Origin of the sequence: Vibrio sp., assembly GCF_050299255.1 — a bacterium.
GTDB lineage: Bacteria > Pseudomonadota > Gammaproteobacteria > Enterobacterales > Vibrionaceae > Vibrio.
Genome location: NZ_JBNKVP010000006.1, coordinates 1 through 57,671, shown reverse-complemented (window position 1 = coordinate 57,671; position 57,671 = coordinate 1). Strand labels below are relative to the sequence as shown.

The following is a 57,671-nucleotide window of genomic DNA, read 5'->3' as shown; positions in this document are numbered from 1 at the left end:
TATCTACCTGCACGAATATGCGCGCAATAATGCCCTGACCAGAATCATCCGTGTTGCGGTGATCAACCTGGCGGGGGTGCCCTCCATCGTTTACGGCGTGTTTGGCCTGGGCTTTTTTGTCTACAGCCTGGGCGGCTCCATCGATGCGCTGTTCTATGCCGAGCGGCTGCCGGCACCAACGTTTGGTACCCCGGGTTTGCTATGGTCGGCACTGACACTGGCGGTGTTGACGCTGCCAGTGGTGATCGTCGCCACTGAAGAAGGTCTGACCCGGATTCCAAGTTCGGTGCGTCACGGTTCTCTGGCATTAGGCGCCACCCAGTCGGAAACCATCTGGCGGATCATTCTGCCCATGGTCAGCCCGGCGATTCTGACCGGTCTGGTGCTGGCTGTGGCCCGCGCGGCGGGCGAAGTGGCACCGCTGATGCTGGTCGGGGCGGTCAAACTGGCGGCGACGCTGCCGGTAGACGATCAATTTCCGTTCCTGCATCTGGAGCGCAAGTTCATGCATCTGGGCTTTCACATCTATGATGTCGGCTTCCAGACCGCGAACATTGAAGCGGCCAGGCCGCTGGTGTATGCCACATCTTTTCTGTTAGTGACCGTGATTGTCGGCCTAAACTTAACAGCAATCAGTATTCGAAATAACCTGCGGGAAAAATACCGCACCCTGGGACAAGATTAATCATGTTTACCGTTGACCAAGCACTGGGATACAAACCGCCACTCAATGTGAATAACCTCAGCGATGCGCAGACTGCGATCAGCATTGAGGGGTTAAATCTGTTCTATCAGCAGAGTCAGGCATTGAAAAACATTTCGATGCGCATCCCTAAAGGTCAGGTTACGGCGTTTATCGGCCCGTCTGGCTGCGGTAAGTCGACGCTGTTGCGCTGTATTAACCGCATGAACGATCTGGTGGAAGGGTGCCGGGTGGAAGGTGAAGTTAAATTGTACGGCAGCAACGTCTACCATCCGAGTGTCGATGTACCGACGCTGCGCCGCCGGGTTGGAATGGTATTTCAACGACCGAACCCTTTTCCCAAATCCATCTATGAGAACGTGGTGTATGGGCTGCGGCTGCAAGGAATTCGCAACAGCCGGGCGCTGGATGATGCGGTAGAACGTTCGCTGCGCTCGGCCGCGCTGTGGGATGAAGTGAAAGACCGCCTGCATGAGAACGCATTCGGCCTCTCCGGTGGTCAGCAGCAACGGCTGGTGATCGCCCGCGCGATTGCTATCGAGCCAGAAGTGCTGCTGCTCGATGAGCCGACTTCGGCACTGGACCCGATCTCAACCCTGACCATTGAAGAGCTGATCAACGATCTGAAGACCAAATATACCGTGGTGATCGTCACTCACAATATGCAACAGGCAGCCAGGGTTAGCGACCATACGGCGTTTATTCATATGGGAAGTTTGATAGAGTACTCAGATACCGATTCTATTTTCACTTCACCATTGAAAAAACAGACCGAAGACTACATTACCGGAAGATACGGTTAATCGCACAACCAGTCGCACAGCAATCAGTAGGGGGTAGCATGAATTTCGGACGTCATATTTCAGGCCAGTTTAATGTGGAGCTGGAGTCGATTCGTACCCACGTGCTGACCATGGGCGGTCTGGTGGAACAGCAGTTATCTTTCGCTATGCAGGCACTGCACAGAGACGATATCGAGCTGGCAAGAAAAGTGGTCCGCGACGACCACAAAGTCAACGCGATGGAAGTGTCCATCGATGAGGCCTGTACCCGGATTATTGCCAAGCGGCAACCGACCGCCAAAGATCTGCGACTAATTATGGCGATCATCAAAACCATCACCGATTTGGAACGCATCGGTGATGTTGCCACCAAAATGGCTTATGTGGCGATCGAAAGCCCGTCGTCCAAAGAAGGCCAGTTCCAGGTGTCACTGGAACCTTTGTGCCGTCAGGCGATAGCCATGCTGCACCAGGTGCTGGATGCGTTTGCCCGCATGGATGTGGATGCCGCCACCGAAGTGTACAAGCTGGACGATAAGCTGGATGCTGAATACGAAGCGGTGATCCGCCAGTTGATGACCTACATGATGGAAGACCCGAAAAATATCCCGCATATTCTGCAGGTGATGTGGTCGGCCAGGGCGATAGAGCGGGTGGGCGATCGCTGCCAGAATATCTGTGAATATATTATTTATTTTGTCCGCGGTAAGGATGTCCGTCATCTGGGCGACCAGAGTATTGACGATGCGCTGCGCTAACCTTACCCGCCAGCCAGAATGACAACGCCCCGATAAAAGTCGGGGCGTTGTGCTTTATGCGGCGTCTTCCTGTTGCGGCTCAACTTCGGCCACTTTTTTGGCCTTTTTCGGTGCCGGCTTACGTTTGGCACCCAGCGCATACATAACTTCTTCTTTGTTCTGTGCCAGAAACATCGCCAGATCTTCCTGCTTGGCTTCATCTTCGATCAGATCACTTTTACCTAACAGCTCGAACAGCTCGTCTGCCATATCCAGCATTTTGTCATAAGCGTCCGCTTCCGCTTTAGAGGTAAAAGTCATTTTCTCTTCTCCGTTGCGTTCTACCACGTACTTGACGATTACAGCCATGGTTCTTCCCCAAAGTTTGATGTGAATGATTTACTGTCTTTTTATACAGGTTGTAGCAAGCTAAGTCCAGAGCAGTAAGCCGGAATGCGAGCTGAGTGCTCAGCTCTTATCCCAGCTTTGACAGAAGTCAATAAACGCCTTCAGCAACGGGCTCTGATACTTCTCTTTATGAACCAATAACCAAAAACGGCGTTGCATATCCAGCGGCACGTTAAGCGGCTTAACCCTGCCATCCCGAATCGCCGCTTCTGCCGCCAGTCGCGACAGGCAGCCGAGCCCCAGTCCGGCGGAAACGCTGTTGATGATCGCTTCGGTGGTATTAAGCTGAAACGCTTCCTGCCACTGTTCAATCCGCGGCGCCACTACCCGCAGGAAGAATTCCCTTGAACCAGAGCCGGCTTCACGCAGAATCCACTGGCTATTTTCCAGCTCACTGAGTACCAGATTAGTTTGTTGCCCGGCCGGATGGTCCGGCGCGCAGATCAGGCACATCTCATCGCGGGAAAACTGACTGGAGAGCAGTTCTGAATGGAGAGTTTTACCTTCAATCAGGGCTATATCCAGCTCGTAGTCGACCAGTTTCTGACAGATCAGTGCCGAGTTACCGATGAGCAGGCTCTGTTGCTGGTGGCCGGTTTGGCTGCGAAATGCCTGTAGCATGTAAGGCACCAGTTGATTGCCGATGGTATCACTGGCTCCGATACGTAACTGGCCGAATAGCTCCTGCTGGCCTTGAAACAGCTGCTCAATATCCTGGCTACGGCTGAGCAGTTCGTCCGCCAGCGGCAACAGTTTCTGTCCTTCCTGATTGAGGATCAGCCGGTTGTTGACCCGGTCAAACAAGGCATGGCCGAGCTGCTTTTCCAGCTCCGAAAGGGTCATGCTGACCGCCGCTTTTGACAGACACAGGGTGTCGGCGGCGTGGGTCAGAGTAGGGTGCTGGGTCAGGCTGCTAAAGACCTTTAACTGTTTCAGAGTAATGTTGTGCGCCATAGCGGTTCCGTCTGTTGTGCGTCGGTCTGTCTGCATGGTTCAGGGACAGGGCGTTATCGGTATAGCAGAATCCGGTCGCAGTTGACCAGCCTTTCAGCCTGAAATGCTGCGTTGAGCACAAGTTGAACAAGCCAGAATATCAATTGGTTATATCGCTCTGTAATCATCGTTGGCTGTGCTAATCTTGACGGTTATCAAGGTGACGTTGGTGAGAGCAAAGTGTTTACCGTCTATCATTCCAATCAGGTCGATATTCTTAAATCGCTGCTGGTAGAGCTAATACGCCGCCAACCTTTGCAGCATCCTTTCCAGCAAGAGCAAATCCTGGTACAGAGCCCGGGGATGTCGCAATGGCTGAAAATGGAGCTGGCCAGGTCACTCGGGGTCGCGGCCAATATCGCATTTCCGCTGCCGGCAACCTTTATCTGGGACCAGTTCAGCCAGGTGCTGCCTGATGTGCCGAAACGCAGCGCGTTCAATAAGCCCGCTATGTGCTGGAAGCTGATGCAGCTGCTTCCACAGTTGCTGGACCGGGCGGAATTTGCGCCGCTGAAGCGCTATCTCAGCGACGATGAAGACGGCTCCAAACGCTATCAACTGGCAGAGAAGATCGCCGATATTTTTGACGGTTATCTGGTTTATCGGCCGGAGTGGATCGCCAGTTGGGAAGCCGGCCTTACGGTGGCCGAACTGGGCGACGAACACCCGTGGCAGCCGATTTTATGGCAGGCCCTGTACGATCACACCGTCTCGCTCGATCAGTCACCGTACCACCGCGCCAACCTGTATGAACAGTTTATCGATACGCTGCAAAACAGCCGCCAGGAGTTTGACTTCCCAAAGCGTCTGTTTGTGTTTGGTATCTCATCTTTACCGCCTCGCTATATTGATGCGCTGAAAGCGATCGGCGAACACACCGACGTGCACCTGATGTTCACCAACCCCTGTCGTTACTACTGGGGCGATGTGCGGGATCAGAAGTTTCTCGCCCGTCTGGCCGCCCGTCATCGCCAACATTTAGTGTGGCATCAGGACCATTCCGAATTGGAAGGGGAAACGGGCCAACTGAAGGACGATGTGAATACCACCCTGCACACCGATGCCGTGGGCAACAGCTTACTGGCGTCGATGGGTAAATTGGGCCGCGACAACCACTACCTGCTGGCGCAGTCGCAGTCGCATGAGATCGAAGCGTTCGTCGATATCGCCCGTGACAGCCTGTTGCATCAGCTGCAAGCCGATATCCTTAATCTGGAGCAGCACCAGGACGATCACTGTATCGACAACAGCCAACACAAGCAGCGGGTGTCGGCGCAAGACAATTCCGTCAGCCTGCATGCCTGCCACAGCCCGATGCGGGAAGTGGAAGTGTTGCACGATCAGCTGCTGGCGATGTTTGCCGCCGATCCAGAGCTCAAGCCGCGAGATATTATTGTCATGGTGGCGGATATTAACGCCTACAGCCCGGCGATTCAGGCAGTGTTTGGTAACGCACCGGGTGAGCGCTACATTCCGTATTCGATTTCCGATCGCAGCGCCGAGCAGGAGAACCCGATCCTGGCGGCGTTTCTGCAGCTGATTCACCTGCCACAGTCTCGCTGCCTGGCGTCAGAATTACTCGAACTACTGGAAACGCCGGCGATACTGCGTCGCTTTGCGATCAGCGAAACCCAGTTCAGTCAGGCGAAACGCTGGGTGGAAGAGAGTGGTATCCGCTGGGGGCTGGACGAGCATACCGCAAGCCAGTTTGAGCTGCCCGCCAGCCGACAGAATACCTGGCAGTTTGGTATTGAACGCATGCTGCTCGGTTATGCGATGCCGCAATCGGCTGGCCTGTTGACCACCGACCAGGGCGAGATCCTGCCCTATCAGGAAATTGAAGGACTGGGGGCTGAGCTGGCCGGAAAACTGGCGCAGTTTATCCAGACCATCAGCGAGCTGAGAAGCCAGCTGTCCCACCCTCAATCGGTCGAGCAGTGGCGCGCATGTATCAACCAATTGCTGGAGCGCTGTTTTAGTGCTGAACTGGATGAAGAGCTGGCGCTGAAATCGATTCGCGATGCCCTCACTCAGTTACAGGAGCAGCTGAGTGATGCGGCCTACCAGGAGGAATTGTCCCCGGCGGTGCTGCGCTATTACCTGCAAAACAGCCTGTCTGGCAGCCGGGTCAGCCAGCGTTTTCTGGCCGGTCAGGTGAACTTCTGTACCCTGATGCCGATGCGCTCGATTCCGTTTAAAACTGTGTGCCTGCTGGGGATGAACGACGGTGCCTATCCGCGCACGGTGGCGCCGGAAGGCTTCGACCTGATCAACGGTCGCAGCCGTCCGGGCGACCGTTCTCGCCGCGACGATGACCGCTACCTGTTTTTGGAGGCCTTGCTGTCGGCTCAGCGGAACTTGTACATCAGTTATGTCGGCCGCTCGATTCAGGATAACAGTGACAAAGCGCCGTCGATCCTGGTTAGCGAGCTGCTGGAATACCTGGAGCAGAACTACTGCCTGGTAGGGGATGAGCAACTGCCGGTGGATAAGTCCGGACAGCGCTTGTTGGCGCAACTGACACGTCAGCACGCTATGGTACCGTTTAGTGTCGAGCAGTTTAACAGCGCCGACGGCAGCTTTGCCAAAGAGTGGCTGCCTGCCGCCCGGCGTCAGGGACAAGCCAGCGGCCAGTTCAGTCAGCCGCTAACGGATGTGCTGCTCGACAGCCCGGCCAGCATTGAGCTGGATCTGGTTGAGCTGCAGCGATTCTGGCGCCTGCCCGTGCAGTATTTTTTCAACCGTCGTTTACAAGTCCGTTTTGACCGCTCCCTGGCGGTGATGGCGGATGACGAGCCGTTTATTCTGGACGGCCTGCAAAGTTACCAGCTGCGGGATGAGTTGTTGAACGAGCTGCTGGCGCTGCCTGCCGTCACGCCCGAGCAGCAGGACCAGCAGTGGCAGCAGTTTATCCGCTGCAAGCGCGCCGAAGGCAAGTTGCCGGTGGGGGCCTTAGGTGAGCTGGAGTTCGCTGCCAACCGGGTCCAGGCCGAAGCGATGCTGGCCACCTTACAGCCGCTCTGTCAGCAACTGCAGCCGGATCAGGAATTGCGCCTGACCACCATACTGCCGACGCAGCAGCAACTTCAGCTGACCGGCTGGATCACCCAGCATTACCGATCTGGCCTGGTGCGTTTTCGTATGGGAAGGCTGCGCGGCCAGGATTACCTGTCAGCCTGGATCGATCACCTGGCGATGGCGGCTGCCGGACAGAGTTGTCCGACCCACATGGTCGGTTACGACAAAAAAGAGGGCGTGGTGCACAAGGTGTATTCACCGCTTGCCAGTCCGGAGTTGGCCCGACAGCTATTGCAACCTGTGCAGGAGCTCTATTTCCAGGGCTTGAATCAACCGCTCTGTTACTTTCCGCAAACCTGTCTGGCCGGGGTAGAGGCAGGCTTTAACCGAGGCAAGTGGGTCGAGGATCCGGATCGGGCCCGACAAAAAATGGCCGAGGCGTTTAATGATGGTTACCTGCGCCGCGGGGAAGGCCGCAACGATTACATCCGTCGCATCTGGCCACAATGGCAGGCCGAGTTGGCATCGCAAAGCTACCAGTTAGCCAGGCAGATACTGGAGCCGGCCAGAAGAGCCGCAATCGACAGCGAGCAGTATTATGCCGAACTGGGGTGATGAGGAAATGGTGGCCGCCAGAAAATCGTTATTATCTGTAGGGTGTTCGCTGTGCGGCCACAGGGTCAGAGGGACCGAAATCTTGACAATATTTACTATTAAAGTAGTCACATAATGCACGGCGCAGATAGTAACGCATCAAACAGGAGTACTTCCGTGAGTAGGATCGCACAAGCTGTTCAACTGCCAAGGAAAATTTGCTGTTTGGGCGGAAGTTTTACCTCCGGTCACACTTTGCTAAACCGTCTATACATTGAGGATCGCAAACTATGACAGCCAAGTCCGATATTTCAGCGTTGGATACCATGACGTTTCCGCTGCACGGCGCGCGCTTGATTGAAGCTTCGGCCGGGACGGGTAAAACGTTTACCATCGCCGGTTTGTATCTACGGCTACTGCTTGGGCATGGCAGCGAGCAGACCAGGCACCGGGCACCTCTGACGGTCGATCAGATCCTGGTGGTCACCTTCACTGAAGCGGCCACCGCAGAGCTGCGTGATCGGATTCGCGGCCGTATTCATGCCGCCCGGCTGGCGTTTGCCCGCGGCCAGAGTAACGATCCGGTGATCGCGCCGCTGTTGGATCAGGTGGACAACCATGCCCAGGCTGCACAGATCCTGCTGGACGCCGAGCGGCAGATGGATGAAGCGGCGATTTTCACCATCCACGGTTTCTGTCAGCGAATGCTGACCCAGAACGCATTTGAATCGGGCAGCCGTTTCAGTCATGAATTTGTCACTGACGAAACCCGCCTTAAAGCTCAGGTAGTGGCCGACTACTGGCGGCGCAATTTCTATCCGCTGCCGCTCAATCTGGCCGGCGAAGTACGCAAACTGTGGGCATCACCGGCCGATCTGTTGGCGCAGATCAGCGGTTATCTGACCGGTGCCCCGCTGGCAATGAGCGTTGCGCCGATGGCGCAGGATCTGGCACAGCTGCACAGTGACAATCTGCAGCAGATCGACCGGCTCAAAAGCCTCTGGCGCCAGCATCAGCAGCAGTTTTCTGAACTGTTTGAGCAGTCTGGCATCAACCGACGCAGTTACAGCAAAACCAGTTTGCCGAAATGGCTGGCCAGCGTCGATGAGTGGGCCGGGCGGCCAAGCCAGGACTACAGCTATCCGGATGCGCTGGAAAAATTTGCCCAGAATGTGCTGAACGAAAAAACCAGCAGCGGAACGCCGCCGAGCCATCCGGTGTTCAGTGAAATTGAATCCTTTCTGTCTCAGCCGGTCAGCCTGAAAGCGCCGTTGATCGCTCACGCGATCCAGCAGTGCCGGCAACGGCTGGCGGAAGCGAAGCAACAGCATCAGTGGTTGTCGTTTGATGACCTGCTGACCCAGTTGTCCGCGGCGCTCGATCAGGATCAGCAGGCGCTGCTGAGTGAGCGAATCCGCAGCTTGTATCCGGTCGCGATGATCGATGAGTTTCAGGATACCGACCCGCTGCAATACAGTATTTTCAGCCGCCTCTACCTGGACCACCCGGAGTGTGGCCTGTTTATGATCGGCGACCCGAAACAGGCCATCTACGCCTTTCGCGGCGCGGATATTTTCACCTATATCAAGGCGCGCAAACAGGTCAGCTCGCATTTTACTCTGGGCACCAACTGGCGCTCCAGTGCGGACATGGTGGCGGCGGTGAACCGGATCTTCGCCGGTGCCGATAAACCTTTTATCTATGATGAGGATATCCCGTTTCTGCCGGTTCAACCCAGTCCGGCGGCCGATCAGCGCTACTGGAGTATCGAAGGGCAGAGTCAGCCAGCGCTGAGTTACTGGCTGTTTCAGGACGACGAGCAGGAAAAACCGGTCAGTAAAGGCGATTATCAGAACCAGCTGGCGGTGGCGTGTGCATCGCAGATCAACCGGATACTGACACTGGCAGATACCGATCAGGCCCAGTTGCACAGCAGCTCCGGCGCCCGGCCGATCCGCGCCAGTGACATTGCGGTGCTGGTGCGCACCGGCAGTGAAGCGCAGCTAGTCAGGCAGGCGCTGGCAGAGCAAGGGGTGGCCAGCGTCTACCTGTCCAACCGTGACAGTGTGATGACCAGCCAGGTGGCCTCGGATCTGCTGCTGTTCTTGCAGGCGGCTCTGACGCCGGAGCAGGAGGCGGCGCTGAAGAGCTGCCTGGCCAGCGAGCTGTTTGCGCAGAATGCCAGTCAGTTAGAGCAGCTTAACCATGATGAAGTGCTGTGGGAGCAGGTGGTAAAAGAATTTCGCCAGTATCGTGAAGTGTGGAAGCGGGTCGGGGTGATGCCGATGCTGCGCAGCATGATCAGCCAGCGTCATATTGCCGAGCGATTGCTGGAAGAGCCGGGCGGCGAGCGCGCCCTGACCGACCTGATGCATTTAAGTGAATTGTTGCAGCAGGCGAGCCTCACTCTGGACAGCGATCACGGTCTGCTGCGCTGGCTGGCTCAGGCATTGGATGATGCCGAACACGGCTTGGCCGGCAGCGATGACTATATTCAGCGGCTGGAATCGGAACGTAACCTGGTGCAGATCGTCACCATCCACAAGTCAAAAGGGTTGGAGTACAACCTGGTGTTTTTGCCGTTTGTGATGAGTTATCGCCAGGCGGGCGAAGCCAAGTACTACGATGATATCCACGACCAGACCATGCTGGATCTGAACGCCAGCGCACCGGCGATGCTGGCGGCCGAACGGGAGAGGCTGGCGGAAGATTTACGCTTGATCTATGTGGCACTGACCCGGGCAGTATATGGTTGCTTTATCGGTGTCACTCCAATCCGCAACGGCCGCTCGGCCAAGGCGCCGACCGGTGTGCACCACAGCGCGATGGGCTACCTGCTGCAAAACGGTCAGCCGGGCGACATTGCCGCACTATCTGCGGCAATTGAAGCGCAAATTGGCCCGGTTGCGGGCATGACCTGCACCGAGCTGCCAGAGCCGCCTACACAAAGTTACCAGCCGCAATCCGAGCCGGAACAACCGCTGGCCGCGCGCCAAATGGCCAAGCCTGTCGACCGGTTGTGGCGGCTGACCAGCTACTCTGCGCTGGTCAAGCAGGGCGGGCAACAAAGCCATGACGCCAGCCTGGAGCCGATCGGCTATGACATCGATTCGGCGGATGAGCAAACACAGCCGGAACTGCTGGCCAGCGAACGGTCAATTTTTAACTTTCCCCGTGGCGCTCGTCCCGGTACGTTTTTGCACACCATTTTTGAACAGGTGGAATTTGGCCAACCGGCCGCCAGTGATCACAACCGGGCGGTGATCAGTCAGTTACTGGAACAGGAACAGTTTGATGCCGAATGGCAACCGGTGTTGGAGCAACTGGTCGACACAGTACTGGCAACGCCGCTGGATGGCCGGCAGATGAAACTGAACCAGACCCAGCCTGAACAGCGTCTGGTCGAAATGGAGTTCTTGCTGCCGATTGAAGTGTTGTCCAGCAGCGAACTTAACCAGCTGGCGCAGCGACACGATCCGCTCTCGGCCAGAGCGCAACAACTGGGTTTTCAAACCGTGCAGGGCATGCTGAAAGGATTTATCGATCTGGTGTTTGAATACAAAGGTAAATATTACGTGCTGGACTGGAAATCCAACCACCTCGGCGACACGGTCAGCGATTACCATGGCCAGGCGCTGCAAAGCGCCATGGTGGATCACAGATATGATCTTCAGTATCAAATCTATGCCCTGGCACTGCACCGGATGCTAAAAAGCCGTTTGGCTGATTACGACTACCAACGCCATTTTGGTGGGGTGTACTATCTGTTTCTACGCGGCATTGATGGCGACAGCGAGCACGGTATTTTCTCGGCCAAACCTAGCCAGCCGTTCTTAGAGCAGTTGGATCGGCTAATCGCCGGGCAGTCACCTGAACCGGGCGACGAACCACATGGTCAGATGGAGTTAGGGCTATGAATAATGAAGACGTGCTGCCACTGCTGCAGCAGCTCGCCGACCAGGGCGGGATACGCCAGCTCGATTTCCAGTTTGGCCGCTTTATCACCCAGCAAAGTGGTGACACCCTGCTTGGGCTGCTGGCGACCGTGGTCAGCGCCGAACTGGGGCGTGGACATATCTGCCTGCCGCTTCAGGACGGCGAGGGCCAACCGGTGGACCTGGCTGCCAAGCTGGGTCTGTTTGGTGACCCGGCGCTGGCGCTTAACCGGTGGGTGTACGGAATTGATCTGGCTGCGCGGTTAGCCAACTCTGACTGGGTCGGTCGCGGCAGTGAACCATTGCCAATGATGTGCGACGGTCAGCGGCTGTACCTGCACCGCTACTGGCATTATGAAGTGTCACTCGCCGAGCGATTACAGAGCTTTGGGACACCCATGAGCTTTAAGCCTACCGATGTCCAAAAGCTCTCTGAACTGCTGGATCATCTGTTCGCGCGCCAGTACCGCTATCTTTGGCAAGCGCTGCAACCGTTGCGGCAGCAGAGCTGGAATCCGGTTTCCCGTCAACGGCTGATTTGTGATCAGCTCGATGTGGTCGATGAGTCGGCGCTGGACTGGCCGGCGATCGATGCACTGCTGTGCAGCGCCAACAGCGCTGTGGAGCTAAAACCGTTGGATGAGTTAGTGCCACAAGCACACTGCATCAACTGGCAAAAAGTGGCGGCGGCAGTCGCGCTGACCCGGCGCTTCGCGGTGATTTCCGGTGGCCCGGGTACAGGTAAAACTACCACAGTGACCAAACTGTTGGCCGCCCTTATCGAGCAGAGCAAACAGCTTTCAGGCCAGCCTCCGGTGATCAAATTGGTGGCGCCGACCGGTAAAGCCTCGGCGCGGCTGACCGAATCGATCGGTAAAGCGGTGGCGCAACTGCCGGTGGACGAGGCGCTCAAACAGGCGATACCCACCCAAGCCAGCACTCTGCACCGCTTACTGGGGGTGATCCCGGACAGTGTCCAATTCCGTCATCATCGGGGTAATCCGCTTCACCTGGATATTTTGGTGGTGGATGAGGCCTCTATGGTGGACTTGCCGATGATGTATAAGTTGGTGGACGCTCTGCCCAGCCATGCCAGGCTGATCCTGCTTGGAGACAAAGACCAGTTGGCGTCGGTGGAAGCGGGGGCGGTGCTGGGGGATATCTGTTCTTTCCATCAGCAAGGCTACAGCACCAGCCAACAACAGTTGCTGGCCCAACTGACCGGTTTTACTACTTTTTCGGCTCGTGTCGCGCAACCTGATGCGGTGGCTGACAGTTTGTGCATGCTGCAAAAGAGTTATCGTTTTGACGCCCGCTCCGGGATTGGTCAGCTTGCCAAGGCAGTCAATCAAGGCTCTGCGGCGATGTTGGAGCAGGTATGGCAGCGCGACTACGCTGATATCAGCCGCTACCCGCTGGATAATCAGCATTATCAGCAGTTGGTGACGGATCTGGTTGGTGAATACCGCGACTATTTGCAACTGATGGCCACCGATCCGGTGAATGGCCAGGCGGACAGAGCCATCGCGATGGCGCGTCACGCCAAGACGGTGCTGGACAGTTTCAATCAGTGCCGGCTGCTGTGTGCTACTCGTGAGGGCGACTTTGGCGTTTCCGGGCTCAATCTCCGGATAGAAAAAGCCCTGGCGGCGCGCAAGCTGATCCAGACTCAGGAAGAAAGCTGGTATCACGGCCGGCCGGTGATGGTGGCACGCAATGACTACGGGCTGGGGTTGTACAACGGTGATATCGGAATCTGTATGCGCGATTTGGCGGCAGACGATCAGCGACTGAAAGTCTATTTCGAGTTGCCCGATGGCAGCGTTAAAGCGGTACTGCCAAGCCGGGTGCCCGAACACGAGACCGCTTTCGCGATGACGATTCATAAATCCCAGGGCAGTGAATTTGCCTCAACTTACCTGTTGCTGCCTGCGAAGTTTAGTCCGGTACTGACCCGTGAACTGGTGTATACCGGCATTACCCGGGCCAAGCATCGGCTTAGCCTGTATGCGGATAAGGGTATCATTGCCCGAGCGATAGCGCTGACCACTGAACGCGCCAGTGGCCTGGTCAGTCGATTGTCTTCGTAAACCGAGCGTCAGTCGTTAGTGATCAAACGCGTCTGAGAAGGTAATGCTGCGAATACGGTACTTCGATTTGTAATTGAGGATAAAGGCTTTCACGCCTGAAGAGACAGGAAATACGCAATGCACATCCAACCCTTCAAGAAATTGGTTCTCGGCCATATCCCAGAAGCTTTGGATGGAGTTACAGATGACAGTTCTCATTAATGATTTGCTCTTAGTTGTATGGTGATTAACTTCAAGCATTCCGTGCAAATTTTTGTGTGCTTTGTAAGAAAACTTCCACTCATCTCACATAAAACAGCGTACGGATTTTAACCAATTACAGTGGAAGTTGAAAGAGGGTTGGGTAAAAAATGGTCACTTTTTTACCCAACATCCGCTAAGGACAAATCAGATTTTCAGCGCCAGGATTTTTGATTTGCGCTGAAAGTTGTACAGGTTTTGCTTGGCCATCGGCAGGTCTTCCAGAGTGATTTCATGGAAGCCCTGTTCACGAAACCAGTGCAGACTGTGAGTGGTCAGTACAAACAGTCGGGTGATCCCGGCGGAACGACAGCGTTGTTTGACATGGTTGAGCAGCAGCAGCCCGCGGTGACCGTCTCGGTATTCCGGGTCGATGGCGACACAAGCCATCTCGGCCATATGGTCATCCGGGTAAGCGTAGAGCGCGGCACAGCCGATGATCAGACCGTCTTTATCAATGATGGTGAAGCGGTCGATCTCCTGCTCAAGCTGTTCGCGGGAACGCCGTACCAGTACTCCCTGTTCTTCCAGCGGCCGAATCAGGTCCAAAATACCGCCGATGTCATCAATCTGCGCCTGACGTACTTGCTCAGCACTGGCCATGACGATTTGCGTTCCTATCCCATCCAGCGAGAACAGCTCCTGGATCAGTGCACCATCATCTTTATAACTGACCAGGTGACTACGGGGCACACCTGCCCGGCAGGCTGAGATCGCCGCCTTGAGGAAGCGGCGGGTGCCGGTTGAGGTATCGGCTTCAGCATCATTACCATTTTGCTGCAGCAAGATCCGTTCGGCTTCGGCCGGAAATAGTTCGGCGATGGCATTGCCTTCGCTGTCGATGATGCCCTGCTCGGAGCAGAAGCCGATCAATTTGTCGGCCCGCAGTCGGATCGCGACTTCGGTGGCGATCTCTTCTGACAGCAGATTAAACGACTCACCGGTAACGGAACTGGCAATCGGCCCAAGCAGTACGATCGCTTCCTGTTCCAGCATGCGATTGATGCCGGCAATATCGATACGACGAATTCGGCCGCTGTGGCAATAATCGACCCCATCGTCGACACCGAGTGGCTGAGAGATGATAAAGTTGCCACTGACCACATTGAGCTGAGTACCGGCCATCGGGGTATTGTTCAGGCTCATGGACAGCTGAGAAGTGATCTTCAGTTGCAGTTGTCCGGCGGCCTGCATTACCAGTCCCAAAGTATCTTCATCGGTAACCCGGATGCCTTTGTGGTAGGGCGTGGTGCAATCATGCCGGGCCAGGATCTGGTTTATCTGTGGCCGCGCGCCGTGTACCAGGACAATTTTGACGCCAAGACTGTGTAACAGCGCCAGATCACTGATGATGTTGGGAAAATTCTCATCCGCGATCGCTTCGCCGCCCAGCATCACCACCATGGTTTTGTTACGGTGGGCATTCACATAGGGGGCAGACTGGCGGAATCCTTTAACCAGGGCGGTACTACGTATTTTCACTTGCGGCTATCCAATGAATTAATATGTTTAAATATTGCTATTTTATTCAAATCCTAGCAAGTCTTTTTTTGCTCAGAAGATATAGGTAAAGGACGCAGTCATGCCGTGAGGAGCCGAAGTTTAGCGGCAGATAGCGCAATTAAGCGTCGACTGGTTTAAAACGGTGTCAGTCTGTGTCAAAACCTTGCTGTGCCAGTTGAGTTTCACCGGTGGCAGGGTTAGAGTGAGCTACATTCACTCAACCCTTTGGTAACAAGGTTTGTTGCCCTCTGTTCATTATCTGGCAGAGCGACTCAATCTGTAACCAATCCGGACCTTTTCCGGAACCATTCTGGAACCATAAAGGATACTCAGGTGCTGAAAAAACTGTCCCCGCTGACGGCGGCGCTGCTGCTGTTTGGCTGTGCCCAACCTACCGATCGTGCCCAGCAATATCTCGACCAGCCTTTTAACGACACTCTTAATCAGGTGGAGTTGGTGGAGTCCAATAAACCGCGTGATTTTACCGAATTTGAACGACAGGCGACGCTGGTCGTTGATAATTCCCCTTCGATGGCGGCCATCTACCAGCCGCTGTATCAGAAACTGGCCGAGTGGGCGCTGCAGAGCGGTGAGACAGAACAGCTTAGCCAGTATGGCATTCAGGCTGCGCAATTAGGTGGTGGCGATCAGCAGGGTAACGTTATGTTTACCGGCTACTTTTCTCCGGTAATGGAACTGCGTCACCAGCCGGATGATACCTTTAAATACCCGGTTTATCGCAAACCTGACTGCGATCAGGATTGTCCGACCCGGGCCGAGATCTACGCCGGTGCGCTGCAAGGGCTGGGATTGGAACTGGGCTATGCCGCCAATCGTATTGACCCGTTTATTATGGAAGTGCAGGGCAGCGGTTTTGTGCATTATGAAGATGACGACACGCTGGAGTATTACGCTTATGCCGGCAAGAACAATAAAGCTTACGTCAGTATCGGCCGGGTGTTGATTGATCGTGGCGAAGTAGCGCGGGAGAAGATGTCGCTTAAAGCGATTAAAGACTGGGTACTGGCCAACGATGACGACAGCGTGCGCGAGCTGCTGGAGCAGAATCCATCCTATGTCTTCTTTGCCCCGCGTGCCGCTGCGCCGGTAACCGGTACGGCCGGAATTCCTCTGCTGCCGATGGCATCGGTCGCGGGGGATCGCTCCATACTGCCGATGGGTACCCCAATCCTGGCAGAAGTGCCGCTGCTCAATACCGATGGCAGTTGGAGCGGCGCGCATCAATTGCGACTGTTGCTGGTGCTTGATACCGGTGGTGCGGTGAAACAGAATCATCTCGACCTCTATCACGGTATCGGCCCCAGAGCCGGTACGGAAGCGGGCCACTACAAGCACTTTGGCCGGGTTTGGAAACTGGGGCTGGAAAATTCCGCCACTGAATCCCCCTGGGTTATGCCACCGGAAAAGTTACCGTAGGGCGGCTAGACTTTTTTACCAAGAGTGCGTATAAAACGCACTCTTTGTTTATCTTGTTACATTCGGATATCGATTATGCGCGACCTGGATTCTCCAGCTTCAGAAAACTACCAACAACGATTTGGCGGCACACGTCGTCTGTACGGCGATCAGCAACTGGAAATCCTGCGGGCGGCCCATGTCTGTGTGATCGGCATTGGTGGTGTCGGTTCCTGGGCGGCAGAAGCGCTGGCTCGTAGTGGTATTGGCGAGTTGACCCTGATCGATATGGACGATGTCTGCGTCACCAATATTAACCGTCAGATCCATGCCATGTCCGGCACCATTGGCCAGAGCAAAATCGAGGTGATGGCAGAGCGGGTCAGGCTGATCAACCCGGAATGTAAAGTTAACCTGATCGATGACTTCATCACCCCGGACAATCAGCATCTTTACCTGAGCAAAGAGTACGACTATGTGCTGGATGCGATTGACAGCGTAAAAGCCAAAGCGGCGCTGCTGGCCTATTGCCGTAGCAATAAAATCAAAGTCATCACCACGGGCGGCGCAGGCGGCCAGACCGATCCAACCCAGATTCAAGTCGCTGACCTGACCAAAACCATTCAGGATCCGCTGGCGAAAAAAATCAAAGACAGGTTGCGTCGTTTTCATAACTTCCCGAAAAATCCGCAGCGTAAGTTTGGCATTGACTGCGTCTTTTCCACCGAGCAGCTAAAATATCCTCAGGCGGACGGTTCCGTTTGTGCAGTCAAGTCGACCGCCGATGGGCCAAAACGGATGGATTGCGCCAGTGGCTTTGGTGCGAGCACTGTGGTAACGGCCAGTTTCGGCTTTGTCGCGGTGGCACGTATTATCGATAAACTGCTGCAAAAGCACGCCATTCGCCAGTAACTCGCCAGCGCCTGTTTAGGCGCACTAATTCAGTTTTTTAACGGCTAATCAGTCAGACAGGAGCGCGCATGTCGTTATTCCCCCCCTCTATATTTGGTAGTGAGATTGACGCCGAACAGGTGGTGAACACCATGCAGGCACTGCACGGCTGGGAAGACCGCTACCGGCAGGTGATCCAGTGGGGTAAACAACTGCCTGCTATGCCGGAGGAGTTGAAACAGCAACAGGTGTTGGTTTCAGGCTGTGAAAGCCAGGTGTGGCTGGTTGCCGAACACATTGACCAGCAGTTTTACTTTTGTGCCGATTCCGATGCCCGTATTGTCCGTGGTCTGATCGCCATCGCCCTGGCCGCTTTTAACGGTAAAACCGCCGCGCAAATCCAGTCCTTTGATGTGGATGACTATTTTGAGCAACTGGGCCTGCTGAGCCATTTGAGTCCGTCACGGGGCAACGGTTTACGGGCGATTGTCGATCAGATCAAAGCCTTAGCCAGCTAAGCGCCTTTCGCTCAATTACTGGTTAAAATTTAATCATATTGATATTAATGCCTTAGCATTCTCAGGGGTTTACAGCCCTTGTTGAACTCTGGTAAAGACTGTACAATTCGCGCCCTTATAAAAAGTTCGTTCTGTCATTTGAGAGGCATCATGACCACTGAGAAAATCAATCTACTCGATTTTGATCGCAAGGGTATGCGTCAATTTTTCGCTGAGCAGTTGGGCGAAAAGCCGTTCCGTGCCGATCAGGTGATGAAGTGGATCTACCATTTCGGTGTGGATGACTTCCACAAGATGACCAACATCAACAAACAACTGCGCGAAAAACTGCTGCAGCGCTGCGAAGTGAATGCCCCTTACGTGTCTGATGCCCAGCACTCCTCCGACGGGACCATTAAGTGGGCAATGCGCGTGGGCGATCAGGATGTGGAAACCGTCTATATTCCCGAAGACGACCGAGCCACTCTGTGTGTCTCATCGCAGGTTGGCTGTGCGCTGGAATGCAAATTCTGCTCGACCGCGCAACAAGGCTTTAACCGTAACCTGAAGGTGTCTGAAATCATTGGTCAGGTGTGGCGTGCCGCACGTGAAATCGGTCTGGAAAAAGAGACCGGCCGCCGTCCAATCACCAACGTGGTGATGATGGGGATGGGTGAGCCGCTGCTGAACATGAAAAACCTGATCCCATCGCTGGAAATTATGCTGGATGACTTGGGCTTCGGCCTGTCGAAGCGCCGCGTCACGGTATCGACTTCGGGGGTGGTATCCGGACTGGATCAGATGACTGGTAACATCGATGTGGCACTGGCGATATCACTGCATGCGCCGAATGATCAGTTGCGTAGCCAGATTATGCCGATCAATGACCGCTGGGACATCGAAGATTTCCTGGCGTCTGTGCGCCGATACATCGCGTCTTCCAACGCTAACCGGGGCAAGGTCACCATAGAGTACGTATTACTCGACCACGTTAATGATGACATGGACCATGCCCGTGAGCTGGCAGAGCTACTTAAAGATACGCCGTGTAAAATCAACCTGATTCCGTTTAACCCATATCCGGGCTCACCTTATAAGAAGCCGAGCAACTCACGTATTGATCGCTTCCAGAAAACTCTGATGCAATACGACCATACCGTGACGGTGCGAAAAACCCGCGGTGATGATATCGATGCGGCCTGCGGACAGCTGGTAGGCGATGTCATTGACCGGACCAAACGAACCAAACTGAAACAGGCCGCTTCCGGCGAAGTGATTGAAGTAAAATCTTTGTAAGTTTCTTTTATAAACAGCCAGACCGAGTCTGGCTGTTTTTTTATCGACCGGGCATGCAGTTATTGAGCTAGAAGTTAATAAAGACTGTCAACTCCCTATCAATTTGTGTAAAAACCTTGAGCTGGCTGTAAATTCTTTACTGTAGCCGTGTTGTTTAACCCTTATTATCTATTAGAATGAAAAGTTAAAGCTCTAAACCGCGCCAAAAAGTACCTAAAGTACTCGCGCGGTGGGGCAAAATAGACCAATTGGAGAGGACGAACTGATCCTCTGATGAATCCGCTATCTGGTGGAATATCACTACAAACGACAATAAGAAAGGTGTGGCCACTTAGATGACAACCAGAGAAGTACATAGCACATGACCGCTGAACAACAGACAGAGATAGAGACAGAAACAGAACAAGCAACAATTGAAGCCGGTACATTATTAAAACAGCGTCGCGAAGAATTGGGCCTGACCCAACGGCAAATTGCCGATCGACTCAGATTGCGATTGACCATCATTGATAATATCGAGAATAACCAGTTTGAATCCGATCAGGTGGCCATTTTTACCCGTGGTTATCTGCGTTCATACGCCAAAGCCGTCGGCTTACCTGAAAAACAGGTGCTAGCGGCACTGGAACATCGCACTGAAGTGCAGCATCGCGAGCAGCCGATGCAAAGTTTTTCCCGCAAGACCAAGGTTGAAAAGCATAACAGCCGCATTATGACCCTGACATGGGGCATTTTTGCCATCATCATCGGTATTTCTTCTTTGTGGTGGTGGCAAAATCAGCAACAGGATTCGTTCAGTTTCCCGGAAGAGAGTCAACCGGCGCAGGGCGAATTTGCTGAGATGCCAAGTGCTGAGGCTCAAGGCGCTGATATTCAAACCGATAGCGGCGTAGATGCCAGTCAACTAAGCCTTGACCAGTTAACCCCAGTGACTGAACAAGAGAATAGCGCCCAGGAAAGTCAGCCAACTGAAGAATCAGTACCGGCCGACGAAACTGGCCTTGACACATCTTCAGCACAAGATACCTCAGTGGCAGAATCGGTAGATAGCACAGCAGATAACCGCGCCAGTGAAACCGTGGTGAACCAGACCAGTAGCTCTGAAGCAGAAACGGCGGCTCCGGCCGACGACAGTAAATTGCTCAACATGGCATTCAGCGATGACTGCTGGGTTCAGGTTAAAGATGCCGCTGGAAAAGTACTGGTCTCCGGCATAAAACAAGCTGGTCAAACCCTGGCATTAACCGGTGAAGCGCCGTTTCAGGTCATTTTAGGTGCCCCGGAAAACGTTTCAATGACATTTGCGAGTGAACCTGTCGACCTTTCTGGGTATAATTCCGGCAAAGTAGCAAGATTTACTCTACCTTAGACGACTATTATGCAACACGAATCTCCTATTAAACGTCGCCCATCGACTCGAATTTACGTGGGCGACGTGCCTATTGGTGACGGCGCACCGATTGCCGTGCAATCCATGACCAATACCCGAACGACGGATGTCGAAGCCACTGTCGCGCAAATCAGAGCGCTGGAGAAAGTCGGCGCCGATATCGTCCGGGTATCGGTACCGACCATGGATGCTGCTGAAGCATTCAAACTGATCAAACAGCAGGTCAATGTCCCGCTGGTTGCTGACATTCACTTTGACTACCGCATTGCGCTGAAAGTGGCGGAGTACGGTGTGGATTGTCTGCGTATCAACCCGGGTAACATCGGTAACGAGGAGCGCATCCGTTCGGTAGTGGATTGCGCCCGTGACCGCAACATTCCGATTCGCATCGGCGTCAACGGTGGTTCGCTGGAAAAAGATCTGCAGCTTAAATATGGCGAGCCAACGCCGGAAGCGCTGGTGGAATCAGCCATGCGTCATGTCGACATTCTCGACCGGCTTAACTTTGACCAGTTCAAGGTGAGCGTGAAAGCCTCCGATGTATTCCTGGCGGTTGACTCCTACCGGCTGCTGGCTAAGAAAATCGACCAGCCGCTGCACCTTGGCATCACTGAGGCGGGTGGCGCACGTGCCGGAGCGGTTAAATCTTCTGTTGGTCTGGGTATGCTGTTGGCAGAAGGTATCGGTGATACCCTGCGTATTTCACTGGCCGCGGATCCGATCGAAGAGATCAAAGTCGGCTTCGATATTCTTAAATCGTTACGCATTCGCTCTCGTGGTATTAACTTTATCGCCTGTCCAACCTGTTCCCGTCAGGAATTCGATGTGATCGGTACGGTCAACGAGCTGGAGCAGCGTCTGGAAGATATCCTGACACCAATGGACGTGTCAGTGATTGGCTGCGTGGTGAACGGACCTGGTGAAGCGGAAGTGTCGCATCTGGGCCTGGCTGGCAGCAGCAAGAAAAGTGCCTTCTACGAGGATGGCAAACGTCAGAAAGAACGCTTTGACAACGACGATATCGTTAACCAGCTGGAAAGAAAGATTCGCGCGAAAGCGGCGCAGCTGGATGAAAAACAGCGTATTGACGTCAAAATTCAAGATTAATTCATCTCAACCAGATTTCGGTAAGTAATTGTGGCAAAAACTATTCAAGCAATCCGGGGCATGAACGACTGCCTCCCAACCCAATCTCCGCTGTGGCAAAAACTGGAAACCGCAGTTGAGAGTGTCGTCAGCGCCTACGGCTACAGCGAAGTACGGATGCCGATTGTTGAGATGACGCATCTTTTCAGCCGGGCAATCGGTGAAGTGACCGATGTGGTTGAAAAAGAGATGTACACTTTTGAAGACCGTAACGGCGACAGCCTGACTCTGCGTCCGGAAGGGACCGCGGGTTGTGTTCGCGCCGGGATTGAAAATGGTCTGCTGTACAACCAGGAGCAGCGCTTATGGTATATGGGGCCGATGTTCCGTCATGAGCGTCCTCAGAAAGGCCGTTACCGCCAGTTCCACCAGTGCGGTGTCGAAGTGTTTGGCCTCAATGGACCAGATGTCGATGCTGAGCTGATCATGATGACGGCGCGTCTGTGGCGTGAACTGGGTATCGACCAGCATGTGCGTCTGGAGCTGAACTCCATCGGTTCATCGGAAGCGCGTGCTGACTACCGTACCGCATTGATTGCCCACCTGGAGCAGCATATTGATGTGCTGGATGAAGACAGCAAACGCCGCATGCACACCAACCCACTGCGGGTGCTAGACAGCAAAAATGGCGCTGTGCAGGCGATCCTGGTCGATGCGCCACGTCTGTCTGATTATCTGGATGATGAGTCAAAACAACATTTTGCCGGATTATGTGAACTTCTTGACGCCGCAGGTATCGAATACACAGTTAACGAACGCCTGGTGCGTGGCCTGGATTACTACAACCGCACCGTGTTCGAGTGGATTACCGAGAGCCTGGGTGCCCAGGGCACCGTCTGTGGTGGTGGTCGCTATGATGGTCTGGTGGAGCAGTTGGGTGGTAAAGCCACTCCGGCGGTCGGTTTTGCCATGGGGCTGGAGCGTCTGGTATTGATGCTGGAAACGTTACAGCTGGATGCGGTAAGACGTCCGGTAGACGTTTACCTGGTGACCGCCGGTGAAGGTACCCTGATGGCTGGCATGAAACTGGCAGAACAGTTGCGTGAACAAGTGGCCGGACTGCGGGTGATGACCCACTTTGGTGGCGGTAACTTCAAGAAACAGTTTAAACGTGCCGATAAAGTCGGTGCGGCAGTGGCTTTGGTGCTGGGCGAAAATGAAGTCGCCGAAGGTACCGTAGTGCTGAAAGATCTGGCAGGCGGCGAACAGTCGACCTGGCTACAGTCAGAGGTCGCATCTCAGTTGCAGGCTCTGGTGTAATACAGCTGGAAATTACCAAAGTGGTTGGTGATACCGACCGCTTTACATAGATATGAGGACGTTAAGTGGAACTCTACGATACTGAAGAACAACAAGTCGAAGCGATCAAGGATTGGTGGAAAGAGAACGGCAAATCGATCATTTTCGGTACTATCATCGGCCTCGGTGGCCTGTTTGGTTGGCGCTATTATCAGGACAGCGTTCAGACAGCTCAGGAAGCGGCTTCCACTGCTTACACCAAAACGATTCAGACTTTGCAGGCGCAAGGGGCTGACGCAGAAGCTCAGGTCAGCAGTTTTATTGATGCGAATCAGGACAGTGAATACTCGGTACTGGCGGCACTGCAACTGGCAAAAGTGCAAGTAGAAGCAGAAAACCTGGAACAGGCAAAACAGCAACTGGTGTGGGCGAAAAACCACAGTAAAGATGCCGCGCTATTGTCAGTGATTTCATACCGTCTGGCCCGTATTGAGGCGGAACTGACCAATTATGATGCTGCACTGACTGAGCTTGGCAGCATTACAGATTCTGGTTGGAATGGCCGTGTGGCAGAGCTGCGCGGTGATATTCTGTTGAGCAAGGGCGATGCTGATGCTGCGCGTACGGCTTATACCGAAGCCAGCCAGGCAGAAGATGCCAGCCCAACACTACAGATGAAACTGGACGACTTGGCCAAGTAAGGGCTTAACGGGATGAAAAAACTGTTAAAAACACTGCTGTTACCCACACTGGCTGCCGGTGCGTTGATCGGCTGTGCCAGCGAAGAGGACACCATTATTATGGCGCCTGTTCCTCAGGTCAGCAGTGAGTTTACGCCAGATTCTGAATGGTCGACCAAGATTGGTGAAGGCGTAGGCCACTATTTCTCCAAGCTGGTCCCGGAGTATGCCTACGATAAAATCTTCGTCGCCAGTCGCGACGGCAAAGTTGAGGCTCTGGATCCAGACAGTGGTAAACGCCTCTGGCAACAGGACTTACAGCAGGGCGATAGCCCCGAGCGATTAGCCGGCGGAATCCTGGCGGCATACAGCAAACTCTTTATCGGCAGTGAAAACGGCCAGATGATCGCACTGGATGCCGAGTCTGGTGAGCTGTTGTGGCGGGTTGATGTCGACGGAGAAGTACTGGCAAAACCGGCTGCCGATGCCAACCTGGTGATTGTTCATACCAGTCGCGGCATTCTGCTGGCACTGGACAGTGAAACCGGTGAGCAGAAATGGACCATCAGCAGTGACGTGCCAAACCTGACTCTGCGGGGCGTGTCTGCACCAACCACCACATCCGGTGGTGTGTTCTGGGGCACCGCTAATGGTCGTTTATCTGCGGCCATTGTCGAACGTGGCCAGCTGATATGGCAACAACCGATCGGCAGTCCTCAGGGCTCTACGGAAATTGATCGCCTGGTGGATGTGGATGCCGCTCCGGTATTGATCGGTAGCAACATGTATATTGTTGGTATCAATGGTCAGTTAACCGCTATCGATTTGCGTTCTGGTAACCCTGCCTGGAAACGTAAGTACTCGTCGGCGACCGATCTGGTGACGGATGGTCGCAGATTGTACCTGGTGACGGACAAAGATCACCTGGTGGCAGTCGATGCGCGAAGCGGAACCGAACTCTGGACCAACGAGCAGCTGGAGCACCGTCTGCTGACTGCACCGGCTATCGTCAAAGGTTATCTGGTGGTGGGCGATAGTGAAGGTTACCTGCACTGGCTCAGCCGCAGCAGCGGAGAATTTGTCGCTCAGCAAAAGGTCGATGATTCAGGCTTTGCTGTTCCGCCGCTGGCATTGCCAGATGGTTACCTGACGATCACCCGAAGTGGATTGGTAAATAAACTAACGATCGACCAATAATATCGTGATATAATTCACATTCGGCTCCTGGCTGGTAACAGTTAGGAGCCGTTTTATTGGGTTAAATTCATACTGTGGTTATAGGTAAAGTTCCTTAAGCAGTGATTAGGCAGCCAGCGGAAGGTTACCTATAACTACATTAATAAAGCTTTTGTAGAGGTTGTTATGATACCTGTTGTAGCTCTTGTCGGGCGTCCTAACGTAGGTAAGTCGACGTTGTTTAACCGTCTGACCCGCACTCGTGATGCGCTGGTGGCGGATTTTCCCGGCTTAACCCGTGACCGCAAATATGGTCAGGCCAAACTGGGCGAACACGAATTTATTGTTATTGATACCGGCGGTATCGATGGTAGTGAAGAGGGCGTGGAAACCAAAATGGCGGAACAGTCACTGGCGGCGATCGATGAAGCCGACGTAGTGCTGTTTATGGTGGATGGCCGGGCAGGGCTAACGGTTGCCGATGAAGCGATCGCCCAGCATCTGCGTAAAATTGAAAAGCCAGCCATGCTGGTGGTTAATAAAGTCGATGGCATTGATGCGGACGCTGCCAGTGCGGAATTCTGGCAACTGGGTATGGATTCCATGTACCAGATCGCTGCAGCGCACGGCCGCGGTGTCGGTGCCCTGATCGACCGGGCACTGAACCCGTTCGCCGAACAACTGCAGGCACAGTTGGCCGGAGAAATCGAAGACCTGACTCAATTTGAAGATCAGGAACCCGAGCAGTTGGATTACACCGAAGAGGAAGCCGAGCAGGAGTTTCAGCGTCTGCAGGATCAGCCGATCAAGCTGGCAATTATCGGTCGACCAAACGTCGGTAAATCGACCCTGACCAACCGTATTCTCGGCGAGGAACGGGTAGTCGTGTTTGATATGCCAGGCACCACGCGTGATTCTATCTATATACCGATGGAGCGCGATGAGCGTGAATATGTGCTGATTGATACCGCCGGTGTACGACGCCGCAAGCGGATCAATGAGACGGTGGAAAAATTCTCGGTAGTTAAAACGCTGAAAGCGATCGAAGACGCCAACGTAGTGTTACTGGTGATAGATGCGCGAGAAAATATCTCCGATCAGGACCTTAGTCTGCTTGGGTTTGCTCTCAATGCCGGTCGTTCGATTGTTCTGGCGGTCAATAAATGGGACGGCCTGGATACCGATGTCAAAGAGCAGGTGAAAAAAGAGCTCGACCGCCGTTTAGGCTTCGTTGACTTTGCCCGTATTCACTTTATTTCTGCGCTGCATGGTACCGGAGTCGGTCACCTGTTTGAGTAAGTGCAGGAAGCGTATAAATCCGCGACGACCCGTGTTGGTACCTCTGTATTGACCCGTATTCTGAAAATGGCCACTGAAGATCATCAGCCACCTATGGTGCGCGGACGGCGGGTGAAACTGAAGTATGCCCACGCTGGTGGATACAACCCGCCGATTGTGGTGGTGCACGGTAACCTGGTGAATGAGCTACCGGATTCTTACAAGCGCTATCTGATGAACTACTACCGTAAGTCATTGGAAATCATGGGTACTCCGATCCGTATTCAGTTCCAGAGCAGTGATAACCCATTTGAGGGTAAAACCAGCAAAATGACGCTGTCGCAGGAACGTAAACGGAAGCGACTGATGAGCATGGTTAAAAACCGCAATAAAAAATAAATTACGCAGTAGCGCCTGACAGTTGTCAGGCGTTTTTTTATCATCGGATAATACTTTGACTCACGATAAACGCAAAGCGAGCAAAACTATGTCACTACAGCCGACTCTCAGCTTTTTTTGCCACCAAACCTGGCAAATGCAGGCGACCGTACAACGCCTTGAACGACAAGATGGAATTTTCTGTCTGATCACCGATCGCTCGCCTTTTCACCCGGTCAGTCATATCTGGCCGGATCATCCCGCAGACCAAGGTCAGGTAAGCAGTACGACAGAGAACTGGGACGTAACCGACTGCCAAATGGGTGCGGTGTGTCTGGAAACTGATGAGCTGTTTATTGGCAAGCATATTCCGGTAAAGCGCGGCGAAGAAGGCTGGATATTTGTTGTGGTGCACTGCATCCGTTCAGTAGGGCAACCCTGTACGCTTGCTCACGGGGATACCGTGACATTGCAAGTCGACCAGGATTACCAGTTGAAGCTTAGCCAGGGGCACAGTGCCGGGCATATAGCAGCGTTGGCCCTGAACAAGGTACTGGCGGCAGGCTACTGGCGCAAGCAGCCGGACAGGCTTGATACCCACGGTTTCCCCGATTTTAACAGTTACGCCCAGCACACTAGTCAGGTGATCCCTGCCGGTTGCATCGATGTTTATCGACTGGGCAAAACCTTGCGTAAGCGCGGTTTAAATCACCTGCTGCTACTCGATGAATTAGACGCTATCGCTGAAAAGGTTAATCAGCAACTGTCAGTGTGGTTAGCACAGAAGCGCCCGATTGAAATGAACTGCCATGGGCCGGCAATCACAGACAGCCGTTACTGGCACTGTGATTTGGGTGAAGTGACTCCGGCGGTAATTCCCTGCGGTGGTACCCATGTCACCACGACCAGACAACTGCAGCAGATAACCGTCAGTCTGTGTCAGATAGATGACCAGCATATTGAAATGCGCACATCCGTAACTCAGTCAGTGTAAAACGATCTTTTTATATAATTTCATTAATATGGGTTTTGTATTGTATTTGTGAGATTTTATATCGTTAAAAATCCAAAAACAGGACATGTAACTTATGCTTTCGAGGTGTGGTTATATAAATGTTCTTTAGAAGCCAGATCGCTGATCAAAAGGTAAAGAGCCGGAGATCGGGAAAAGATCTTAAAATTGACCGCCAGTTTTGCCACTTGTTATGCAATGGTGTTAATATTATCTAGCTCAATAAATATAGAATAACAACGATAACATAGTCATAACGGCGGTTGCCATGGAACGAAGTCGCTTATTAAATGCTCATCGGGCAATGAACCATTTACTCAAAGATCTGGCGCTAGGAATGGATAAAGATCGCCTCAATCAGGAGATCATTTCCCTGTCGGAGCAGATGTTCGGTCAACGCAAGGCGTCGATACTGCGCCTGGCTGAGAATAAGCTGTATATCGAGTGCTCTCCCAGTTTGCCTGATTTCTATAATCAGGCTATTAATGGCATCGATATCGGTGCGGATGTTGGTTCGTGCGGAGCGGCTGCATTTCACAAGCAGTTGATCGTGGTGAGTGACATAGACAGGCATCCTAACTGGCAAGTATTTCTTAAGCTCACTCAACCAGCCAATCTGCACGCATGCTGGTCGGTACCGATCATTTCCTCACAGAATATCGTGCTAGGCACTTTCGCCATTTATAGTGATACACCGAGTGATCCCCGCCCTTATGAACTGGAAATTCTTGAGACACTGGCCTCGGTGTATGCCGTGGCAATGGAAAAATTTCAGTTGGAAAAACAGCTACGCTTTCACGCCAGCCGAGATCCGTTAACCCTGTGCCTTAACCGACGGGCGCTGTTGCAGGAAGTCGAACAGGCTCTGCTTTGTCCGGTTGACACCCAAACAGTAGTCGGCTGCTTTTTTGCCGATGTAGATGATTTTAAAGCCATCAATGATCATTATGGGCACGACGTGGGTGATGCCGTTCTGAGCCAAGTCGCTAACAGGTTTACCCAGCAGTTGGGCAGTTTGTCATTGGTCGGCCGCTACGGTGGCGATGAGTTTGTCGCTTTTGAGCGTTTTGAGTCGACGGCTGATTTTGAACTCTTCTATCATCAGCTTAGGCAAAGTTTGTGCGATATTGTGCTCGATGATGGCTCACTGGTTAGCGTTAGCCTCGGTAGCAGTATTGCGGAGCAAGGGCATCGATTAAAGACCGATGAACTGATCCGAACTGCCGACCAGGCCATGTATCGTCTCAAAGCCGCCAAGCGCAATAAGCATGACAGAGATCAACATCACATTCGGCTAACTAAGTGAAAATTTAGTTATTGCTAATATTGAGGTGAATTATGAGTGATAATCTTTGTCCTGACTGCCGCCAGCCATTAGATTGGCAGGGGCATTACTACTGCAGCCATTGCCAGCAAAGATACGTAAAATTAGCCCATTGCCCTGATTGTCCGGCTGAGCTGGAAAAACTGCAAGCTTGCGGTGCCGCCAGTTATTTTTGCCCCCAATGTAATGAATTGAAGTCTAAGTCTCGGGTCCGGATTAGTTTTCAGCGCGATGACTCGATCACTGAGGAATAAATTTCGCCATCCTGCACTTGGGTGACCAACTGATCGCCCGCTTTTACCTGACTTGCCTGACTGACCACTTTTCCATCGACCAGTCGGGTAATAGAATAGCCCCGCTTTAATGTCGCCAGCGGGCTGACTGCATCCAGGGTTTCTGCACTGAGCACCAATTGATGACGCTTTTCTTTCAAGTGTGCCTGAATGGCGAGTTCCAAACGGGTCTGCAATTGTTGGATGTTTTGTCGCTGGCTCTTAACCAACTGATCCGGCGCGTGCTGATTTAGCCGATATTGTAAATTATCCAGTCGCTGCTGCGAGCGGTAGTGTTGATGACTAACAGCGCGTTGCAGGCGTAGCGTCAGATCGTCCAGTTGCTGCGCCTGGCGCAGCAATTGATGCTGGGGATGAAGCCGTTCCAGGCCATGTTGTAACTGGCTGAGCTGTTTTTGTTGCTGATGCAGGTAGTAGCGGATCGACCCAGTCAGACGTTGCTGCAAATTGGCCAGGGTCTGGTGCTTATGTTGGCTGTCACGACTAACCAGCTCGGCGGCGGCCGAAGGGGTAGGGGCGCGCATATCGGCCACATAATCGGCGATGGTGACATCGATTTCATGGCCGACCGCACTGATGATCGGAATCTGGCTGGCTGCGATGGTACGGGCAACGATTTCATGGTTAAAACACCATAAGTCTTCCAGCGAACCGCCGCCGCGGCCGACGATCAACACATCGCATTCTGCCCGGCTGTTAGCCCGGCCAATCGCCTGGGCAATCTGAATCGCGGCCTCTTCGCCCTGAACCATAGTCGGGTAGATCACCACCGGCAAACTGGAGTCGCGTCGTTTCAGCACATCCAGAATATCAAACAGTGCCGCACCTGTGGTGGAGGTGATGATCCCAACCCGTTTAGGGTGCTCAGGTAACGGCTGCTTGGTTGCCTGGGCAAACAGACCTTCCGCGGCTAGTTGCATCTTAAGCTGTTCGAACTGTTGCTGTAACCTGCCATCCCCTTCCGGCTGCATACTTTCAACGATCAGTTGATAGTCGCCACGAGGCTCATAAAGAGATAAGCGCGCTCTGACTAATACCTGGGTGCCATTTTTGGGTGTGAAACTCACCCGGCGGTTGTTGCCTTTGAACATGGCACACTTAACTTGGGCGCGGCTGTCTTTGAGCGTGAAGTACCAATGGCCGGATACCGGCGCGGCAAAATTGGAGATTTCGCCAATCAACCAGACAAGACCCATTTCATTTTCAAGCAGTAAGCGAACTTCTGCATTAAGACGAGAGACAGTGAAAATGTTTTGGTTACTCGAGGAAGGCAAGGCTAATCCCGTGGGCGTGAGTATGGAAATTAGCGGCAATATAATACATAGCAAGGGGTGGAATGCAAATAAAAAATGAAAAAATGAGTAGTAAACCGTTTGCCTTGGCCGTATAATCCCTCCGCAATATCTAATCCAAATCCTGATATCGCTCTCGCGGCACAGCTTGGATTACCCTTTAAAACACCTATCTTGTGAGATATTGCAAATGCTAAGAATTGCCAAAGAAGCGCTGACGTTCGACGACGTACTGCTCGTTCCAGCACACTCCACCGTTCTCCCAAATACAGCTGATCTGCACACTCGGCTGACGAAAAACATCAACCTGAATATTCCTATGGTATCGGCGTCTATGGACACGGTTACTGAAGCTCGCCTGGCGATTGCCCTGGCTCAGGAAGGTGGCATTGGCTTCATTCACAAGAATATGTCAATTGAACAACAAGCGAATGAAGTTCGTAAAGTGAAAAAGTTCGAAGCTGGCATCGTCACCGATCCTGTTACGGTTCGTCCTGAAGCCACCATCGCCGATGTGATGGCATTAACTGAAAAGCACGGTTTCGCCGGTTTCCCTGTCGTGTCTGAAAATAACGAACTGGTTGGTATCATTACCGGCCGTGACGTACGTTTCGTTACCGACCTGTCTAAGAAAGTTGAAGTGGTGATGACGCCGAAACAGCGCCTGGCCGCCGTCAAAGTTGGTGCTTCTCGTGAAGAAGTGCAGGAAAAAATGCACAGCGCCCGGGTCGAAAAAGTGCTGGTGGTTAATGACGACTTCCAGTTGACCGGTATGATCACTGCCAAAGACTTCCACAAAGCTGAACGTAAACCTAACTCTTGTAAAGATGAGCAGGGTCGTCTGCGTGTTGGTGCTGCCGTTGGTGCTGCGCCAGGTAATGAAGAGCGCGTCGCTGCGCTGGTTGCTGCAGGTGTTGATGTACTGCTGATCGACTCTTCACACGGTCACTCTGAAGGTGTCTTGCAGCGTATTCGCGAAACTCGTGAAGCGTACCCGGATTTGGAAATCATCGGTGGTAACGTAGCGACAGCTGCCGGTGCAAAAGCCCTGATCGAAGCCGGCGTGAGCGCGGTAAAAGTGGGTATCGGCCCTGGCTCTATCTGTACTACACGTATCGTTACCGGTGTAGGCGTTCCACAAGTGACCGCCATTGCCGATGCGGCTGAAGTGGCCAACCAATACGATATTCCGGTTATCGCCGATGGTGGTATCCGCTTCTCTGGCGATATCTGTAAAGCAATCGTTGCTGGCGCATCTTGTGTCATGGTCGGTTCTATGTTCGCCGGTACCGAAGAAGCTCCGGGTGAAGTGATTCTTTACCAGGGCCGCTCTTACAAAGCCTACCGTGGTATGGGCTCGCTGGGCGCGATGTCTCAAGGTTCCTCTGACCGTTACTTCCAGACAGATAACGCGGCAGACAAACTGGTACCGGAAGGTATCGAAGGTCGTATCGCTTACAAAGGCCGCCTGAAAGAGATCGTTCACCAGCAGATGGGTGGTCTTCGCTCAAGCATGGGCCTGACCGGTTCGGCGACTATCGAAGATATGCGCACCAAAGCTGAATTTGTTCGTATTTCAGGTGCGGGGATGAAAGAGTCTCACGTGCACGATGTACAGATCACAAAAGAAGCGCCAAACTACCGTCTGGGTTAATCCCCAGCGCCAAAGTTAGCTTTTCCTGAACGGATATATAAGAGGCGGGCTGGACTCGCCTCAGATTGTAAATTTAGCTTATAAGATTGCTCAGATATGACCACAAATATTCATGACCAACGTATTTTGATCCTCGATTTCGGTTCTCAGTATACTCAGCTGGTAGCGCGCCGGGTACGTGAAATCGGTGTTTACTGTGAACTTTGGAGCTGGGATGTTGAAGAAGCGGATATCCGTGAATTCAACCCGGACGGCATCATTCTTTCTGGTGGCCCGGAAAGTGTTACTGAACAGAACTCACCGCGTGCACCGCAATATGTTTTCGATTCAGGTTTGCCGCTACTCGGTATCTGTTACGGCATGCAGACCATGGCAGAACAGCTGGGTGGCCGTGTTGCCGGCTCGAATGAGCGCGAATTTGGCTACGCACAAGTTAAAGTTGTAGGTGAGTCAAAACTGTTTGAAGGCCTGCAGGATGCCATGGCAGAAGATGGCAGTGCACTGCTGGATGTCTGGATGAGCCACGGTGATAAAGTGGTTGAAATTCCAGCGGGCTTTGTTCAAATCGGCGAAACTGACACCTGTCCGTATGCGGCGATGGCCAACGAAGAGAAAAAATACTACGGCCTGCAATTCCACCCGGAAGTCACCCACTCGAAGCAGGGCATGAAAATGCTGGAAAACTTCGTCCTGGGCGCTTGTGGCTGTGAACGTCTGTGGACGTCGGAATCTATCATCGAAGACGCTATCGAACGCATCAAAGAGCAGGTCGGCGATGATGAAGTGATCCTCGGCCTGTCCGGTGGTGTCGACTCTTCCGTTGTCGCCATGCTGGTTCACCGCGCTATCGGTGACAAGCTGACCTGTGTGTTTGTGGACAATGGCCTGCTGCGCCTGAACGAAGGCCAGCAAGTGATGGAAATGTTTGGCGACAAATTCGGCCTGAACATTATCAAAGTGGATGCCGAAGACCGCTTCCTGAACGCGCTGAAAGGTCAGTCTGACCCTGAAGTGAAGCGCAAAACTATCGGCCACGTGTTTATCGATGTGTTTGACGAAGAGTCTAAAAAACTGGCTAACGCGAAATGGCTGGCACAGGGCACTATCTACCCGGATGTAATCGAATCGGCGGCATCCAAAACCGGTAAAGCTCACGTGATCAAATCACACCATAACGTTGGCGGTCTGCCAGAAGAAATGGAGATGGGCCTGGTAGAACCATTGCGTGAACTGTTTAAAGACGAAGTCCGTAAGATTGGCCTGGAGCTGGGTTTACCTTACGAAATGCTCTACCGTCACCCGTTCCCTGGACCAGGTCTGGGCGTGCGCGTGCTGGGTGAAATCAAGAAAGAGTACTGTGACCTGCTGCGCCGCGCGGATGCCATCTTTATTGAAGAGCTGCGTGCTGCTGACCTGTATGACAAGGTATCTCAGGCATTCACCGTATTCCTGCCTGTTCGCTCTGTCGGCGTCATGGGCGATGGCCGTAAATACGACTGGGTTGTGTCGCTGCGTGCAGTAGAAACCATCGACTTTATGACCGCGCACTGGGCTCACCTGCCGTACGATTTCCTGGGTAAGGTCTCAAACCGCATTATCAACGAAGTTGACGGTATTTCCCGTGTAGTTTACGACATTTCAGGTAAGCCACCGGCGACCATCGAGTGGGAATAATTAGCCAACGCTAACTGGTAATATTGAACAGCCCCGACCTGAGTGTCGGGGCTTTTTTTTACTCGAAGCCGTGTTCAGCAAAACGGAGCAAAGCGGAAGCCACCCTTCATTTATAGTGTCTGCTTGCTCAATAGGGCTATTGAACGATTTGTAATCACTCGCAATTATCCAAATCCCGATCCGCTTCGGCTGCCTTTTAGCCGGCAAACTGACTAGTCTGATGGCGATGTTTAGTTAGATCTGAAAAAGGATACCGTGATGATCAAACCACACTTTCTTTTGGCTGCGCTTGGGCTGGGCCTGACCGCCACTGTTCATGCTGGCATGACCATAGTGCCAGACCCGGATAATCCTAATGGTTATCTGGTTTCCCGGGCCGAGTTGCAGGTGATGGAGCAGCAGAAAACCGCTGACCCTATGTATCAGACCTGGGCTCAGGCTCTGGCGACCCGCAGTAATTCAGTGGTGGAAGCCATTGAACCTGGCCTGGCGACAAACCCGGACAATGTCAGGCGGGTTGAGCGGATCTTTCCCCAGGCCGAGTGGGACTTCCTGACTCAAATGGCGGCACCCGAGTATAGCTATACTCGGTTTTTACGGGCGATTGGCAAATTCCCCGCCTTTTGTGGCGATTACACCGACGGTCGGGATGCTGATGCGATTTGTAAAAAGTCGATTGTGACCGCTTTTGCCCATTTTTCCCAGGAAACCGGCGGACACATCAGTAAGGATAATGTCTCCGATAACCCGCTGGCACTGGAAGAGTGGCAGCAAGCGCTGGTGCACGTGCGTGAAATGGGCTGGAGTGAAGGGCAGGTCGGTTACACCACTGGCTGCGGCCAGAATGACTGGCAGAACCGCCGCTGGCCTTGTGCCGCCGGACAGGGCTATTTTGGCCGTGGCGCAAAACAACTCTCTTACCACTTCAACTACGGCGCCTTCTCGGAGGCGATGTTTGACGGTGATGCCAGCGTGCTGCTCGACAATCCGGGACGGGTGGCCGACTCCTGGCTGAACCTGGCCTCGGCAATCTGGTTTTTCCTCACCCCGCAAGCCCCTAAGCCCGCCATGTTGCACGTGATCGACCGTACCTGGGTACCGTCACTGCGGGAAACAGATGCGGGAATTGGCTATGGATTCGGTACCACCATCAATGTCATTAACGGTGGCATCGAATGTGGTGAACAGAACAAGGATAAAGGTCAGCCGGTCAACCGTATTCGTTACTGGCAAGGTTTGTCAGACCACTACCAGATTCCCAAGCCGGCGGATGAGGTGGATACCTGCTGGCAACAAACGCCCTATGGTAGTCTCAACCTCAACGGGGCGACCGATGTGCTGTACACCAACTGGGATGGCAACTGGAAATACTATGCCGACCGGCCAGGTGGCTATTCGTTTGAATGCGAGCTGGTTGGTTTTCAGACCGCGTACTCTGCCTTGGTGGCAGGCGATTACGAAAAGTGTGTCAGCAATTTTTATGGCTCACACGCCAGTTGGCCTGAGGTGAAGGTGGTCGAAACCTTGCCGTCGACAGAACCGACCGATCCGCCGGTTGGCGGTGTCTCAGCATGGGACAGTAACCAGGTTTATGTAGCGGGGGAGCAGGTAAGTTATCAGAACGCCGTTTATGAAGCCAAATGGTGGACTCAGGGCGATCAGCCAGATCTGGGGGGCCCTTGGTTGCTGGCTGATGAGCCAGACTCTCAACCGGCTCCGGAACCTGAACCAACAGAGCCGGAGCCGACCCCTGAGCCGGATGCTGGCAGCAATGAGTGGATAGAATGGCAACCCGGAATCAGCCAGGTGGCCAATGGTGACAAGGTGACCTACAACGGCAAATGTTTCATTGCCCAAAACAGTCCGGGCGTGTGGGAAACACCATTACAGTCTAACTGGTTCTGGGACGAAATCGCTTGTCAGTAAGCCTGACTCTAAGCCTTAACGCTGTTTGTTAAGGCTTTTTTATGCTTTCGGGTCGAGCGGTCTGTTTTGGTAATCTAAGATTGCAAATTCGTGTTTTTGTGATTAAGGAAAGTGTGATTAAAATCCGCGCGTAAATTTTACTATTTTTGTTTAAAGGTGCGCACTGATGTCTACAAAACTGGCCAACCCGGCTCCATTAGGTCTGATGGGGTTTGGGATGACGACTGTCCTGCTGAATATTCACAATGCAGGTTTCTTCCCGATGGACTCTATGATCCTGGCGATGGGCATTTTCTACGGTGGTCTGAGTCAGGTAATTGTCGGCATGATGTGCTTCAAACGTGGCGACACCTTTGGCACGACCGCATTTACCTCATATGGTCTGTTCTGGCTAACGCTGGTAGGACTGATTGTCATGCCTAAAATGGGCCTGCCAGCCAGCCCGGCACCATTCATGGGCTGGTATTTGACCATGTGGGGCATTTTCACCGCATTTATGTTTGTCGGTTCGTTGTGTTATCCGGTGGCCAAACAGGTGGTATTCGGTTCACTGACCGTTTTGTTTGCGCTGCTGGCGCTGCGCGATTTCACCGGTAGCGAACTGATCGGTACCATTGCAGGCTTCGAAGGCATTTTCTGTGGTGCCAGCGCAATCTACTTTGCCATGGCTCAGGTGCTGAATAATGAGTATGGCCGTACTGTGCTGCCGATCGGTGAGAAAAAACCGCGCCTGGTCATTGCTGAGCAGCAAGCTGCCGCATAATCGCGACGTTAAATGTTGCACCAAATAAAAAGGGTTAGCCATTGGCTAACCCTTTTTTGGTTATTTGTTTTATCTAAACTTAGGCTGATGGTTGCTCGACCGCGGTCAAGTCATCAGTCTCTGCGGCTGGAGCTTTGCCGGTTTTACGTTTGTACTTCTCTTCCCAGTAGTCCGCACCGGTAATACCAAGCTGGACAGGGTTGAAAGTATAGTCGGTCACGCCACGTTTTTGCTGTTCTTCGTAGTCGTGCAGTGCTTTCAGGGCTGGTTTTGCCATGAAGAAGATGATCACGATACCGACGATATTCAGCCAGGCCATCAGGCCAACACCCACGTCACCCATCGCCCAGGCCAGGTTGGCCGTTTTCACGGTGCCGTAGAACACCACAGTGATCAGAACCAGTTTCAGGGCGAACATCAGGCCATTGACCTTAAAGGTGCGGCGGATGTATGCGATGTTGGTTTCCGCGATGTAGTAGTAAGCCAGGATTGTCGTGAATGCAAAGAAGAACAGTGCAATGGCAATAAATGGCTTACCGATGCCAGGCATTGCGCTTTCAATTGCCATCTGGGTAAATACCGGACCGTTGGCCGCGATATCAGCAGCGACATTCTGTATTAGGAAGCCTTCAGCACCATGAACGTTGTACGCGCCGGTGATCAGGATCATAAATGCAGTTGCAGAACAAACCAGCAGGGTATCAATGTAGATAGAGAAAGACTGTACCAGACCTTGCTGAGCAGGGTGGTCAACGTTCGCTGCAGCGGCAGCGTGAGGACCAGTACCCTGACCGGCTTCGTTGGAGTAAACACCACGTTTTACACCCCAGCCGATTGCTGCGCCCATACCTGCCATTGGCGTAAATGCGTCGCCGATGATCATGCCAAATATACGTGGCACTTCACCAATGTTAAGCAGGATGATCACGAATGCTGTAACGATGTAAGCCAGCGCCATAAATGGCACGACGATCTGAGTGAAGCTGGCGATACGTTTCACGCCACCAAAGATGATGAAGGCCAGGATGACAGAGATGACAGTGCCGGTGAAAATTTTAGCAAAACTGAAAGTACCGATAGCTGTGTCGATCATTGCACCTGAACCAAAGGCTGCTTCAACTGCGTTACCAATGCTGTTTGACTGAACGCCAGGTAGCAGGACACCACAAGCAAAGATGGTCGCGATAGCGAAGATCCAGGCGTACCATTTTTGACCCATGGCTTTTTCAATGTAGTAAGCCGGACCACCACGGAATTCGCCGTTGTCTTCTTCTTTATAGATTTGGGCCAGAGTCGATTCTGCGTATGCTGTTGCTGCGCCGAAGAACGCAACTACCCACATCCAGAACACGGCACCTGGGCCACCGAAGCCGATAGCGGCTGCAACACCGGCGATGTTACCTGTACCGACACGACCAGACAGCGACACTGCCAGCGCCTGGAACGAAGAGATACCTTTGGTTGAGCTTTTACCTGAAAGCAGCAGACGCCACATTTCAAAGAAGTGACGCACTTGAACGAAGCGGGTCATGATGGAGTAGAACAAGCCAGCGCCTAAGCAAAGATAAATCAGTGCCGGGCTCCAGATTATTCCGTTCAGAAAATCAACTAATGACTGCATGTCTATTTTCCCTGTTGGTTAACGTATAAGGTTAATTTGTGTCCGAGATATTAATCTTTTTGTAACTTAATTGTTAATTTATTTGTCTGGAAATCTCCTATAGCGTGATGGTGTACACAAAATGCTAAATTTTGCTCAATTATTGGTCATCTGTTTATTAGTGATTGCTAAAGATTGGTGGAAAAAATAGCGAATTTGTTATCTGACAGAATAATCCATTGAAAATCATATTTAAACATATGTGTACGTTATGCTGTATATTTACTTGAAGTTGGCGTATTTCACTAATTTAAAATGCATTAGCTTGCATAGCGGTGCAGGCTTAACTCCGGCTGTGCCAATACTTCTGATTCACCATGACTGATCACATCCGCCAGGATTTGAGCGGAACCGCAAGCCATGGTCCATCCCAGAGTGCCATGTCCGGTATTGGTAAACAGGTTGTTGTATGGGGTTTGGCCGATAATCGGCGTGCCATCCGGGGTCATTGGGCGCAGGCCACTCCAGTAGTCTGCCTGGCTTAAATCGGTACCTTGCGGGAACAGGTCGCCAATCACATGCTGCAAGGTGGCTAACCGTTTTTGTGGTAACTCCGTATTGAAACCATTCAGTTCAGCAGTGCCGGCAACTCGGATACGGTCATCAAAACGGGTGATCGCCACTTTATAGGTTTCATCCATAATGGTGGATTGCGGTGCCAGGTGATCCGCGATAACCGGCAGAGTCAGCGAGTAACCCTTTACCGGGTACACAGGAAGATCAATGCCAAGTGGCCGTAACAGGCGCGGCGAAAAGCTACCGGCCGCGACAACGTATGCGTCAGCTTGCAACAAATCGTTTTGGGTACGCAGGCCGGTGATGGAATCGCCCTGTGTCTCTACTTTGACGACCTCAGTTTCAAACAGGAATTCAACCCCGGCAGCTTGGGCATATTCGGTTAACTGCTGACAAAACTGGTAGCAGTCGCCGGTTTCATCATCAGGCAGGTACAAGCCGCCGACCAATTTATGCTGCACTGGTGCCAGTCCGGGCTCCTGGGCGATGCATTCGGCGGCGTCCATCAGTTGATAGCGGGTGCCGCTCTGCTCCAGTAGTGCCATATCCTTTTCAATCGCTTTGAGTTGCTTGTGGTTGCGAAAAACCTGCAAGGTCCCCATCTGGCGTCCCTGATAATCAATAGCCAGCTGCTGGCGAAGTTCAGCCAGACAACTACGACTGTGCAGCGCCACTTTCAGCATCCGGGACTTGTTGCGCTGATAATGTCCGGTTTGGCAGTTGACCAGCATCTGGCTGGCCCAGCGGATCATACTCGGGCTGAGTTTAGGGGAAACCTTTAGCGGCGCGTGTTGTTCGAACAGCCAGCGGATCGCTTTAGTGGGAATGCCCGGGGCCGCCCAGGGGGATGAGTAGCCATAAGAGATTTGGCCGGCATTGGCAAAACTGGTTTCTTCAGCGCTACGAGGCTGACGATCGACTACAGTAACCCGGTGGCCAGCTTGGGTTAAATACCAGGCGGAGGTAAGCCCTACTACGCCGCTGCCTAATATGATGATGTGCACGTTTCTTCTCCTGAACACAAGTTTTGCATAGTTTGTGGGCTTTACATCTTGTTAACAATCGATAAAAATTGATGACAGTGTTTAGAAAAACTAAAAGTTAACCCGTTATGAAACGCCACTATCTGAATGGTTTAAATCTAATCTGTATTGTTGCCGAAGCTGGCAGCCTAACGCGCGCGGCAGCTAAAGTGCACCTCACTACCGGAGCAATCAGTCAGCAACTGCTGTCAGTAGAACAGTTATTAGGTTTTAGTGTTTTTCAACGTCATTCGCGCGGCGTCGAGCTGACCGAGCTGGGGCAGCAACTGGTGGAAGCCGTTAAGCCGCATCTTGAAGCTATCGACGACAACGTGAAACGCATCCAGGGCGGCGACCAGGTGAAGCTGATTCGACTCAAGCTGACTCCCTCATTTGCATTCAAATGGCTGGTGCCCCGGTTGGAAGATTTCCAGCGTCGTTTCCCCGATATTCAGATTCAAACCTATGCCGAAGGGGCGTTAGTGGACAGTGATCGGCGGGACTTTGATGTCGCGGTCGACTATGGCAGCTTCCCTTATAACCGTCCCAATGCCGAACTGTTGATGGCGGAATCTCTTTTACCGGTGATGAGCCCGGGCTATCTGGCACAACATCCGGAGCTGGTGGAACACCACCAAGGAGATAGCTGGCAGCAGGTGGTGCTACTGCACGATGCCATGCCATGGCACGGAGCGGCGCGAGACTATGAGTGGCAGTACTGGGCCAGTCAGTACCACTTGAACTTCAATACCAACCGGGGCCACTTTTTTAACCGTACCGATATGGCCATGTCGGCCGCTGAAGCGGGTATCGGTATTGCGTTAGCCCGAATGGCATTGCTCGGAGATGAACTGGACAGACAGCGTCTGGTCTCGCCGTTTGCGCCGCTGGATGCGGGCGCTGGCTACTTTATCCTCACTCAGAGCGAAAACGATGCTACGCGCTGCTTTAAGCAGTGGCTGCATGATCAGGCCGGTCAAAGGTCTTAAACCTGAGTCAGCCAGTGCATTGCTCGCCACCTACACTTAACACAACTGGGGGCGAGAGATATGAAATCACGGCAAAATCAATGTGGTTATCGTAACCCTGATGGTTGGTGTTGCGATCAATCAGCCGGTGAGTCAGGGTTATGTTACTGGCACGATCCGGCCATCGATAAAAGTGGCGACAATGTAAAAGCGGGGATTGAACAGTGGGCGGCACAAGGTAAACCTCTGGACGGGTTTCAGCTGGCCAGAACCGACTTGGTTGATATCAACCTGGTCAATCTCGGCAAACATCAGGGTTATCATTGCCGCAATGCCGACTTTTATCGTGCCGATTTGACCGATGCACACTGCTTCGGCCTGGATCTGCGCGGCAGTTCCTTGATGAAAGCCAAACTGATATCCGCCAATTTGCATTGTGCCCGTTTAGGCCAGTGCAATCTTTTGGGAGCCAATTTAAAGCGCACTAAGCTGGAGAATGTCGACTGGGGGCGGTATCTAAAACAGGAATATGACGCCCGTGAGGCCAAAAAATCTGGCGATAACCAGCGCGCGGTAACCTTGTGCCAGGAGATGGAGGAGGTGTGCCGTAATATTCGTAAGCAGTGTGAAGCTCAGGGGCTATTTGAAACTGCCGGTAGTTTCTTTATCAAAGAAATGCGTTTTCGACGCTATCAGATGCCGCGATATAGCCTGCGTCGTGTTATTTCCAAAATTGTCGACATGTTTTGCGGTTACGGCGAGTCACCACTTAGGGTGGTACTGTTTTCTCTGCTGCTGATCTTGGCCTGTGCGATTGGCTATTTCTTTCTTGATACCAACTCTTCCCACCCGTTTTACGCCGATGTGACCGGCTGGCGTTTTTACTTGATGGAGTTTTTAAATGCGCTCTATTTCAGCGTGGTGACGTTTACCACCCTGGGCTATGGCGACATTTCTCCGGTAGGCTTTGCCCGGGCCATTGCCGCGGCGGAGGCGTTTCTTGGCAGTTTTACCATGGCACTGTTTGTGGTGGTATTTGTGAAAAAGATGACTCGCTAGGCTTTGTGCTATATAGACAAGTGCAGGCAAAACCGGTGAGTCCAGGCCGGTTTTGCCCGCGAGTTTAGTTACGCGATTTTAAAAGCGGTAGCTGGCCAGGACCGAAGCCATCCACTGATTGCGCCCTTCCACGACCGGCGAATTAGCAATTTGCTTGCTCAGGCGAGTGAAAGTGGTTTTTTGGGAAACGCTCCAGTTTTCTGAAAGTGGTACCACAAGTTTGTAGCCCAGTTCGTAGTTAAAGCCAGCTTTAGCCTCATATAGCGGGCGAGTTTTAGTAGCTTCTTTCTTGTTAATACCAAAATAGTGGTTGTTGAACTTAGCGCTGTTGTAGCGAATACCGGCAAACGGGACAAAATCCACTTTACCAATATTGATGATTTGGTAATAACGCATGCCGGCTACGTAGCTTTTGTACTGGCCGCTGACATCGTGCTGGATATAGCTCGACAGAGTACCTTGCGGTGCCACCTGTAAGTCCATATTCAGTCCCAGGTCGAGTGAAGGATAACGTTTGTCGGTACCTTTGAGAGAGTCTGCCAAGTCTTTGTCACGGTAAATACCACTGCTACCCACGTAAGCACTCAGGTTAACCGCATCGCCGGTTTCACCGAAAAAGCGGTAGTTCACGCCACCTCTTAGGTCGAAGTTAAAATCTTCGCCGTGGTAGCCGGCATTCAGTACCGGTCCGAATCGGTTCTTCGAACCAAAACCGAATTTATAGGTGCTTTTTTCTTGTTTGTATAAATCGCTGGCATAGCTGGCACCGAACTCGGCTATCCAACCACCTTCATTATTGTAGATTTGGCCGTTGCGAATATAAGTGTCTCCCGCGACGGCGCCGTTAGCCACGCCCAGAGTGATTAAAACTAAAGGAAGATATTTCATTGTGTTCTCCATTTTGTATGTCCGCTTTTGTTATTGAACACTGTACAAAACGGTTGTGTAACTTAATATCATCACAATGTAAGGCTGTGTACGCCGCTGGCTAGTCTGTTTTTAATAATTTACGGTTGCTGTACTTTATCTTATTGATAAGAATGAGATTAAAGCTGTCTATTGATGAAAATATCCATGTAAGTCGTAATTTCTAATGAAAGGGATAATTATTATAAATAATGGTTATTTTGTTATTGAATTGACATCTGAATCTGATTTAATAGCAAACTCTGTTTTTTACCACACAAGATCACAAAAATATGAAAAGGCTTGTTTTCACGGCAGTTGCAGTTGCCAGTCTGGCGGGGTGTTCAACTCCCGGATGGGACTTACCGTTGTCCACCACGGCTAGCCCGGAGATCACTGTACTGGATACACGTCGCCACCCGCAAATCATGGTAGAACAAATTGATCCGGTAGCAATCTTGGCCAGTTACCAGACACGCGTGTCGATAAGTGAATATATGGCGTCAGAGCTGGCCGAACTGATCAGGCCGCAAAGTGAAGTGGATATAAAAATACAGACCGTTGCATTTAAAGTGAGTGGCTTGGCTGACCGTTCTCCTTCAACAGGCAGTTGTAAGCTGGTCTCCATACTGCCAAATACTACTGCCACACACGTCAGTACTGCTATTAACAATATTCCGCTGGGCTCGGCAACTAAGCAGAGCTTACCAGGTGAACTGATTCAACCTTGCCTGGATCGTCATATTGCCGAAATTGCCCATACGCTGACAGAGATTGAAGCCATTTAGTCTGGCTTGGTTAAAACCGTTTGGCTGGTCTCCGGTGAGAATCACTGTCTGATCATGGCAATGAAAAGAGGTAGCTTTGCTACCTCTTTTATCGTTTATGCGCCTGGCAGTTCTTTTGCCACCTGGCTCAGCGTCTCGACAATGACGTCAATATGCTCTTTTTCAATAATCAGCGGTGGCGATAGGGCAATGGTGTTGCCCATGCTTCGAACCATGACTCCTTTGTCATAGCAGCGCTTCAGAATATCAAAGCCGATGGGCTTGCCGTGGCTGGCTTCGGCGAACTGCACGGCACCAATCAAGCCGTAGTTTCGGATATCAATGATGGAGCTGATGCCTTTTAATGAGTGCAGACCTTGCTCAAAATAACGGCCAATATCACCACTGGCACGCTCCAGCAGACCTTCACGCTGGTAGATGTCCAGTGTCGCTAAACCAGCAGCACAGGCGACAGGGTGACCCGAATAGGTGTAACCGTGGAAGAACTCGACGCTGCCTTCCGGCGCACTGTTAACCACGGTATCGTAGATACTATTCTTGGCAAATACCGCACCTAGCGGCACCACGCCACTGCTGATGCCTTTGGCTGAAGTGATAAGATCTGGAATCACGTCAAACGCTTCAGCGGCGAAGGCAGAACCCAGCCGGCCCCAACCCGTGATCACTTCATCGAAGATTAAAACCACATCATGACGGTCACAAATTTCACGTAGTCGACGTAGGTATCCTTTAGGTGGCAGGATGACACCGCCTGCACCTGAAATGGGCTCAACGATCACCGCGGCAACCGACTCGGCACCGTGGAACTGGATCAGCTTTTCAAGTTGTTCGGCTTTTTCCACGCCGAACTCAGGCAATCCCTGGCTAAAAGCGTTACGGCTAATATCTAACGTGTGGTCTAAGTGGTCTGTTGCTAGCAGGGGGCCAAAGCCTTTCCGGTTGGGGGTTAAACCGCCAACCGAGATACCGCCGAAGTTAACCCCGTGGTAGCCAAGTTCGCGACCGATAAGCTTAAACTTACCGGTGTTGCCTTTTGCCTGTTGGTAAGCCAGGGCAATTTTCAGTGCACTTTCGACCGCCTCAGAACCTGAGTTAGTGAAAAAGACTTTATCCAGCCCGGGAGGGGTGAATTTCACTAAGCGTTCGGCAAATTCAAAACCGATATCGTGACCAAAGTTAAACGGTGAACTGTAATCGAGCTCCGCGACCTGCTTGGCCATTGCCTCGCCGATCTCTTTGCGGCCATGGCCAGCGTTAACACACCACAGACCTGCGGTAGCGTCTAACAGTCGGGTGTTTTGGTCTGAATAGCAATACATGCCTTCAGCACGGTTGATGATGCGTGGATTTTGTTTGAAATCGCGGTTAGCGGTAAAAGGCATCCAGAAGGCATCGTAGCTTACTTTTCTTTCCATGTTCGACAAACTCTGTGGTTGTTAATGTGACAGAGATGTTATCGATGGCAAGGGATGGATAAAATCATTTCGATTAAATATAAAGGTTTACCGCTATCAAACAATCGAGCTGTTGAATCACTCAATGGTATTTACCGAGTTTGCACTCAGCGTGGTGTGCAAAAAGTTTACAAAAGCTTTTGCTGCGGTAGAAAGATAGTGGCTCGATTTCCAGCCAATCCCTAGCCGCAGCGGAATCGGAGGATCAAAAGGCACCGCTTTCAGCTCAGCATCGTCTTTGACCAAGATTGGCAAGCAGGTACCAATTCCGATGTGTCGTTTGACCATCGACTTTAGCAGTTCAGGTAAGTTGGTTTCAAAGTGGATATTGGGCTCGATTTTGTGCGCCTGACAGTAACTGTTCACCGTTTCACGCAGGAAATAACCGTTTTTAAACAGCACCAGCGGTTGCTGGCAGAACTCAGCCAGCGAAATACTCTCACGTGCTGCAAAAGGGTGATTTTGTGGTACGCATGCCACGATTTGATCTTGGGACAGTACACTTTGGCGAATTTGGTCGTGCTGTCTGTCGCCACGAATCAGGGCTAAATCTAATTCTCCATTGACCAGCTTCTGTGCCAGGGTAGCCGTACCGGCTTCATGGATGTTGATTTGTATCCCTGGGTAAGCTTTTTTGAACTGCTCTAGCGCATCGGGCAGGTAGTAAGACGCCAGCATGGCGGAAACGCCAAAATTAATCACCCCGCTGGTGAGCCCCTTGAGTTCCTGGATCTCTTTTTCGGCCTGTTCGACATCTTCCAGGATCTTTCTGGCATGACGAAGCAGAACTTGTCCTTCGGCCGTCAGGCTCATTTGTCTTTCGGTTCGGTTAATCAGCTTCAACTCTAATTGCTGTTCTAACTTTTTGATGCTGGTGCTCAACGCCGATTGAGCAATACCAAGCTGATCCGCCGCTTTAGTGAAATTACCGGTTTGTGCCAATTGATTGAAATAGTGCAGCCGTTTTAAATCCACCTCGAACACCTATCATCTGTTTTGTGTATGGAAACTATAACTACCATATATTGTTAATATGATCTCGCTGTCGTTATAGTTTTGTCAACTCAAGCGTCGGGCCCTATCGCTTAGCTAAAAACAACAATATATGACGTGACAAGCAGTTTAGCTGCTTAGCCAAAAGGAAGTGAAACAATGAATATTGCTAAGGTTTTCAATAACAACGTAGAAGAACGTTGCGGTTTTACCATTTCCCTTCACCCAGCAAATGAACGCCTGCAAGTCGTGACGCTGGCAAAAGAGACGTTAGATACGTTTTCCGAGCTGATCGAAAATTACAACTTACAGTCAGTGGAGTACAAACCGTTTTTGCGTTTTGCTGTCGCAGACGCGCTGGATAAAGCCTGTGATTATCAGCTGGGTAAGTTTTTGGTTGCCACCATGGAAGACCGTGACACCGCTGCGTTCCTGCTTGAACCAAGTGAAGCAGCGCGCGCCAGCTTTGCCGACACGGATGAGCAACGCGACTTCTTCGTTATTTTATCTACCGCGGTTTCACACCTGATTGGTATCCCCAACTTTGATGCCATGTACGGTAAATACTACGCACGCTTCACCGTTAAAAATGAAGACAACAGCGACAGCTACTTACGCCAGGCCCATCGTCGCATGGAGCTGCACAATGACGGTACTTACGTTAATGAGCGGACCGACTTTGTGCTGATGATGAAGATGGATGAGAAGAATATGCAGATGGGGGATTCACTGCTACTGCATGTGGATGACTGGCAGGATCTGGATCGCTTCTATCATCACCCGATGGCGAAACAAAATATCGTATGGGGCGCGCCACCAAGCAAGAATATTGGTTATAGCATTGAGCACCCGGTGTTCTTCGAAGAAGACAAAAATGGCAAACCGCATATGCTGTTCATTGACCAGTTTGCTCAGCCACAAAACATGCAGCAGGGGCTATATCTGCATCAGATGAGTGAGTCACTGGAAAGCGACAGTAACTGTTTCAACGTGCGTGTTAATGTCGGTTCTATGCTGGTGGTGCAAAACCACTGTTGGCTACATGGCCGTGACAAGTTTGTCGCGGATGCTGGTCTTAAACGTGAGCTTCTGCGTCAGCGTGGTCACTTTACCCGCTAAATGACGACTCCGGATTGGTATCTATAGTCAAACGTCTTTGTCTGCCGCTTAACGTTTCAGGCAAAGGCGTTTCGCTATAACTATAAATAGAGTAAGTGAAGGAGTACGAGCGTGGAAAAAGTGTACGATTATATAGTGATTGGCGGAGGGATTGTCGGCGTTTCAACCGCTTGGCAACTGCAATTACGTCATCCGGATAAGTCGATTCTGCTGGTCGAAAAAGAAGACGGATATTCTTGTCATCAAACCGGCCACAATAGTGGCGTGATCCATGCCGGGGTATATTATGCACCTGGCAGTCTGAAAGCCGAGTTTTGCAAAGCTGGCGTTGAAGCAACAACCCGCTTCTGCGTACAACACAATATACCGGTAGAGAATTGCGGCAAGCTGCTGGTCGCCACCACGCCACTGGAGGTCACCCGCATGCAAGCGCTGTATGAGCGCTGCCTGACTAACGGCCTCGAGGTCGAGCTGATCGACCAGGCTGAGCTGAAAGCCCGTGAACCCAATATCGTTGGTCTGGGGGCTATCGCGGTCTCGACTACCAGCATTGTCAGCTACCGAAAAGTAACGGAAAAAATGGCTGAAGTGTTTGTCGAAGCGGGCGGCGAGGTGGCATTAGGCACCGAGGTAACCGGCTTAAGCGAGTCACGACAGAGCGTCGTCGTTACCGGACAACAGCCACATAAGTCGGTTGCGTTTGAAGGCAAATTCTTGGTGGTCTGTTCCGGGCTGATGGCAGACCGTATGACCAAAATGATGGGGATAGACACGGATTTTCAAATCGTCCCTTATCGCGGTGAATATTACCAGCTGCCGCCGAAATACAACGATATTGTCAATCATCTTATTTACCCCATTCCAGATCCGGATCTGCCGTTTTTGGGCGTGCACTTAACCCGAATGATTGACGGCTCGGTTACCGTGGGTCCCAATGCGGTACAAGGCTGGAAAAGGGAAGGGTATGGCAAGATCAATATCAGCCTTCGTGACGTATTCGACATGCTCCGCTTCCCTGGTTTTTGGAAAGTGTCCGCCAAGCATCTCAAAACCGGTCTGATTGAGACTAAAAACTCTTGGTGGAAACCGGGCTACCTGAAGCTGGTCAATAAATACTGCCCTAAGATTAAACTGGAAGATTTGCAGCCTTACCCGGCGGGAGTCCGCGCGCAGGCGGTGTTAAAAGATGGCACCCTGGTGCATGATTTTTTATTTGCTGAGAGCCCGCGTAGCCTGCATGTCTGTAACGCGCCTTCCCCTGCGGCGACGTCGGCAATACCTATCGGTGGCTATATCTGTGACAAAATCGAGCAGAAGCAGCAAGCAAAAAAGCCCAATGAGGCGATCCCTCAAGTCGCCTGATTGAGCCGATGCGAGGCTCCGCCCAGTAGATTCACCCTACTGGGCTTAATCTGTATTAGGCAAGGTACTTGCTGTTTTTGTTGTAGTAGTCGTGCATGGTCTTAATAAACAGCGAACGCACTTTGTTGATGGCATTGGTTTTCTTGGTAATGGCCATGATCTCTAAATGGAAATAGCGACGCGACGGCGCAATGGCGACCAAGTCGCCGCTTGCCACATACGGCTTGGCATAATGCTCCGGCAAATAGCCAATAAAACGCGAAGACAATAACAGCGCCATTCGTGATTCGTAGTTATAGGCGGTGGCTTTCAGGTTCATATTGGCAAGATGATGATTGATGCGTTCTTGAGTTTTCATTCCCGCGTATACCACCGGGAAACCATCGATAATCTCGTCGGTTAGCTCTTCTTCGGTTAATGATGCCAGTGGGTTATCTCTGCTTGCATACAGATAGCAGATGTCGGTGTAGATATGTTCATACTCCAGCCCTTCTAATGCGCGATGGAAGGGGATAAAGCCAATATCGGCCTCTTCCTGCATCACCATGCGTTCAATTTCCGTCATTCGTGCCACTTCTGCCGTTAGATAGACTTCCTGCGCTAATTTAGAGAACTTGCGGATGACCGCCGGTATGTCGGCACGTTTATCCAAACTTATCGTGTCACTGAACAGAACAGTCAAATTGCCAGAGAGTTGAATGTCCAGGTGGTTGATCGTATTGCGAAAATCTTCTAACTCCCCCAAAAGCTTCACCGTCGCTTCGTACACAACCATGCCTTCTTCGGTGAGAGAAAACCCCGCCCGGCCGCGGCGACACAAAACCAGGTTGAGGCGGGATTCCAGATTTGAGATGTGAATACTAATGGTTGAGCGGCTGATGTTGAGCTCGGTTTCGGCCGCGGAAAAGCCACCGCAATCTGCGACAACTTTAAAGATCTTCAACTGTTTTATTTCATAGTCGCCAATTTGGCCGACGGGGGAAGGGGGCTTGTTCATTGTTTTAGGCTCATAAAACTTTAAGTTTAAAGAGGAATATTTATTCACTCTGGCGGGTTGTTATTATTTTGTTATGCGTTTCAGTGATTATGAGTGATTTTCTGTCATGAATCTTTGAAGCCGATAATATTTCTAACTGTAGGGATCAGAGTGATGAGAGATTTGGATTTAGTGTTTTCTCAAGGCTATATCAATGGAGAGTGGGTCGATGCCACCAATGGCGCAACGGCTGAAGTCGTTAATCCTGCTAGCGGCGAAGTGTTAACCACAGTACCGGATATGGGAACACAAGAAGCCGTCGAGGCGGTCGTCGCGGCCCATGAAGCGTTTAAAACGTGGAGCAAAACAACGGCTAAACATCGCTCTGGGCTACTTAGAAAATGGTTTGATTTAATTGTTGAGAATGCGGAATCCCTGGCAAGGCTCTTGACCAGTGAGCAAGGTAAACCTTACAAAGAAGCCTACGGTGAAGTCATCTATGGTGCGTCCTTTATTGAGTGGTTTGCCGAGGAAGCGAAGCGCAATTACGGCGATGTCATTCCTGCTGCCAACCCAAACAATCGCTACATGACGGTCAAGCAGCCTGTCGGTGTGGTGTCGGCGATCACCCCGTGGAATTTTCCCGTCGCTATGATCACTCGCAAAGTCGGCCCCGCCCTTGCTGCGGGGTGTACGGTGATCGTTAAACCGGGTGAAGATACCCCGTTATGTGCGCTGGCCATGGCGAAACTCGCGGAGCAAGCCGGTATTCCTAAAGGCGTGGTCAATGTGGTGACGACCGCGAGGCCTGCTGAGGTCGGGGGCGTCCTTAGCCAACACCCGTTGGTGCGCAAAGTATCCTTCACCGGCTCAACGCCAGTCGGAAAACTACTGTTGCGCCAAGCGGCGGATACGGTCAAGAAAGTGTCTATGGAGCTTGGTGGTAATGCACCATTTATTGTCTTTGATGACGCCGATATCGATAAAGCGGTGCAAGGCGCGCTGATATCAAAGTATCGTAATGCAGGGCAGACATGTGTCTGTACCAACCGCCTTTATGTGCATGAGGCTGTCTACGATCAGTTTGTCGCCAAATACAGCCAGGCGGTGTCACAACTTAAAATCGGTCATGGTTTAGACGAGGGGACTGAAATCGGCCCGCTGATCAATCAAAAGGCGATTGATAAAATCTCAGCTCTGGTGAGCACGGCGATTGAGCAAGGCGCCACTCTGGTACTTGGGGGCCGCGTATCTGACTTTGGACCGCAGTTTTACCAACCCACCATCCTGACCGATGTGACCGAGCAAATGGATATCGCCCATCAGGAACTGTTTGGTCCGGTTTCAACCATATTCCGCTTTAGTGATGAGCAGGATGTGATTCGCCGCGCCAACGATACGCCGTTTGGTCTTGCCGCCTATTTCTATACCCGGGACAACAGTCGGGTGTGGCGAGTGAGTGAACAACTTGAGTACGGCATCGTCGGCATCAATGAAGGCATTATATCCACGGAAGTGGCGCCATTTGGCGGCGTGAAAGAGTCCGGTTGTGGCCGCGAAGGGTCCAAATATGGCATCGATGACTACCTCGACATCAAGTATCTATGTATGGGGGTCGACAGCCTCTAATGGTTCGCTTTTTCTGGTATGGCTTTCCCTAACCCAGTCAATTGAATTTCTCTGGGGTTCATGTCTTGGCAGCACAGTAGTGCTGCTTTTTTTTGTTTTTTCTTTCTGCGGAAACCTAATCCGGCATTTGTGTCCTGGTACCGTCAGGCATGGCGAAAGCAAAAGGTTTGAGAGTGTTAAAACTTTACTTGGATAAATGTGAATTTAATAAATGTAAATAAATTGTAATCATCTCTAACAAGGTGACAGTGAGGAGATCGTCACTTTCGACTGTAATTGGACGTTAATGCTCCAATAAACAGAATGACAACAAGGAGATAATTCATGTTTAAAACTCTAAGCAAAGTACGCAATCTAACTGTGACTAAACGAGTTGCCGGATATGCACTAGCCCTTTCTAGTACTCTTTTTAGCGCATCTCAGGCATTTGCCGCAGAGCATAATTGGCGTTTCGTGAATCTGTATTCACGTGGTACCGCTTACGGTGAAGTTTACAAGAGCTTTGCAGAGAACATCGAAACCATGTCCAACGGAAGAATTTCAGTTCAGGTCATGTATGCCGGTGAAGGTGTCGGCCAAACCGGTGTGCTTGGTTCGGTAAAGTCTGGCCTGATGACCATGGGGGCGCCATTCCAGCCCATGCATGCGGGTGAGTTCCCGGCCGGGGTAGTAGAAGTCGGCCTGCCTGGCATGACGGATGATGTGGGTGAACTGACCACGCTGTTCCATGAGAAAGGCTGGGGAGAAGTACTGGCAGAGGCCTACGACAAGCAAAACCTTGTTTGGCTGGAACCCTACATCCAGCTGCCGGTGTACGTGCTGACCAAAGAGCCAATTAACTCGATTGAAGATTTCAAAGGCCTGAAAATTCGAGCTCCAGGTGCTTACGGCAAGTTCCTGCGTAATCTGGGAGCATCGCCGGCGTCACTTTCCTGGAGCGAAATTTACACCAGTCTGGCAACCGGTGTTATCGACGGCTCTATCGGCAGTAATATTATCGACCACCGCGATGGTAACCACGTAGAGGTCGCAAAATACATGTATCGGTTACCGATAGCTGGTGCCCAATCCCTGCCTATCGTGGTCAACAAGAGTGCCTGGAACAAGCTGCCAAAAGATCTGCAAGCCATCGTTCGTGCGGCCAGTGTGGTGCATGCCCGTGAGCAGATGACCAAATCGCGTTTGTGGGAATCTCAAGCTATTGCCGATATGGAAGCCAAAGGCATGAAGTGGAGTCCGGAGCCTAGTGCAGCAGATATCGCAAAATGGCATGAAGCGGCCAACTCGCTTTGGGGCGAATATGCGAAATCCGACCAATACAGTCAGAAACTGATCAAAATTGTACAAAATAAATAATTGAAAAAATTGGTGATTTCTCAAGGTGCAAATCACAGGGTAAGTGTCGGATCACTTGGGAAATCACCGCTTGTTTGGGGGCACTTTGCCCCTTTCTCTCTTTGTACTTGGGATGATGTATATGTTGAGTAAGGTATTGTCATGCTATTGCCTGAGCGTAAACCGTCTGGTCTATTGGATCGGTCTTTCCGCTTCAGTGTTGATGCCCATTCTTGCCCTAACCGTTGCGTTTGAGGTCTTCTCTCGTTATGCACTGGGCTCGCCAACCATATGGGCCTATGACGTGTCACTGTTCTTGTTTGGCTACATAGCGGCCCTTGGCGGTGCGCTTGCCCAGCAAAACAAAGCACACATCAATGTCGATGTAATTTATCTGTCAGTGTCTATCCGCTTACGTGCGTTTTTTAATCTGCTCTCTTATTCACTGGCGATCTTTTTTCTTGCGGTGGTCCTGATGATGGCGTTTGGCAAGTTTGAAGAAGCGGTCGAGTTTAACTATCGACGTCAGTCTGAATGGGCCCCTTCAATGGCACATTTCTGGGTGATGCTGGTTGTCGCCTGTGGCTCTTTTATCCTCCAGTTTACCAGCGACATGCTTCAGGACCTGTATTACGTCGTTACGGGCAGGGCGCTGATTGAACAACAACCAGAAACACATGAACAACAAGAAGACTTGGTTGAACAGGCAGGTGATGTATGAGTATCGAAGTCCTGACGCTGCTGTTGATCGGCTGCATTTTATTTAGTTTTGCCCTTGGGGCGCCGGTTGGCTTAGCGCTTGGTGGCATTGCCATGGGTATGGGCTATATGACCTGGGGAGAAGGGATTTTCAACCTGATTCCAACCACTATCGAAAGCAATTTCTTCAGCTTTATTTTATTGGCGATTCCACTCTACATCTACATGGGGCAACTACTGACTCGATCGGGGATCGGTGATGCGATGTTTAACGCCAGTCAAATGGTGATTGGCCGTGTGCGTGGCTCGCTGGCAATCAGTGTAATAGGGGTGTGCTCCATGATTGGAGCCATGGTGGGGATCATCGGTGCCGGAATTATGACATCAGGCAGTATCGCGCTGAAACCTATGCTTGACCGTGGCTACGATAAGCGGCTGGCGCTGGGGGTTATTATGGCCGGCGGCGGACTGGGGATCCTGATTCCGCCGAGTATCCCGATGATCATGTACGCCGCAACCACCCAGAACTCAGTAGGGCGCATGTTCCTGGCCGCCATCATACCCGCTCTGATTTCCATTACTTTGTTAATCGCTTTCGTCGTTATCAGTTGTAAGCTGAACCCGAAAAAAGCGCCTTTAGGGACGGGTGCAGAAAGCTCGATGACAGGCAAAGAGAAGATCCGTACCGCGCGTGACGGCATGTTCTCCCTGCTGCTGATTGTAGCGGTGTTAGGCAGTATTATTACCGGGATTGCGACGCCGACCGAGTCTGGGGCGATTGGTGTCGTTGGGGCGATACTGCTAGCGGTCATATTCAAACGATTCCGTTTCGAGATGTTTAAGTCGTCAGGCTTTGAAACCGCCATGCTCGTCAGCGTATCGATGTGGATCATCCTCGGTGCGTCTGTTTTCAGTAACTTCCACATGTTGAGTGGTGTGCAGAATATGGTGGCAGAGGTCACCCAAGATCTCGGTCTGCCGCCGCTGGGTGTCATTATTCTGCTGCAGGTCATCATGCTGTTGCTCGGTTTTATTATCGACGAGCTGATCATTGTGTTGATGTGTGCGCCTTTGTTCACACCTATAGTAGTTTCATTAGGTTATGATCCTATCTGGTTTGGTATCTTGATGATTTTAAACATCGAAATTGCGGTGCAGACCCCACCTTATGGTTTTGCTCTGTTTTACCTTAAGGGTATCGCGCCACCCGGGGTCAATATGATGGATATCTACCGTTCAATATTGCCGTTTATCTTACTAAAACTGTGCGTACTTGTGCTGTGTATGCTCTTCCCGGAAATCGTAATGTGGCTGCCAAACAAAATCATGGGGGCAAACTAGATGAGTCTGAAACATATATTAATGCCAGTGGACTTGGCTCATACCAATGTGGTGAAAAAAGAGTTAGAAATGGCTCTTAAGCTCATCGACGAGAATGGGGTTATCGACATGCTGTATGTTGATGATGCCAGAATCCACCACAGCATGGTGCCGACTGTTGGCGGTTCGGCTTTTTCCGCCCAACATCAGTGTGCTTTTGACGCGGTTCAAACCATGTTAGAGCAGCTAGTGCCCAAAGCACACCGTGGCAAGAGCATTGTTCGCAATGGTGTAGTGTTTGATGAGGTGGTGGCACAAGCAAAGCAGACCAGAGTTGACGCGATTGTGATGGCATCGGCCAGGCCAAAATTTCGCTCCTACCTGCTCGGTTCTAATGCAGCAAAAGTGGTGCGCCACGCCCCTTGTTCTGTATTTGTCGTCAGATAGGCAGGTAGGTTTAGTACCCCAAATTAGTCCAAACAGCTGTGCAATAGAACGCACAGATACAAAAAGGGCAATAACTCAATGAGTTATTGCCCTTTCCAAACGTTTGGTGGAGCTGGCGGGAGTTGAACCCGCGTCCGAAAACCATTCATCTTTGGTACTACATGCTTAGTCGATCTTTAATTTCACTACCGCCTGCGAACCGACACGCGAACGAATAGCTAACCTGAATTAAATCTTACGCTTCATCCCTCAGGTGGGGGAATCCACGCCAGCTTGATTTGGTTTGACCTTCCTGATTTCCCCGTCTTACAAGCGGAAGCTAGGGAGGAAGGGCTCTGAGCAGGTTATTAAGCTGCTAGTGCGTAGTTTTCGTCGTTTGCGACTATTTTTTTGCGGTTTGTTAACGAGGCCTACCGCACCTCGGCATGCACCTTAGACTTCAAAATTCCCGTCGAATCCTAAATCAGCCCCAAGGTTATAACTGCATGGTACCAGAATTCATTAGTCTGTCTAGCACTTAGCGGTTAAGTGGTCATCTTTAACGCAGCGAACTCTTCATTACCCGAGCTTTCTGCCGCTGCCAGTCACGATCTTTAATATCCGTACGTTTATCGTGGAGCTTTTTACCTTTGGCGACACCTATTTTCAGTTTCACCCAGGAACGCGACCAATACAGCGACAGCGCTGCTAAAGTCATACCTTCACGATTTATACGTCCGGTCAGGTTATCCAGTTCACGACGACTCATCAGCAGTTTACGCACCCGTGTTGGATCCGCCACGACATGAGTCGAAGCTTGCTGTAGTGGGGTGATGGTCATACCGCTGATAAAGGCTTCGCCGTTACGCATAAACACGTAGCTTTCTGAAATATTGGCTTTGCCTTGACGCAATGCTTTTACTTCCCAGCCTTGTAGCTCCAAGCCAGCTTCAATTTCATCTTCGATAAAATATTCGTGACGAGCTTTTTTATTCAGCGCGATGGTATTGCTACCCGCTTTTTGTTTTGATTTTTTCTTTGCCATAATAGCCGCATTATACGGATGTCCTATTGGTTGGGAAATGCTTTTGTTTGCTCTCTCAACGAATAACAGTAAAATTGTCCACTTCTGGTCACAGGTGTTACTTGTATGGAGAAGCTATGAAGCAAGTCAGCCGCTCAGCCCTGGTCTCTTTTAGTGCTGAACAAATGTTCAAACTGGTCAATGATGTCGCCAGTTATCCCGATTTCTTGCCGGGGTGCTCAGGTTCACGCGTACTGGAGTCGTCAGATACGGCCATGTTGGCGTCGGTTGATGTTGCAAAAGCCGGGATCAGTAAAACATTTACCACATCCAACGAGTTGAAACACGGGGAGGCAATCCTGATGCACCTGGTGGATGGCCCGTTTAAGACCTTAAAAGGCGGCTGGTTTTTTACCCCTTTGGATGATCAGGCATGTAAAGTGGAACTGAAACTGGAGTTTGAGTTTTCCAGCAAATTAATTGAAATGGCGTTTGGCAAAGTGTTCCATGAGCTGACCAGTAACATGGTCAACGCGTTTACTTCGCGGGCTAAACAGGTGTATCCGTGCTATGAGTATTGAGTCAGACATGATCCATGTTGAGGTGGTTTACGCACTGCCTCACGAACAGCGCGTGTTTACCCTGGTGGTCAATAAATCAATGACAGTGGAAGAGATCATCGATCAGTCCGGCGTGTTAGAGCTTTATCCAGAAATCGACCTGAAAGTGAATAAAGTGGGCGTGTTCAGCCGCAACGTTAAATTGAACGCGACTGTCCGTGATCATGACCGGATAGAGATCTATCGACCACTTTTAGCCGATCCGAAAGAAATTCGCCGCAAACGGGCAGAACAGGCCAAAGCGTCTGGTGCTGCCGACCCTGTTACTGGTGGTAAACCTAGCCCGCAGCGCAAAGGTTAAATTTGGTCATTAGCAGGGAACTGGCTTGACGGCACATCAGCTTGTTCACAGATAACAAAAAGGCTCGCATTGCGAGCCTTTATCAATTTGTAACCAGTTAGTTGATGGTTTCGTAAAAGTCATCACCCTTCGGGAAATCGCCTTTCAGGCTGATTAGCTGTCCGTCGGTATTGAAATCGACAACGAGGTTTTTCTGAATTGAGTCGTTGTGGCCTTCGGTGTGGTGATACACATAATACCAGGTATCGGGGTAGCCATTTTCGATCAACATCGGTGACCCCATCACATAACGAACCTGCTCCTTGGTCATACCAAATTTTAGCTGGTCAACCGCATCTTGTTCGACATAGTTTCCTTGATTTATATCGATTCGGTACACCAACTTCTCTGCCACAGAACAGCCACTGAGCATTGTCATTGCCAGTGGAATTGCGATAAGCCACTTGGTTGCTTGCATAGTTAACATCTTACCCATATACACTTCTAACCGGTCTGAATAATAAACAAGCCGAACCCGAAAGTAAAAAGCTACTGGCTTGATAGGTGCTATTCAGACCATGAAATTTGAATTTGGTTGCAAACCAGTTGTTCAAATTTTGACCGATTATACGTATTCAGGTCGTTGTTGTCGAGCGATCAGGCTGCAATCAACAGTTCGCGGGCGTTGGCCAGGGTCGAATCGGTAATTTCACTGCCTCCCAGTAAGCGAGCCAATTCAGAGATGCGCTGATCGTCATTGAGCTGATGCATCTGTGTTTCTGTGGTGCCTTTGCGCGTTTGTTTGGCGACAAATAACTGCTGGTGGCCACAGCCGGCTACTTGGGGCAGGTGGGTGACGCACAGTACCTGGGTCGATTCACCCAGCTTGCGTAGCATTTTGCCCACTACTGCGGCTGTCGGACCACTGATACCGACATCCACCTCATCAAAAATTAGGCTAGGGGTATCCACTTTCTGGGCGGTAATGACCTGGATCGCAAGGGAAATACGTGACAGTTCACCACCCGATGCGACTTTAGCAATCGGCTGTAATGGCTGGCCGGGGTTGGTGGATACCAGGAAGGTGACCTGATCCATGCCAAGCGGCGAGGGGCGTGCTTCGCTTTGATCGACCTCGATCTGAAATTTGGCTTTTTCCATGCTGAGTTCATGCATACTCTGTGAGA

47 protein-coding genes, 1 other RNA gene and 2 pseudogenes (1 of these 50 running past the window's edge) are annotated in these 57,671 nt (G+C 51.7%); 35 read left to right on the top strand and 15 right to left on the bottom strand.

Annotated features, from left to right (window positions below):
* The 3 genes in view from pstA to phoU are tightly spaced (at most 38 nt apart) and all read left to right on the top strand, a layout consistent with a single transcriptional unit that may run on beyond the window.
* Positions 1 to 685 carry the 3' end of a phosphate ABC transporter permease PstA gene (pstA, locus tag ACQY6F_RS03755; RefSeq protein ID WP_428772289.1) on the top strand. 962 nt of this gene lie to the left of the window's left edge, so the window shows 685 of its 1,647 coding nt (coding positions 963-1,647); the start codon falls outside the window, past its left edge; the stop codon is at positions 683 to 685.
* A gap of 2 nt (positions 686 to 687) precedes the next feature.
* A complete protein-coding gene (pstB, locus tag ACQY6F_RS03750) occupies positions 688 to 1,506 on the top strand; it encodes a phosphate ABC transporter ATP-binding protein PstB (protein WP_428772288.1) in 819 nt (272 codons plus the stop codon).
* A 38-nt stretch (positions 1,507 to 1,544) separates the two neighbouring features.
* Positions 1,545 to 2,243 (top strand): phosphate signaling complex protein PhoU, encoded by a 699-nt coding sequence (phoU, locus tag ACQY6F_RS03745; RefSeq protein WP_428772286.1) that lies wholly within the window; start codon positions 1,545 to 1,547, stop codon positions 2,241 to 2,243.
* A gap of 54 nt (positions 2,244 to 2,297) precedes the next feature.
* On the opposite strand, the gene ACQY6F_RS03740 is transcribed toward phoU, so the two are convergent.
* On the bottom strand, positions 2,298 to 2,591 hold the full coding sequence (locus tag ACQY6F_RS03740; RefSeq protein ID WP_428772285.1) for a YebG family protein: 294 nt from the start codon (positions 2,589 to 2,591) through the stop codon (positions 2,298 to 2,300).
* A gap of 99 nt (positions 2,592 to 2,690) precedes the next feature.
* Positions 2,691 to 3,584 (bottom strand): LysR family transcriptional regulator, encoded by an 894-nt coding sequence (locus tag ACQY6F_RS03735; RefSeq protein WP_428772284.1) that lies wholly within the window; start codon positions 3,582 to 3,584, stop codon positions 2,691 to 2,693.
* Between the two features lie 219 nt (positions 3,585 to 3,803).
* Between ACQY6F_RS03735 and recC the strand changes: the two genes are divergently transcribed.
* The 3 genes from recC (at position 3,804) to recD (ending at position 13,260) form a co-directional block, all read left to right on the top strand.
* Complete coding sequence (recC, locus tag ACQY6F_RS03730; RefSeq protein ID WP_428772283.1) at positions 3,804 to 7,256, top strand: exodeoxyribonuclease V subunit gamma; 3,453 nt, start codon at positions 3,804 to 3,806, stop codon at positions 7,254 to 7,256.
* A gap of 269 nt (positions 7,257 to 7,525) precedes the next feature.
* Positions 7,526 to 11,152 (top strand): exodeoxyribonuclease V subunit beta, encoded by a 3,627-nt coding sequence (gene recB, locus ACQY6F_RS03725; protein WP_428772281.1) that lies wholly within the window; start codon positions 7,526 to 7,528, stop codon positions 11,150 to 11,152.
* The gene (gene recD / locus ACQY6F_RS03720) at positions 11,149 to 13,260 is read left to right on the top strand and encodes an exodeoxyribonuclease V subunit alpha (RefSeq protein WP_428772279.1); all 2,112 of its coding nucleotides are present in this window, start codon (positions 11,149 to 11,151) and stop codon (positions 13,258 to 13,260) included. Before recB ends, recD begins: the two co-directional genes overlap by 4 nt.
* Before the next feature lie 15 nt (positions 13,261 to 13,275).
* Here the strand turns inward: recD and ACQY6F_RS03715 are convergent, their stop codons facing one another.
* A complete protein-coding gene (locus tag ACQY6F_RS03715; RefSeq protein ID WP_428772277.1) occupies positions 13,276 to 13,458 on the bottom strand; it encodes a hypothetical protein in 183 nt (60 codons plus the stop codon).
* A gap of 189 nt (positions 13,459 to 13,647) precedes the next feature.
* Positions 13,648 to 14,982 carry an amino-acid N-acetyltransferase gene (gene argA / locus ACQY6F_RS03710; RefSeq protein WP_428772276.1) on the bottom strand — a complete coding sequence of 445 codons (1,335 nt, stop codon included), beginning with the start codon at positions 14,980 to 14,982 and terminating at the stop codon, positions 13,648 to 13,650.
* A gap of 354 nt (positions 14,983 to 15,336) precedes the next feature.
* Between argA and mltA the strand changes: the two genes are divergently transcribed.
* The 13 genes and pseudogenes from mltA to ACQY6F_RS03645 all read left to right on the top strand — a co-directional run bounded on the left by mltA (position 15,337) and on the right by ACQY6F_RS03645 (position 28,980).
* Positions 15,337 to 16,440, top strand: coding sequence for a murein transglycosylase A (gene mltA, locus ACQY6F_RS03705; protein WP_428772274.1), 1,104 nt, complete (start codon positions 15,337 to 15,339; stop codon positions 16,438 to 16,440).
* A 75-nt stretch (positions 16,441 to 16,515) separates the two neighbouring features.
* Entirely contained in the window at positions 16,516 to 17,331 is an 816-nt protein-coding gene (gene tcdA / locus ACQY6F_RS03700) for a tRNA cyclic N6-threonylcarbamoyladenosine(37) synthase TcdA (RefSeq protein ID WP_428772273.1), read from the top strand.
* A 68-nt stretch (positions 17,332 to 17,399) separates the two neighbouring features.
* Entirely contained in the window at positions 17,400 to 17,828 is a 429-nt protein-coding gene (csdE, locus tag ACQY6F_RS03695) for a cysteine desulfurase sulfur acceptor subunit CsdE (RefSeq protein WP_428772271.1), read from the top strand.
* A 150-nt stretch (positions 17,829 to 17,978) separates the two neighbouring features.
* Positions 17,979 to 19,103 (top strand): bifunctional tRNA (adenosine(37)-C2)-methyltransferase TrmG/ribosomal RNA large subunit methyltransferase RlmN, encoded by a 1,125-nt coding sequence (locus ACQY6F_RS03690; protein WP_428772270.1) that lies wholly within the window; start codon positions 17,979 to 17,981, stop codon positions 19,101 to 19,103.
* A gap of 361 nt (positions 19,104 to 19,464) precedes the next feature.
* Complete coding sequence (rodZ, locus tag ACQY6F_RS03685) at positions 19,465 to 20,472, top strand: cytoskeleton protein RodZ (RefSeq protein ID WP_428772269.1); 1,008 nt, start codon at positions 19,465 to 19,467, stop codon at positions 20,470 to 20,472.
* A gap of 9 nt (positions 20,473 to 20,481) precedes the next feature.
* Positions 20,482 to 21,600, top strand: a complete 1,119-nt coding sequence (gene ispG / locus ACQY6F_RS03680) for a flavodoxin-dependent (E)-4-hydroxy-3-methylbut-2-enyl-diphosphate synthase (RefSeq protein WP_428772267.1) — start codon at positions 20,482 to 20,484, stop codon at positions 21,598 to 21,600.
* A 30-nt stretch (positions 21,601 to 21,630) separates the two neighbouring features.
* The gene (hisS, locus tag ACQY6F_RS03675) at positions 21,631 to 22,899 is read left to right on the top strand and encodes a histidine--tRNA ligase (protein ID WP_428772266.1); all 1,269 of its coding nucleotides are present in this window, start codon (positions 21,631 to 21,633) and stop codon (positions 22,897 to 22,899) included.
* Between the two features lie 65 nt (positions 22,900 to 22,964).
* A complete protein-coding gene (locus ACQY6F_RS03670) occupies positions 22,965 to 23,579 on the top strand; it encodes a YfgM family protein (RefSeq protein WP_428772264.1) in 615 nt (204 codons plus the stop codon).
* A 12-nt stretch (positions 23,580 to 23,591) separates the two neighbouring features.
* Positions 23,592 to 24,755, top strand: coding sequence for an outer membrane protein assembly factor BamB (bamB, locus tag ACQY6F_RS03665; protein ID WP_428772263.1), 1,164 nt, complete (start codon positions 23,592 to 23,594; stop codon positions 24,753 to 24,755).
* 165 nt (positions 24,756 to 24,920) lie between these two features.
* Positions 24,921 to 26,411: pseudogene (der, locus tag ACQY6F_RS03660) on the top strand (ribosome biogenesis GTPase Der).
* A gap of 88 nt (positions 26,412 to 26,499) precedes the next feature.
* Entirely contained in the window at positions 26,500 to 27,384 is an 885-nt protein-coding gene (locus ACQY6F_RS03655; RefSeq protein ID WP_428772261.1) for an alanyl-tRNA editing protein, read from the top strand.
* 286 nt (positions 27,385 to 27,670) lie between these two features.
* Complete coding sequence (locus ACQY6F_RS03650) at positions 27,671 to 28,708, top strand: diguanylate cyclase (RefSeq protein ID WP_428772260.1); 1,038 nt, start codon at positions 27,671 to 27,673, stop codon at positions 28,706 to 28,708.
* 32 nt (positions 28,709 to 28,740) lie between these two features.
* Complete coding sequence (locus ACQY6F_RS03645) at positions 28,741 to 28,980, top strand: zinc ribbon domain-containing protein (RefSeq protein ID WP_428772258.1); 240 nt, start codon at positions 28,741 to 28,743, stop codon at positions 28,978 to 28,980.
* On the opposite strand, the gene xseA is transcribed toward ACQY6F_RS03645, so the two are convergent.
* On the bottom strand, positions 28,950 to 30,215 hold the full coding sequence (gene xseA / locus ACQY6F_RS03640; protein ID WP_428772326.1) for an exodeoxyribonuclease VII large subunit: 1,266 nt from the start codon (positions 30,213 to 30,215) through the stop codon (positions 28,950 to 28,952). The genes ACQY6F_RS03645 and xseA overlap by 31 nt on opposite strands.
* Positions 30,216 to 30,501: 286 nt before the next feature.
* Between xseA and guaB the strand changes: the two genes are divergently transcribed.
* From guaB to ACQY6F_RS03620, 4 genes are all read left to right on the top strand, one after another.
* The gene (guaB, locus tag ACQY6F_RS03635; protein ID WP_428772256.1) at positions 30,502 to 31,965 is read left to right on the top strand and encodes an IMP dehydrogenase; all 1,464 of its coding nucleotides are present in this window, start codon (positions 30,502 to 30,504) and stop codon (positions 31,963 to 31,965) included.
* A 96-nt stretch (positions 31,966 to 32,061) separates the two neighbouring features.
* A complete protein-coding gene (gene guaA, locus ACQY6F_RS03630; protein ID WP_428772254.1) occupies positions 32,062 to 33,639 on the top strand; it encodes a glutamine-hydrolyzing GMP synthase in 1,578 nt (525 codons plus the stop codon).
* 258 nt (positions 33,640 to 33,897) lie between these two features.
* Complete coding sequence (locus ACQY6F_RS03625; RefSeq protein WP_428772253.1) at positions 33,898 to 35,565, top strand: chitinase; 1,668 nt, start codon at positions 33,898 to 33,900, stop codon at positions 35,563 to 35,565.
* Positions 35,566 to 35,731: 166 nt separating this feature from the next.
* On the top strand, positions 35,732 to 36,328 hold the full coding sequence (locus tag ACQY6F_RS03620; protein WP_428772252.1) for an acetate uptake transporter: 597 nt from the start codon (positions 35,732 to 35,734) through the stop codon (positions 36,326 to 36,328).
* A gap of 79 nt (positions 36,329 to 36,407) precedes the next feature.
* On the opposite strand, the gene ACQY6F_RS03615 is transcribed toward ACQY6F_RS03620, so the two are convergent.
* Positions 36,408 to 37,949, bottom strand: coding sequence for an alanine/glycine:cation symporter family protein (locus ACQY6F_RS03615; protein WP_428772250.1), 1,542 nt, complete (start codon positions 37,947 to 37,949; stop codon positions 36,408 to 36,410).
* A gap of 299 nt (positions 37,950 to 38,248) precedes the next feature.
* Positions 38,249 to 39,508, bottom strand: coding sequence for a D-amino acid dehydrogenase (locus ACQY6F_RS03610; protein ID WP_428772249.1), 1,260 nt, complete (start codon positions 39,506 to 39,508; stop codon positions 38,249 to 38,251).
* 107 nt (positions 39,509 to 39,615) lie between these two features.
* On the opposite strand from ACQY6F_RS03610, the gene ACQY6F_RS03605 reads away from it, so the two are divergent.
* The gene (locus tag ACQY6F_RS03605) at positions 39,616 to 40,515 is read left to right on the top strand and encodes a LysR substrate-binding domain-containing protein (RefSeq protein ID WP_428772247.1); all 900 of its coding nucleotides are present in this window, start codon (positions 39,616 to 39,618) and stop codon (positions 40,513 to 40,515) included.
* Between the two features lie 60 nt (positions 40,516 to 40,575).
* Complete coding sequence (locus ACQY6F_RS03600; RefSeq protein ID WP_428772246.1) at positions 40,576 to 41,553, top strand: ion channel; 978 nt, start codon at positions 40,576 to 40,578, stop codon at positions 41,551 to 41,553.
* 78 nt (positions 41,554 to 41,631) lie between these two features.
* Here the strand turns inward: ACQY6F_RS03600 and ACQY6F_RS03595 are convergent, their stop codons facing one another.
* Positions 41,632 to 42,441, bottom strand: a complete 810-nt coding sequence (locus tag ACQY6F_RS03595) for a MipA/OmpV family protein (protein ID WP_428772244.1) — start codon at positions 42,439 to 42,441, stop codon at positions 41,632 to 41,634.
* A gap of 311 nt (positions 42,442 to 42,752) precedes the next feature.
* Here ACQY6F_RS03595 and ACQY6F_RS03590 point away from each other — a divergent pair, with 311 nt between their 5' ends.
* Positions 42,753 to 43,247 (top strand): lipoprotein, encoded by a 495-nt coding sequence (locus tag ACQY6F_RS03590; protein WP_428772243.1) that lies wholly within the window; start codon positions 42,753 to 42,755, stop codon positions 43,245 to 43,247.
* A gap of 95 nt (positions 43,248 to 43,342) precedes the next feature.
* Here ACQY6F_RS03590 and ACQY6F_RS03585 read toward each other — a convergent pair whose 3' ends face one another.
* Positions 43,343 to 44,662, bottom strand: coding sequence for an aspartate aminotransferase family protein (locus ACQY6F_RS03585; RefSeq protein WP_428772241.1), 1,320 nt, complete (start codon positions 44,660 to 44,662; stop codon positions 43,343 to 43,345).
* 117 nt (positions 44,663 to 44,779) lie between these two features.
* Complete coding sequence (locus ACQY6F_RS03580) at positions 44,780 to 45,676, bottom strand: LysR family transcriptional regulator (protein ID WP_428772239.1); 897 nt, start codon at positions 45,674 to 45,676, stop codon at positions 44,780 to 44,782.
* A 177-nt stretch (positions 45,677 to 45,853) separates the two neighbouring features.
* On the opposite strand from ACQY6F_RS03580, the gene glaH reads away from it, so the two are divergent.
* Both glaH and lhgO read left to right on the top strand, forming a co-directional pair.
* Positions 45,854 to 46,813 carry a glutarate dioxygenase GlaH gene (gene glaH / locus ACQY6F_RS03575; protein WP_428772238.1) on the top strand — a complete coding sequence of 320 codons (960 nt, stop codon included), beginning with the start codon at positions 45,854 to 45,856 and terminating at the stop codon, positions 46,811 to 46,813.
* Positions 46,814 to 46,924: 111 nt separating this feature from the next.
* Positions 46,925 to 48,175, top strand: coding sequence for an L-2-hydroxyglutarate oxidase (lhgO, locus tag ACQY6F_RS03570; protein ID WP_428772236.1), 1,251 nt, complete (start codon positions 46,925 to 46,927; stop codon positions 48,173 to 48,175).
* A gap of 55 nt (positions 48,176 to 48,230) precedes the next feature.
* Here the strand turns inward: lhgO and ACQY6F_RS03565 are convergent, their stop codons facing one another.
* A complete protein-coding gene (locus ACQY6F_RS03565) occupies positions 48,231 to 49,172 on the bottom strand; it encodes a LysR family transcriptional regulator (protein ID WP_428772234.1) in 942 nt (313 codons plus the stop codon).
* 153 nt (positions 49,173 to 49,325) lie between these two features.
* On the opposite strand from ACQY6F_RS03565, the gene ACQY6F_RS03560 reads away from it, so the two are divergent.
* From ACQY6F_RS03560 to ACQY6F_RS03540, 5 genes are all read left to right on the top strand, one after another.
* Positions 49,326 to 50,780: an NAD-dependent succinate-semialdehyde dehydrogenase gene (locus ACQY6F_RS03560; protein ID WP_428772232.1), complete on the top strand. Its 1,455-nt coding sequence runs from the start codon at positions 49,326 to 49,328 to the stop codon at positions 50,778 to 50,780.
* 324 nt (positions 50,781 to 51,104) lie between these two features.
* Positions 51,105 to 52,136, top strand: coding sequence for a TRAP transporter substrate-binding protein (locus ACQY6F_RS03555; RefSeq protein WP_428772230.1), 1,032 nt, complete (start codon positions 51,105 to 51,107; stop codon positions 52,134 to 52,136).
* Positions 52,137 to 52,257: 121 nt separating this feature from the next.
* Complete coding sequence (locus ACQY6F_RS03550; RefSeq protein WP_428772228.1) at positions 52,258 to 52,836, top strand: TRAP transporter small permease subunit; 579 nt, start codon at positions 52,258 to 52,260, stop codon at positions 52,834 to 52,836.
* Positions 52,833 to 54,155: a TRAP transporter large permease gene (locus ACQY6F_RS03545; RefSeq protein ID WP_428772226.1), complete on the top strand. Its 1,323-nt coding sequence runs from the start codon at positions 52,833 to 52,835 to the stop codon at positions 54,153 to 54,155. Before ACQY6F_RS03550 ends, ACQY6F_RS03545 begins: the two co-directional genes overlap by 4 nt.
* The gene (locus tag ACQY6F_RS03540; protein WP_428772225.1) at positions 54,156 to 54,581 is read left to right on the top strand and encodes a universal stress protein; all 426 of its coding nucleotides are present in this window, start codon (positions 54,156 to 54,158) and stop codon (positions 54,579 to 54,581) included.
* A gap of 104 nt (positions 54,582 to 54,685) precedes the next feature.
* Here the strand turns inward: ACQY6F_RS03540 and ssrA are convergent.
* Both ssrA and smpB read right to left on the bottom strand, forming a co-directional pair.
* Positions 54,686 to 55,052: a transfer-messenger RNA gene (gene ssrA / locus ACQY6F_RS03535) on the bottom strand.
* 67 nt (positions 55,053 to 55,119) lie between these two features.
* Positions 55,120 to 55,605, bottom strand: a complete 486-nt coding sequence (gene smpB / locus ACQY6F_RS03530) for an SsrA-binding protein SmpB (protein WP_428772224.1) — start codon at positions 55,603 to 55,605, stop codon at positions 55,120 to 55,122.
* A 116-nt stretch (positions 55,606 to 55,721) separates the two neighbouring features.
* Between smpB and ACQY6F_RS03525 the strand changes: the two genes are divergently transcribed.
* Both ACQY6F_RS03525 and ACQY6F_RS03520 read left to right on the top strand, forming a co-directional pair.
* Positions 55,722 to 56,165 carry an SRPBCC family protein gene (locus tag ACQY6F_RS03525; RefSeq protein ID WP_428772222.1) on the top strand — a complete coding sequence of 148 codons (444 nt, stop codon included), beginning with the start codon at positions 55,722 to 55,724 and terminating at the stop codon, positions 56,163 to 56,165.
* Complete coding sequence (locus tag ACQY6F_RS03520; RefSeq protein WP_428772221.1) at positions 56,155 to 56,505, top strand: RnfH family protein; 351 nt, start codon at positions 56,155 to 56,157, stop codon at positions 56,503 to 56,505. Before ACQY6F_RS03525 ends, ACQY6F_RS03520 begins: the two co-directional genes overlap by 11 nt.
* 97 nt (positions 56,506 to 56,602) lie before the next feature.
* On the opposite strand, the gene bamE is transcribed toward ACQY6F_RS03520, so the two are convergent.
* Together bamE and ACQY6F_RS03510 are read right to left on the bottom strand one after the other, a co-directional pair.
* Positions 56,603 to 56,962: an outer membrane protein assembly factor BamE gene (gene bamE, locus ACQY6F_RS03515; RefSeq protein WP_428772325.1), complete on the bottom strand. Its 360-nt coding sequence runs from the start codon at positions 56,960 to 56,962 to the stop codon at positions 56,603 to 56,605.
* A gap of 179 nt (positions 56,963 to 57,141) precedes the next feature.
* Positions 57,142 to 57,671: pseudogene (locus tag ACQY6F_RS03510) on the bottom strand (DNA repair protein RecN); the annotation flags it as partial.

Excerpts from the sequence above, each read along its gene's own strand:
- pstB (WP_428772288.1), top strand. The coding sequence starts at position 688 with ATGTTTACCGTTGACCAAGCACTGGGATACAAACCGCCACTCAATGTG.
- phoU (WP_428772286.1), top strand. The coding sequence starts at position 1,545 with ATGAATTTCGGACGTCATATTTCAGGCCAGTTTAATGTGGAGCTGGAG.
- ACQY6F_RS03740 (WP_428772285.1), bottom strand. The coding sequence starts at position 2,591 with ATGGCTGTAATCGTCAAGTACGTGGTAGAACGCAACGGAGAAGAGAAA.
- ACQY6F_RS03735 (WP_428772284.1), bottom strand. The coding sequence starts at position 3,584 with ATGGCGCACAACATTACTCTGAAACAGTTAAAGGTCTTTAGCAGCCTG.
- recB (WP_428772281.1), top strand. The coding sequence starts at position 7,526 with ATGACAGCCAAGTCCGATATTTCAGCGTTGGATACCATGACGTTTCCG.
- recD (WP_428772279.1), top strand. The coding sequence starts at position 11,149 with ATGAATAATGAAGACGTGCTGCCACTGCTGCAGCAGCTCGCCGACCAG.
- ACQY6F_RS03715 (WP_428772277.1), bottom strand. The coding sequence starts at position 13,458 with ATGAGAACTGTCATCTGTAACTCCATCCAAAGCTTCTGGGATATGGCC.
- tcdA (WP_428772273.1), top strand. The coding sequence starts at position 16,516 with ATGCGCGACCTGGATTCTCCAGCTTCAGAAAACTACCAACAACGATTT.
- csdE (WP_428772271.1), top strand. The coding sequence starts at position 17,400 with ATGTCGTTATTCCCCCCCTCTATATTTGGTAGTGAGATTGACGCCGAA.
- ACQY6F_RS03690 (WP_428772270.1), top strand. The coding sequence starts at position 17,979 with ATGACCACTGAGAAAATCAATCTACTCGATTTTGATCGCAAGGGTATG.
- rodZ (WP_428772269.1), top strand. The coding sequence starts at position 19,465 with ATGACCGCTGAACAACAGACAGAGATAGAGACAGAAACAGAACAAGCA.
- ispG (WP_428772267.1), top strand. The coding sequence starts at position 20,482 with ATGCAACACGAATCTCCTATTAAACGTCGCCCATCGACTCGAATTTAC.
- bamB (WP_428772263.1), top strand. The coding sequence starts at position 23,592 with ATGAAAAAACTGTTAAAAACACTGCTGTTACCCACACTGGCTGCCGGT.
- ACQY6F_RS03655 (WP_428772261.1), top strand. The coding sequence starts at position 26,500 with ATGTCACTACAGCCGACTCTCAGCTTTTTTTGCCACCAAACCTGGCAA.
- ACQY6F_RS03650 (WP_428772260.1), top strand. The coding sequence starts at position 27,671 with ATGGAACGAAGTCGCTTATTAAATGCTCATCGGGCAATGAACCATTTA.
- ACQY6F_RS03645 (WP_428772258.1), top strand. The coding sequence starts at position 28,741 with ATGAGTGATAATCTTTGTCCTGACTGCCGCCAGCCATTAGATTGGCAG.
- xseA (WP_428772326.1), bottom strand. The coding sequence starts at position 30,215 with ATGGGTCTTGTCTGGTTGATTGGCGAAATCTCCAATTTTGCCGCGCCG.
- guaB (WP_428772256.1), top strand. The coding sequence starts at position 30,502 with ATGCTAAGAATTGCCAAAGAAGCGCTGACGTTCGACGACGTACTGCTC.
- guaA (WP_428772254.1), top strand. The coding sequence starts at position 32,062 with ATGACCACAAATATTCATGACCAACGTATTTTGATCCTCGATTTCGGT.
- ACQY6F_RS03625 (WP_428772253.1), top strand. The coding sequence starts at position 33,898 with ATGATCAAACCACACTTTCTTTTGGCTGCGCTTGGGCTGGGCCTGACC.
- ACQY6F_RS03620 (WP_428772252.1), top strand. The coding sequence starts at position 35,732 with ATGTCTACAAAACTGGCCAACCCGGCTCCATTAGGTCTGATGGGGTTT.
- ACQY6F_RS03615 (WP_428772250.1), bottom strand. The coding sequence starts at position 37,949 with ATGCAGTCATTAGTTGATTTTCTGAACGGAATAATCTGGAGCCCGGCA.
- ACQY6F_RS03605 (WP_428772247.1), top strand. The coding sequence starts at position 39,616 with ATGAAACGCCACTATCTGAATGGTTTAAATCTAATCTGTATTGTTGCC.
- ACQY6F_RS03600 (WP_428772246.1), top strand. The coding sequence starts at position 40,576 with ATGAAATCACGGCAAAATCAATGTGGTTATCGTAACCCTGATGGTTGG.
- ACQY6F_RS03595 (WP_428772244.1), bottom strand. The coding sequence starts at position 42,441 with ATGAAATATCTTCCTTTAGTTTTAATCACTCTGGGCGTGGCTAACGGC.
- ACQY6F_RS03590 (WP_428772243.1), top strand. The coding sequence starts at position 42,753 with ATGAAAAGGCTTGTTTTCACGGCAGTTGCAGTTGCCAGTCTGGCGGGG.
- ACQY6F_RS03585 (WP_428772241.1), bottom strand. The coding sequence starts at position 44,662 with ATGGAAAGAAAAGTAAGCTACGATGCCTTCTGGATGCCTTTTACCGCT.
- glaH (WP_428772238.1), top strand. The coding sequence starts at position 45,854 with ATGAATATTGCTAAGGTTTTCAATAACAACGTAGAAGAACGTTGCGGT.
- ACQY6F_RS03565 (WP_428772234.1), bottom strand. The coding sequence starts at position 49,172 with ATGAACAAGCCCCCTTCCCCCGTCGGCCAAATTGGCGACTATGAAATA.
- ACQY6F_RS03560 (WP_428772232.1), top strand. The coding sequence starts at position 49,326 with ATGAGAGATTTGGATTTAGTGTTTTCTCAAGGCTATATCAATGGAGAG.
- ACQY6F_RS03555 (WP_428772230.1), top strand. The coding sequence starts at position 51,105 with ATGTTTAAAACTCTAAGCAAAGTACGCAATCTAACTGTGACTAAACGA.
- ACQY6F_RS03550 (WP_428772228.1), top strand. The coding sequence starts at position 52,258 with ATGTTGAGTAAGGTATTGTCATGCTATTGCCTGAGCGTAAACCGTCTG.
- ACQY6F_RS03545 (WP_428772226.1), top strand. The coding sequence starts at position 52,833 with ATGAGTATCGAAGTCCTGACGCTGCTGTTGATCGGCTGCATTTTATTT.
- ACQY6F_RS03540 (WP_428772225.1), top strand. The coding sequence starts at position 54,156 with ATGAGTCTGAAACATATATTAATGCCAGTGGACTTGGCTCATACCAAT.
- smpB (WP_428772224.1), bottom strand. The coding sequence starts at position 55,605 with ATGGCAAAGAAAAAATCAAAACAAAAAGCGGGTAGCAATACCATCGCG.
- ACQY6F_RS03525 (WP_428772222.1), top strand. The coding sequence starts at position 55,722 with ATGAAGCAAGTCAGCCGCTCAGCCCTGGTCTCTTTTAGTGCTGAACAA.
- ACQY6F_RS03520 (WP_428772221.1), top strand. The coding sequence starts at position 56,155 with ATGAGTATTGAGTCAGACATGATCCATGTTGAGGTGGTTTACGCACTG.
- bamE (WP_428772325.1), bottom strand. The coding sequence starts at position 56,962 with ATGCAAGCAACCAAGTGGCTTATCGCAATTCCACTGGCAATGACAATG.